Consider the following 40903-nt stretch of genomic DNA (forward strand, 5'->3'; position numbering starts at 1 on the left):
CCGATTCGGTTTCAGGGGCAGTATTGGGATGAAGAGACGGGGCTGCATTACAACCGGTATCGGTATTACGACCCGTTCGGTGGACGGTTTGTCTCCAAAGACCCGATTGGAGTAAAAGGAGGATTTAATGCTCATGCATACGGAATAAATCCTGTCGAATGGATTGACCCCTTGGGATTAACTCAAGATTGCCCAATACTAAAAAATCCTCAGGCTTTAATCTCGCGTCAAGGACCAAGCGAAATGACCGGTAACAAGGTTAAGCGATATACCTCTGCTATGAAGGCGCAAGCCGGATACGGAACTTTCCCTCCAATTGAAGCTGCCGATGTCGGAGAGGGAAAACTCGTGATCATCGATGGGCATCATCGAGCAGAGGCCGCGAAGAAAGCGGGACTAAAAGAAGTACCAGTTAACCTCAATACAGTGTCACCAGAAATTGCAGAGAGGCTGAAAGACGAGGCGGCAATGGCTCGCGCAGAAAGGATGAACAGATGTTAGCTTTTTCGCCAGAAGAGGTTCTTAAAATCGCCATTCAGTTTGACGTTTTACAAGATCGACTCCTTCAAGGGTTTTTTTTAAAAATTACTGATGCATCTGATTTGGAATTTTTAACTGATTTCCCTAAATCTGGAGCTGTGGAAATCGATGGGGGAAGTTGGACTTACAAAAAGCATGGATTGGGCTATGTTTTTTTGGGAAAAGATGGAAGCATAGTAGATGTTCATAACAGATTCGAAAGAGGCTCGCGTGTAATTGATGCGCATCGATTGGCTGAGTATGTGGTCTCTTTGAATAGTGGGGGAGTGACAAATGAGGCTGCGGACTTGTATTTAAAAATAGAGAATTCATTAAAAAATTTGGAGGGTCGTGGGGTGTTGAGAAGAGTCAAGATTGCGCCGCCAGCATGGGAATTGGTGACAAGTAAAGCAGAAATTGATTGAATAAGATTAATTGGTTTTTGCGAAATTTGATTTGATGTATTTGGGATGGTGCTGGAGATAGTTTTGAAAGTGATTGAGTAGGCCTTATAGAAGCAGGGCATCGTCATCGATCCTCCCTGACCAACGAGCCAACGAGCCAACGAGCCGGGAAGCTGCTGGACAACCTGCTGAAGAACTACGCCGGTACCAGCTACCGCTACGACGAGCGCGGCAACATGACCGAGCGCGTACGCAACGGCTGGCGCACCGTCTTCGCATGGGACGGCTTCAACCGCATGACGGCGGCGACCGACCACAGCGGCATCACCACCACCTTCAGTTATGACGCGCTGGGGCGGCGTCTGTCCAAGAGTTCGGGCGACACCACGACGCTGTTCGGCTGGGACGGCGACGTGCTCGCATTCGAGAGCGCGCAGAGCAGCTCAGCGATCGAGGAGGGTGGCGCGCACGGCTGGAGCGTGCATTACATCCATGAGCCGAACTCGTTCGTGCCCCTGATGCAGGTGCGCCGTGCGAGCGCGATGGCGCTGAGCGAGACGACGGATCCGAAGGCGCTGATGCAAGCCAACGGCGGTGTTTACGACATCGAGCAGGATCCGCTGTGGAACGGCGAGCAAAGGCAGGTGCCGCCGGCGTTTGACAGAAGGGAGATGGCGTTCTATCAGTGCGACCACCTGGGCACGCCGCAGGAGCTGACGGACCACGAAGGGAGCATTGCGTGGTCGGCGCAGTACAAGGCATGGGGAGAGGCGCGGGAGGCGATCAGCGAGGCTGGGAGAAGGGCGGGGTTCAGGAATCCGATTCGGTTTCAGGGGCAGTATTGGGATGAAGAGACGGGGTTGCACTACAACCGGTATAGGTACTACGACCCGCAGGCTGGGCGGTTTATCTCTAGCGACCCAATTGGATTGATAGGTGGTATCAACCTCCATCAATATGCGGCCAATTCAACGGAGTGGGTTGATCCTCTAGGACTTGCTAGAGGTCAATCAACTACAGACGGCGCAGGCCGAAAACCCAAGACGGGTAAGCCCAACATCGATAAGCGTTGTCCTTCTTGTAAAAAATGGGAAATTAATAGATTTAATAAAATATGCGAAGGCTATGTGCCGGGTGTCGGAATTGCGAAATATTTTAGAGACCCTAAAGATGGAAGCTGGTACTCGATTGATCAAATGGGTCATGGCGGGAGCGCATTTAAGCAATTTGATCAAAAGAGTAATGTTTTAAATCATGCGTATGATCTGGATGAATATGGGGCCGCATGGGAAAACATAAAGGAGAGGCAGGGAAAATGATTGATTTAAAATCGTTGAAGTGTAAGGATGCCGTTTCATGATCGAAACTGCCCAGGAGTTTGTTTTTCTTTGCTGCTCGAAGAATGACTCGGATATCGCTCGGTCACTCTCCGAGGAGGCATCTTTGGATGTTTGGAAGGACTTGATTTTTAACTTCAAATCCCATCAAATTGATGTGGCTCAAAATAGAACGATTCCTTCTGAGGTAATGAGGATTTTGGCCGCTCAGGGGGATGAGGTTGTTCGGTCAATTTTGGCGGAAAAAAGAAGGTTGCCGCCTGATCTTTTTGATCTTTTATCAAAAGATCCTAGCTCTTTGGTTCGAAAAAAAGTGGCGGCGAACAAAAAAACATCTATCGATATTGTGAGAGGTTTAGTAGATGACGTAGATGAGGAAGTTGCCCGCGTCGCTGAATTTCAATTGAATTCACGGTGAGCTATTAGGCAGCCTGCTGGAAGCAGATGCCGTGGCGGCGCGAGATAGCCTGCATACACTCCGCAGGCAACATCGTCGATCCGCCCCCGGCCAACGAACCACTGAGGCACCCGGCCGGCAAGCTGCTGGACAACCTGCTGAAGAACTACGCCGGCACCAGCTACCGCTACGACGAACGCGGCGCCGCAACCCCGGGTTTTCGATAACTAAATCCACTTGATTTAGTCCCTCTGCTGGCCGATAGTCTCCCTGCGCCCGGACACCGAGCCCTCAAGGCCCGAGCGATCCGGTTCCACAAGACCGCAGGCGCTTCGCCGCCTGCCCACGGAGACAAACCATGTTCAGCTCCCGCTCTATCCTGGCCATGGCGGCCATGTCCCTCACCGCAATGGCCGCATCCACCGCCTTCGCCGCCGACCAGCCCGTCATCGGCCTCGTCACCAAGACCGAAACCAACCCCTTCTTCGTCAAGATGAAGGAAGGCGCGCAGGAAGAGGCCAAGAAGCTCGGCGCCAAGCTGCTCTCGGGCGCTGGCAAGGCCGACGGCGACAACGCGGGCCAGATTACGGCGATGGAAAACATGATCGCCGCCGGCGCCAAGACCATCCTGATCACGCCGAGCGACGCCAAGGCGATCGTGCCGGCCATCAAGAAGGCGCGCGACAAGGGTGTGATGGTGATCGCGCTCGACAGCCCGGCCGATCCGCCGGACGCGACCGACGCGCTCTTCGCCACCAACAACTACACCGCCGGCGTGCTGATCGGCGAATACGCCAAGGCCGCGATGGCCGGCAAGCCCGCGAAGATCATCGCGCTCGACCTGCTGCCGGGCCACCCGGTGGGCGCGCAGCGCCACAACGGCTTCATGAAGGGCTTCGGGCTTGCCGCCAACGACGCCAAGTCGAACGAGCTGTCGAAGACGCCCGAGATCGTCTGCATGGCCGACAGCTACGGCGACCAGGCCAAGGCGCAGACGGTGATGGAAAACTGCCTGCAGAAGGCACCTGACGTGAACCTGGTCTACACCATCAACGAGCCCGCCGCGGCCGGTGCGTACAACGCGCTGAAGCGCGCTGGCAAGGAGAAGGGCGTGATGATCGTCTCGGTCGACGGCGGCTGCCAGGGCATCAAGGACACGGCCGCCGGCATCATCGCCGCGACCTCGCAGCAGTACCCGCTGAAGATGGCCGCCATGGGCGTGGCCGCGGGCGTGGAGTTCGCCAAGACGGGCAAGAAGGCCTCGGGCTACGTCGACACCGGCGTGACGCTGATCGCCGGCAAGAGCGTGGCCGGCGTCGACAGCAAGGACACCAAGACCGGCACCGAGCTGTGCTGGGGCAAGAAGTAATCGGAAGCATCAGGACGAAGCCATGGCGAAGTCTCCAACGCACCACATTCCGTGGGGCGCCCTCGGGCCGTGGCTGGCTCTTCTCGGCGCGTGCATCTTCTTTGCGACCCAGTCGGATCGCTTTCTCACCGGCGGCAATCTCTCGCTGATCCTGCAGCAGGTGATGGTGGTCGGCGTGATCGCCATCGGCCAGACGCTGATCATCCTCACGGCGGGCATCGACCTGTCGTGCGGCATGGTGATGGCGCTGGGCGGGATCATCATGAGCAAGTTCGCGACCGAACTGGGCATGCCCGCACCGGTGGCCATCCTTTGCGGCATCGGCGTGACGACGCTGTTCGGCCTGCTCAACGGGCTGCTGGTCACGCGCATCAAGCTGCCGCCTTTCATCGTGACGCTGGGCACGCTGAACATCGCCTTTGCGATCACGCAGCTGTATTCGTCGTCGCAGACCATCACTGATTTGCCCGGCGGCCTCACGGGCCTGGGCACCACCTTCGCCATCGGCAATGCCGAAGTGGCATGGGGTTCGGTGCTGATGCTCGTGCTGTACCTGCTCGCGTGGTTCGTGCTGCGCGAGACGGGAGCCGGCCGGCACATCTATGCGGTGGGCAACAACGCCGAGGCCACGCGGCTGGTCGGCATTCCGACGCAGCGCGTGCTGCTGGGCGTGTACGTGGCGGCGGGCGTGCTGTACGGCGTTGCCTCGCTGCTGTCGGTGGCGCGCACCGGCGTGGGCGACCCGAACGCGGGGCAGACCGAGAACCTCGACGCCATCACGGCCGTGGTGCTTGGTGGCACCAGCCTGTTCGGTGGCCGCGGCATCGTGCTGGGCTCGCTGATCGGCGTGCTGATCGTGGGCGTGTTCCGCAACGGGCTCACGCTGATGGGCGTGTCGTCGATCTACCAGGTGCTGGTGACGGGCGTGCTCGTGATTCTTGCGGTAGCGGCCGACCAACTCTCGCGCAGGGGAGCCCGCTGATGAACATCATCGCCAACCCCAAGATCGTGATGCAGGCCAAGGGCCTGGTGAAGCGCTACGGCCAGGTCACGGCGCTCGACGGTGTCGACTTCGAGCTGCGCGAAGGAGAAATCCTCGCGGTGATCGGCGACAACGGCGCAGGCAAGTCCTCGCTCATCAAGGCGCTGTCGGGCGCGGTGGTGCCCGACGAAGGGCAGATCCTGCTCGACGGCAAGGCAGTGCATTTCCGCAATCCGCTGGATGCGCGCCGCGCCGGCATCGAGACGGTCTATCAAGATCTCGCCGTGGCCCCGGCCATGACCATCTACGAGAACCTGTTTCTCGGCCGCGAGCTGCGCCGCCCCGGCTTCCTGGGCAACGTGCTGCGCATGCTCGACAAGAAGCAGATGCTGAAGGAAAGCACCGCCCGCATGGCCGACCTGAAGGTCGGCATCCAGTCGATGACGCAGGCGGTCGAGACACTCTCGGGCGGCCAGCGCCAATGTGTGGCCGTGGCGCGCAGCGCGGCCTTCGCGCGGCACGTGGTCATCATGGATGAACCGACCGCCGCGCTCGGCGTGAAGGAGGGCAACATGGTGCTGGAGCTGATCCGCCGCGTGCGCGATCGCGGCCTGCCCGTGGTGCTCATCAGCCACAACATGCCGCACGTGTTCGAGGTGGCCGACCGCATTCACGTGGCCCGCCTCGGCCGCCGCGCGGCCGTGCTCAACCCGAAGAAGATCAGCATGAGCGACACGGTCGCCGTGATGACCGGCGCCATGACGGCCGACCAGTTGCCCGCGGAGGCGCATGCCTGATGCGGACGTGCCTGCACGCACGCCCGACCTGTTGCGGCCCCGCGGCTCCAACCAGGTCGGCATGCGCCAGTTCAACGAGCGCACGGTGCTGCAGGCGCTGCGCGTCCACGGCAGCCTGCCCAAGGCCGACCTCGCGCGGCTGACGGGGCTCAGCGCGCAGACCATCGGGCTCATCACCGCGCGGCTCGAGGAAGACGGGCTCATCGTCAAGCAGAGCCGCGTGCGCGGACGCATCGGGCAGCCGTCGGTGCCGCTGGCGCTGAACCCCGACGGCGCCTTCGCCATCGGCATCAAGGTGGGGCGGCGCGGCGCCGAATGGCTGCTGATCGACTTCGCCGCGCAGGTGCGCGAGCGCCACGCGATCAGCTACGACTTTCCCGATGCGGACGAGCTGCTGCCCGCCATCGCGCAGCACATCCACCGGCTGCGCGACGGGCTGGGACCGCTGGCCGCGCGCAACGTGGGCGCGGGGCTGGCCGCGCCGTTCCAGCTCGGCGGCTGGCACCGCACGCTGGGGTTGTCGAAGGCGCAGTCCGACCTGTGGAACCAGATGGACCTGGCGGCCGAGGTGCGCGCGCGCACCGACGTGCCGGTGAGCTTCGCGCGCGACACGGTGGCCGCCTGCGTGGCCGAGCTGGTCGGCGGGCGAGGGCACGACCTGAAGAGCTTCCTGTACATCTTCGTCGACACCTTCGTGGGCGGCGGGCTGGTCATCAACTCGCACCTGCACACTGGTGCGCACGGCAACGCAGGCGCGCTCGCTTCATTGCCGATGCAGCCTCCGGGCAGCCGCGGTGCACTGCCGCCGCAGCTGGTTGCGCAGGCGTCGCTCTGGGAGCTGGAGCAGCGCCTGGCCGGCGAGGGCCTCGACGCCATGGCCGCATATGACGACCGCGCCCTTCAGCCGCCCTATGCCGCCACTACGCAAGCCTGGCTGGAAAGCGCCTCGCAGGCGCTGGCGCATGCCATCGTGAGCGGCACCGCCATGCTCGACCTGACCGACGTGGTGGTGGACGGCTCGATGTCGCGCGCGCTGCTGCAGGCGCTGCTCGATCAGACCCGTGCCGCGCTGGACGGCTGCAACTGGGAAGGCCTCTGGCAGCCTCGGCTGCATGGCGGCAAGGCGGGTGCGCAAGCGTGTGCGCTGGGCGGCGCGATGCTGCCGCTGCACGCCAATTTCGCGCCCGACCACGACGTATTCCTGAAGGCGGCCTGACAGGACCGCCCGGCGTTCAGGAAGGCCAGCGCCGCAGGCCCAGTTCGTCCGCCAGCCGCCGATAACTCTTGATCTGCGCCTGCACGTAGTCGTCGAGCGCGGCGCCGGTGAGCGCAAAGGGGTACAGGCCGTGCTGCTCGCGCAAGGCAGCGAAGCCGGGCGCCGCGCTCGCCTCGCGAAACGCCGCGGTCCACGCGCGCACGGCCGATTCCGGCACGGCCGCGCTCAGGTAAAGGCCGCGTACGGTGGGCCACACCACATCGACGCCTTGTTCGCGCGCGGTCGGCACCCCGGTGAGTGCGCCGCCGAGCCGGTTCTCCGACAGCACGGCAAGCAGGCGCACGGCCGCGCCGCCGGCAATGGCCTGCAGCGCCTCGGCCGCGTCGCCCGGAAAGGCGTCGACATGCTTGCCCTGCAGCGCGCCGAGCGCATCGCCCCCGCCTTCGAACGACACGAAGCGCATGGCCTTGTGGTCGCGCCCCGCGGCGCGCACCAGCAGCGCGGCCTTCACCCAGTCCTGGCTGCCGACCGTGCCACCGGCGCCGAAGGCGATGCGAGACGGGTCCTGCCGCAGCGCCGCGACGAGGTCCTGCAGGCGCTTGTAGGGCGAATCGCGATGCACGGCGATCACGCCGTAGTCGGTTCCGAGCGTCGTGATCCAGCGCACAGCCGAGGGCGAATGCGGCCCGAAGCGGCCCTGCGCAAGGTTGAGCAGCGAGCCGCTCGAGAACGCCACCAGCGTGCCCGGGCCGCCGAGGCGGCCGGTGGCGATGCGGTCGAAGGCCACGGCGCCGATGCCGCCCGGCAGGTAGCGCTGGGCGAGCGGCGGGCGCGTGGGGCGCACGGCCTGCAGCGCATCGCGCGCGAGCGCGCAGGTCAGTGCGAAGCCGCCGCCGGCCTTGGCGGGGATCACACAGTCGGCAGCGTCTTCGGAGGGATCGTTGGCAGCAGCCTTCGCGCCCGCGCCCCAAGGCATCAGCAGCGCGGACAGCGTGCGAAGTGCGTGGCGGCGGGTAGGTCGCATGGGCATGGCGGCGGGCTTGTCAGGTGGCCGCCGCAGCTTGGGTGCGGGGCCACCAGATGATCGCATGCAGCCCCGTGCCTGCCTCGCGCGCTTCGAGCCGCAGCTCGCCCCGATGCCGCTGCGCGATGGAGCGCGCAATGGCCAGCCCGAGCCCGAAGCCGCCCTTGCCGGCGCGCGCGCCGCGCCGGAAGCGCTGGCCGAGCGCGGCGCGCTCCTCGTCGCCGATACCGGGGCCGTTGTCTTCCACGTTGAGGCTCCAGCCCGCCGCGTCGCCCGCGGCAAAGAGCGTGATCGTGCCTTCGGCGGGCGTGTAAGCGATCGCGTTGGCCACCAGGTTGCCCAGCGCCTCGCGCATCAGCGATCGATCCGCCACGGCAAGGAATTCAGGCACGGGCGAATGAATGCCCAGGTCGATGCGCTTGGCGCGCGCCAGCGGCAGCAGGTCGACCGCCACCTCGCGCAGCAATGCCGCCACGTCGAACTCGGCAGGCTCCACCGACACCGTGTCGCTGCGGCCCAGCGCCAACAGCTGCTGCGCGCTGCGCGTCGCGCGGCCGATCTCGGTGCCGAGCGCGTCGAGCGCCACCTGGACCTGCGCCGGGTCCTGCTCGCGCCGCGCGTAGTCGGCCTGCATCTGCAGCGTGGTCAGGTGTGTGCGCAGCTGGTGCGAGGCATCGTCCAGGAACTGGCGCTGCTGCGTGACGAGTTCCTGCGTGCGCGACATCTGCTGGTTGACCGCGGCGACCAGCGGGCGCACCTCGGCGGGCAGGTCGGTTTCCGCAATGCGCGTGAGGTCGTCCGGCGTGCGCGCCTGGACTTCGCGCGCCAGCCGCGACAGCGGCCGCAGCGCCGCCGCCAGCGCAATGGCGGTGCCGCACAGCAGTATCGCGAGCACCAGCGCATCGCGCAGCGCCGCGCTGCGTACGAAGCGCGCGCTGAACTCCTGCCGCGAGCGAGTGCTCTCGCCCACCTGGATCAGCACGCTGCGCCCGGTGCTGCCGGCCGGTGCGCGATCGAGGTCGCGCCGGTAGGCCGCGAGCCGTACCGACTCGCCGAAGTAGGCCGCGTCGTAGAAGGCCGGCACGCCCATCGCCAGTTCGGCGGGCGGCGCGGGCAGGTCCGCGCTGCCGAGCTCGACCAGCCCGTCGGACGTGGACACGCGAAAGAACACCTGCCCGCTCGCCGTGAGCTCGAAGAACTCGAACATCGTGTACGGCAACTCGACCGACAGGCCGCCCGAGGCGGTCGAGATGTTGGCGTCGATGGATTTGAGCGCGCCCAGCAGCGAGCGGTCGTAGGCCGCGTTGGCGGCGGCGAGCGCGTCGTGCCGGGTCATCCACAGCTCGAGGCCGGTTACCACCAGCAGGGCGGGGAACAGCAGCAGCGCGAGCCGCTGCCACAAGCTGGTGCGGCGCAGGCGGTTGCGCAGGCGCGTCAACACGTCCACTCAGCCCGAAGTGCTCGAAGACTGGGAGTGAGCTTCATTCAGTCTGTTTCCAGCACGTAGCCAAGTCCGCGCAGCGTGACGATGCGAACCCCGGTGCCGTCGAGCCGCTTGCGCAACCGGTAGATGAAAACCTCGACCGCCTCGGGGTGCACGTCTTCGTCGTCGGAGAACACGCGCTCGAGGATCTGCTGCTTCGACAGTGGCTCGCCGCTGCGCTGCACCAGCACGCGCAGCACGGCCAGTTCGCGCGGCGAGAGCGCCAGCGCCTCGCCGTTCAGCGTGAAGTGCCGGCGCGCGCCGTCGTACACCAGCGGGCCGCAGGCCAGACGCGGATGCTCGATGCCGCGCGCACGCCGCACCAGCGCGTGCAGCCGCGCTTCGAGCTCGGCCAGCGCGAAGGGCTTGGCGAGGAAGTCGTCGGCGCCCGCGTTGAGCGAGGCGACACGCTCATTCAGCGAGTCGCGCGCCGTGAGGATCAGTGCCGGCAGCCGCTGGTCGCGTTCGCGCAGCCGCTGCAGCACCGTGTGCCCGTCGAGCCCGGGCAGGCCCAGGTCGAGCACCAGCGCGTCGTGGTCGCGCTGCTGCAGCGCCCGGTCGGCCAGGCGCCCGTCGTCCACCCATTCGACCTGGATGCCCGCGTGCTCCAGTGCCTTGCACAGCCAGGTGCCCAGGGTGTGTTCGTCTTCGGCGAGGAGGATGCGCATGGGCCGATGCTAGGGCCGGCAGGGCTCAATCCGGCTTGATGTTTGCCCTTGCAATCACCTTCTGCCAACGAGCTTGCTCGGAGGCGATGAACTGTGCGAACTGCTCGGGCGTGCCGCCCACGGCTTCGGCGGCATCGGCCGTCAGCCGCTGCATCGAATCGGGCGACTTCACGGCCTTCATCGTCTCGGCGGAAAGCTTGGCCAGGTTGGCAGGCGCGATGTTGGCCGGCGCCAGCATGCCGTACCACTGCGTCATCTCGAAACCTGGAAAGCCCTGCTCGGCCACGGTCGGCACGTCGGGCAACTGCGCGAGGCGCTTGGCCGAGCCGGTCGCGATGCAGCGCACCTTGCCCGCCTTGATGAACGGAATGATCGCCGCCGCGCCGATGGCCGAGGCGTCGAGCCGGCCCGAGAGCAGGTCGGTCACCATCGGGCCGGTGCCGCGATAGGGCACGTGCAGCATGAACACGTCGGCCGTCATCTTCAGGTACTCGAAAGCCAGGTGGCCCGCGCTGCCGTTGCCCGCCGAGCCATAGCTGAGCTTGCCGGGCTTCGACTTGGCATACGCAATGAACTCCTTGAGGTTTTTCGCCGGCACGTCGGGGTGTACCACGTAGAGGCTGGGCACCTTGGCCAGCAGGCTCACGGGCTTGAAGTCCTTGTTCGCGTCGTAGGGCAGCTTGGCGAAGATGTACGGGTTGACCGCCAGCGTGCCGATGTGGCCGAGGATGATCGTGTGCTGGTCGGTGCTGCGCGCCACCTCGCTCATGGCGATGTTGCCGGCGGCGCCCGGCTTGTTGTCGACGAACACGCTCTGGCCCAGCGTGCGCGAGAGCTCGGCGGCGGTCGAGCGCGCGACGATCTCCGAACTGCCGCCCGGCGCGAAGGGCACGACGAAGCGGATCGACTTGCTGGGCCAGGTGTCCTGCGCCGAGGCCAGGGAGGGGAGCAGGCCTCCGAGGGCCGCGGCGCCGCCGGCTTGCAGCAGGCCGCGGCGGCTCAGGCGGGTGTCGTCGGGAACGAAGAGGTCGGACATGGTGCTTGTCTCCAGCGCTTTGGGATTGAAAGCGCGCATGGTGCCCGACGGTTGCTGTCGGAAAGCTGTCAGTCAGATCAGGTTGCGCATCGCCTGCGCCGTCTCGCGCAGCACCGGCAGCACGCGCGCCACCGCGTCCTCCGAGCTTTCATGCCCCATCGGCATCGTGATGTTCAGCGCCCCGACCAGCGTGCCGTGCCGGTCGCGCAGCGGCACCGCGATGCCGCGCGAGTTCAGGTCGAGCTGCTGCTCGGAAAGGGCCCAGCCCTGGGCCCGGATGCGGGCGAGTTCGAGCTTCATGCGCTCCATGCTCGCAATCGTGTGCGAGGTGAACACCGTGAGCTGCCGAGTCGTCAGCCATTCGTTCAGCTCGGCATCGCTGCGCAGAGACAGCATCAGCATGCCCGAGGCCGTGACCTGCGCCGGCACGCGCGCGCCGAGCACATAACCGGTGCTCATGCTGCGGTTGGGGCCGTTGCGCGCGATATAGACCACCTCGTCGCCGTCCATCACGCTGAGGTAGGCGATCTCGTTGGTGCCGGCGGCCACCCGCTGCAGGAAGGGCTGCACCACGCGCGGCAGCCGCGCCGACTCCAGGTACGACTGGCCCAGCCGCAGCACGCGCGGCGTGAGCCAGAACAGCTTGCCGTCGCTCGCTACGTAGCCCATGTGCTGCAGGGTCAGCAGGTAGCGCCGCGCGGCGGTGCGGGTCATGTTCGTGCGCTGGCCGGCCTGGCTGGCGGTGAGGCGCGGGTTGGCGTCGTCGAACGCCTCGATGATGCTCACGCCGCGCTCCAGGCCGGCGATCCAGTCGCGCTTGTCCAGGCCGGGCGGGGGCGCGGAGTCGTCCTTGCTGTCCTTGCTCATGGCGGGAAGTGTGCCTTCGTGGGAGGGTTCGAGAGCTGCATTGAATGCAGGTGAAAACCCTTGGATTGAGCGATAAACGATCTTTCAAGTTCGATGATCGCTCGTTTGGCGGGTGAAAGAAGTGCGGGACTTCAGTGAAGCGACTATAAAGCTCGGCATCCGGTCTCGAAAAGAGCGATTGACGAACGGAAGCAAGCACATGAGCCATTCCATCCGCGGCAGCACCCAGGCTTACCTGATTCCCGGCGACCCGGTTCGCAACGTGCGGCTGCCGCGCATGTTCAACGCCGCCTTCGAGCGTTTCGGCATCGATGCCGTGCTGCTGCCCATGCAGGTGCCGGTGCGCGACTTCGCGGTGTTCTTCAAGTCGGCCTTTCTCGCGCGCAACCTGCGCGGCATGGTGGTCGCGCCGCCGCACAAGCCGCTGGTGGTCGACCTGCTCGACGGCTGCGGCCTCTTCGGCCGTGTGGCCGGCTCGGTCAACGTGGTGCGCCGCACCGAGGGCGACCAGCTCGAAGGCGACCTGTTCGACGGCGAAGGCCTGATCGGCGCGCTCGACCACTGCAACATCCCGTTCCGCGGCAAGCGCGTGCTGATCCTCGGCGCGGGCGTGAGCGCCGCGGCCATCGGCGTGGCGCTGGCCGAGGGCGGCACAGTGAACGGCGCGGAGTACATCGCGTTCTACGACAGCGCCGCAGGCAAGGCGGCCGGTGTGGCGGCCAAGCTCGATGCATTCTTCGACGCGACCGTCGCCTCGGTGGACAGCAACGCACCCGAAGGCTTCGACCTCGTGATCAACGCCACGCAGCTCGGGCTGGTCGATGGCGATGCATTGCCGGTCGACGTGGCGCGCATGGAAAGCCATGCGGCGCTGTTCGACATTCTTCTGCGCAACCAGCCCACGCCGCTGGTGCGCGCGGCCCGCGACCGCGGGCTCAACGCGCAGGCGGGCTTCGAGATGCTGATCCAGCAGATGCCCCACTATTTCCGCTACTTCGGCCATCTGGACGCGGCCGCCGCGATGCAGGCCGACTCGAACTTCCTGCGCGAAATCATCTATCCGCCGGCGATGCACGCCGAAATCGCGCAGCCGCTGCGCTACCACTCCCCCAGCGTGGCCTGACCGCGCCTTCCTACAGAAACACGAACGACATGATTTCCGGCAAGACCACACTCATCGCCCACATCGGCTATCCCACCGAAGCCTTCAAGGCGCCGATGATCTACAACCCCTGGTTCGACAAGCACGGCATCGACGCCGTGGTCGTGCCCATGGGCGTCAAGCCCGAGGACTACGCGGCCTCGCTGCCGCAGATCTTCAGGTTCAGCAACATCCGCGGCGCGCTGGTGACCATGCCGCACAAGGTCACGACGATGGCGCTGGTCGACGAGGTGACGCCCACGGCGCGCGTCGCGGGCGCCTGCAACGCGATCCTCAAACGGCCCGACGGCACACTGCTGGGCGACCAGTTCGACGGCGCGGGCTTCGTGCGCGGCGTGGAGCGCAAGGGGCGCCTCTTCAAGGGCACGCGCGTGCTGGTGTCGGGCACGGGCGGCGTGGGCTCGGCCATTGCGGCGTCGATTGCCGCGGCAGGCGCCGCCGAACTGATGCTGTTCGACATGAGCGAGGCTTCGGCCGGCGCACTGGCCGCGCGGCTGCGCGAGCACTACCCGCAGATGAAGGTGGCCACCGGCTCGAAGGACCCGGCCGGTTACGACGTGGTCGTCAACGCCACGCCGCTCGGCATGAAGGAGGGCGATCCGCTGCCCTTCGACGTGGACCGCATCGACCCGAACACCTTCGTCGGCGAGGTCGTCATGAAGACCGAGTACACGCCGCTGCTGCAGGCGGCCAAGGCCAAGGGCTGCCAGGTGCAGGTCGGCACCGACATGCTGTTCGAGATGATTCCCGCGTACCTCGAGTTCTTCGGCTTCGGCACAGCCTCGCCGGAAGAGCTGCGCGCCGTGGCCCAACTGAAGTACTGAAAGGCCGGGTCGCCCCATGAGTATTTTCGAAGGCTTCCTCTCCACATCCGAAACGCTCGGCGCCTTCAGCGACCGCGCCTTCGTCGACGCCATGCTGCGCTTCGAGGCCGCGCTCGCGCGTGCGCAGGCGGCCGAAGGGCTGATCCCCGAAAGCGCCGCGCATTCGATCGTGAGCAGCTGCAAGGTCGAGCTGTTCGACGTGGCCAAGATCGTGCGCGAGAGCGGGCGCGCGGGCAGCGTCGCGATTCCGCTGGTGAAGGCGCTGCGCGAAGCCGTGGGCCTCTTCAATGCCGAGGCCGCGCCCTTCGTGCACTTCGGCAGCACCAGCCAGGACGTGATCGACAGCGCGATGGCGCTGGTCACGCGCGAGGCGGTCGCGCTCGTCGAAGCCGATCTCGCCAAGGCCGCCGATGCACTGCTGCGCCTGGCCGTCGCGCACGCCGAAACGCCGATGCTCGCGCGCACGCTGATGCAGCCGGCCTCGGTCACCAGCTTCGGTTTCAAGTGCGCGGGCTGGGCCGCGCCGCTGGTGCGCAGCCGCATCCGCCTGCGCGACGCCGCGAGGCACGCGCTGCGGCTGCAGCTCGGCGGCGCCGTCGGCACGCTGGCGCAGATGAAGGGGCAGGGCGCGGCCGTACGCCAGCGCATGGCCAAGGAACTGGGGCTGGGCGACCCCGGTGCGACATGGCACACGCAGCGCGACGAATGGGTCGCGCTCGGCTGCGAACTGGGCCTTGTCTCCGGCAGCCTCGGCAAGATCGCGGTCGACATCGCGCTGCTCGGGCAGTACGAAGTCGGCGAAGTTGCAGAGCCCAGCGAGCCCGGCCGCGGCGGCTCGTCGGCGATGCCGCACAAGCGCAACCCGGTGGCCTCGATGGTCGCCATTGCCGCCGCGCACCGCGCACCGCAGCGCGTGGCCGCGCTGCTCGGCGCCATGCCGCAACAGCACGAGCGCGCGCTGGGCGCCTGGCAGGCCGAGCTGGCCGAATGGCCGCAGCTGTTGATGTCGGCGCACGGCAGCGTGCGCGCAATGGCGGGCGCCTTGCCCGGCCTGCAGGTCGACGCCGCGCGCATGCGCGCCAACATCGACCGGCTGCGCGCCGAACTCCCGCGCGACGCGGCCGACGAATGGTTCGACCCCGCGCTCGCCCACAACGCCGGGCAGACCGCCCTCGCCGAAGTGAAGGCGCTGCAGGCCCGGCTCAACGACAAGGAACTCCCGCAATGACCGCCCCCGAAACTCCCGCCGAAGGCTACGAAGCCGGCCTCGTCAACCGCCGCCGCGTGCTCGGCGATGCCTGGGTCGACAAGTCGCTCGCCAACCGCAACGGCTTCAACGCCGAGTTCCAGGAACTGATCACGCGCCACGCCTGGAACGACATCTGGGGCCGCCCCGCGCTGGGCGACAAGACGCGCCGCTACATGGTGCTGTCGATGATGCTGGGCATCCATGCGTACGAAGAATTCGCCATGCACGTGCGCGCCGCGCTCGACGGGCCGCCCGAGTCGCGCCTCACGCCCGAGGACATCAAGGAAGTGATCATGATGGCCGCCATCTACTGCGGCGTGCCGGTGGCCAACCATGCCTTCGGCATCGCGGCCGGCATCCTGCGCGAGAAGGGCTTGCTGCCTGCGCTGCCCCAGTGAGCACGCCGGTCGCCAGGCGGACAGGCCGGTTCGACGCCAGCTTCACCTTGCTGCTGCCACTGCTGCTGGCGGCGCAGCCGATGGCCACCGACAGCTACCTGCCGGCGCTGCCGGCCATTGCGAAGGAACTCGGCTCCGCCAGCACCAGCCTCACGCTGTTCGTGCTGGCCTTCGGCTTCGCGCAGCTGCTGTGCGGCCCGCTGGCCGACCGCTTCGGGCGCCGACCGGTGCTGCTGGCGGGGCTCGGCTGCTACGTGCTCGCGGCATTGGGCGGCGCGCTCGCGGGCAGCGTGACGCTGCTTGCGGGCTGGCGCGCGCTGCAGGGCTTCTCGATGGCGGCGATTCTCGTGTGTTCGCGCGCGGCGGTGCGCGACCTGTACCCCGCGCACGAAGGTCCGCATGTGATGGCGCGCGGCCTGACCGGGCTGGGCGTGGTCGGCCTGACGGCGCCGCTGCTCGGCGCGTGGCTGGTGCAGGGCGCGGGCTGGCGCTGGGTGATGGTCGCGATGGCGGTGTATGCCTCGGTACTGTTCGCGCTGTGCTGGCGCTCGTTCGGCGAAACGCGCAAGCCGCCGGGCGAGGGCGAGTCGTCCGCGCCGCGCGGCAGCACGCGTGCCGTGTTCGCGAGCCGGTCCTTCCGCGCCTGGGCCTCGCTGGCGGCGGCGACGTGGGGCGGGCTGTTCTGCTTCCTGCTGCTGTCGCCGATGGTCTACATCGGCTACCTGGGCTGGTCGCCCGCGTGGTACGGATGGATCCCGGCCGGCGGCTCGCTGGTCTACATCTTCAGCACCACCATGTGCCGCACGCTGCTCCGGCGCTACGGACCGGTGCGCACCGTGCGGCTGGGCGCTTCGCTGAGCCTGGCAGGGGCGCTCGTCCAGGCGCTCGGCTGCTGGCTGATGCCGCTGAGTGCCGTGCCGCTGCTGCTCGGCCATGCCGTGTATTGCCTCGGCCATGGCATCCACCAGCCCTGCGGACAGGCGGGCGCGGTGGGTGATTTGCCGCATCTGGCGGGCCGGGCCGTGTCGTGGTCCGGCTTCGGCATGATGATGGTCGCGTTCTGCGTGGGCCAGGCGGCCTCGCATTTCGTCGATGCCGATTTTTCCCATGGCGCCTGGCCGATGGTCGTGCCCATGCTGCTGGCCGGCAGCGTGCTGGTGGCCATCGCGTTCCTCTGGCTGCCGCGTCTTCAACACCCGAAAAAGGAAACCACACCATGACCCGTCTGAATGTCGTCCGCGAAGGCGATGGTCCCATCGTCGTGCTCAGCCATGCGCTCGGCTGCGACCTGAGCATGTGGAACGGCGTGGCCGCCCAGCTCGCGCGTGCCCACACGGTGCTGCGCTACGACCATCGCAACCACGGCGCGTCGGAAGTGGTGCCAGGCGCGCTGCGCGTCGAGACACTGGCGCAGGACGTGGCCGAGCTCATCGAGCGCGAGGCGGGCGGCGAGCCGGTGCACTTCGTCGGCCTATCGATGGGCGGCATGACGGCGCAGGCGCTGGCGGTGCGGCACCCCGAATTGCTGAAGACGGTGGTGATCGCCAATTCGGCCGCGCACTACCCCGATCAGTCCCCCTGGCGCGCGCGCGTCGAGACGGTGGCCGCCAAAGGTGTGGCCGCCATTGCCCCGGGCGCCGTGGCGCGCTGGCTCACGCCGGCCTACGCGGGCACGCCCGAGGGCGCGGCCGCCGCGAAGACGCTGCACGACGTGCTGGTGCGCACCGACGCGCAGGGCTACATCGAGAGCTGCAACGCCGTCGCGGCCATCGATTTCCGCGAGAGCAACCACCGCATGGCGGTGCCCACGCTGGTGATCGGCGGACTGCAGGACGAGGCCACGCCGATGGCGATGTCGCAGGCCATGGCCGGGGCCATTCCGGGCGCGCGCCTCGTCACCATCGACGCCGCGCACCTGAGCGCCGTCGAACGCCCGGTGGAGTTCACGCAGCTGCTGATCGATTTCTGGCGCAGCCTTTGAAGGCCGCCAGCGAGGCCGGGAGCCTAGGTGTATCCCGTATTTCGTGCGAATGATGAACGCATGTGATCGATCATCGATCAGTCGGCCTCGGAATTGATTGTGGCGAGGGCTGGGTATTCCTAAAGTCCACCCCATGCACCGCTCCATCGCCACCGTCTCGCTCAGCGGCACGCTCCGCCAGAAGCTCGAAGCCGTCGCTGCCGCCGGCTTCGATGGCATCGAGCTGTTCGAGGCCGACTTCATCAACTTCAAGGGCACGGCGGCAGAGCTGGGCCGCATTGCAGGCGACCTTGGCCTGAGCATCGACCTGTACCAGCCGTTCCGCGATTTCGAGGGCATGCCCGAGCCGCAGTTCCGCCGCAGCCTGGAGCGAGCCGAGCGCAAGTTCGACCTGATGGAAGCCATGGGCGCGCCGACGGTGCTGTGTTGCTCGAACACCTCGCCGCTGTCGGTGAACGACCCGGCGCTTGCCGCCGCGCAGCTGCACGAACTGGCCGAGCGCGCCGCGCGCCGCAACCTGCGCGTGGGCTTCGAGGCACTGGCCTGGGGCCGCCACACCTCGCTGTACGGCCAGGCCTGGGACATCGTGCGGCGCGCCGATCATCCGCACCTGGGCCTGATCCTCGACAGCTTCCACACGCTCTCGCTGAAGGACGACCCGGCCGGCATCGCCGCCATTCCGGGCGACAAGATCTTCTTCCTGCAGATGGCCGACGCGCCGCTGCTGTCGATGGACGTGCTGCAGTGGGCGCGCCACCACCGCTCGTTCCCGGGGCAGGGCGACTTCGACGTGGTCGGCTTCTTCGAGCAGGTGCTGCGCGCGGGCTACACCGGGCCGCTGTCGCTCGAGATCTTCAACGACATCTTCCGCGAGACGCCGAACCGCCGCACCGCGGTGGACGCCATGCGCTCGCTGCTGTACCTCGAAAGCGAAGCGCGCGGGCGGTTGGTTGCCGAAGCCCCGATGCAGCCACTGCAGGTGGAGCTGTTCAACCCGCCGCCGGTGTCCGCGCTGTCGGGCCTGTCGTTCATCGAGTTCGCGGCCGACGAGGCTTCGGCCGCAACGCTGGACACGCTGGTGAAGCAGCTCGGCTTCCGCCGCATCGGCAAGCATCGCTCCAAGGCCGTGACGCTGTACCGCCAGGGCGAGATCAACCTGATCGTCAACGCACAGCCCGATTCGTTCGCGCGCGGCCGCTTCGAGGCGCATGGCACCTCGGTGTGCGCGCTGGGCGTGCGCTGCGGCGACCCGCTCGCGGCCGTGGACCGCGCCACCGCCATGCGTTCGCAGCGGCACGACAGCCCGGTCGGTCCCCACGAACTGCACGTGCCCGCCATCGTCGCGCCGGGCGGCAACCTCATTCACTTCGTGCCCGAGGCGCTGGGTGCCAACGGCCTGTACGAGGCCGACTTCGTCCTGCAGGACGAGGGCGCCGATGCCAACGACGCCGGCCTGCAGCGCATCGACCACGTGGCCCTGGGCCTGGCGGTCGACCAGCTCGACACCTGGGTGCTGTTCACGCGCGCCGTGCTCGGCCTGGAACCCGGCGAAAGCCTGGAGCTGGCCGATCCCTTCGGCCTGATCCGCAGCCGCGGCGTCGCCAACGCGGACCGCAGTGTGCGGCTGGTGCTCAACGTGTCGCTGAGCCAGCGCACCCGCACCGCGCGCACGCTGAGCGTGACCGGCGGCGGCGCGGTGCACCACATCGCGCTGGGCTGCGCGGACATCTTCGACTCGGCCGCGAAACTGCGCGCCAACGGCACGCGCTTCGTGCCCATCTCCGACAACTACTACGACGACCTGGCTACGCGCATCGACATCGCGCCCGAACTGCTGGCGCGCATGCGCGAAGCGGGCGTGCTGTTCGACCGTTCGCCGGCCGGCGACTACTTGCACATCTACACCGAGAACACCGAAGGCGGACTGTTCTTCGAACTGGCACAGCGCACCGCAGGCTACGACGCCTACGGCGCGCTCAACGCACCCGCGCGCATGGCATCGCAGGCGCAGGAATAGATTTTTTTCGTCAACCCGGAGACAAACCATGGCAACCACCACGGCCCACGAGCCGAAAGGCAAGCACCAGTCGAAGAAGGCCACCGCGAGCGGCTGGATCGGCTCGGCGCTGGAGTACTACGACTTCTTCATCTACGCCACCGCGGCGGCGCTGATCTTTCCGCAGATCTTCTTTCCGAAGGGCGATCCGCAGATCGCGATCATCGCGTCGCTCGCGACGTACGGCGTGGGCTACGTCGCACGACCGATCGGCGCAGTGCTGCTGGGCCACTGGGGCGACACGCACGGCCGCAAGAACGTGCTCATCCTGTGCATGTTCCTGATGGGCCTTTCCACCGTTGCCGTCGGCCTGCTGCCGACATATGACCAGGTCGGCCTGTGGGCGCCCGCGCTGCTGGTGATGCTGCGCCTGATCCAGGGCTTCGCGGTGGCCGGCGAGATTTCCGGCGCGAGTTCGATGATCCTGGAGCACGCGCCATTCGGGCGTCGCGGCTTCTTCGCGAGCTTCACGCTGCAGGGCGTGCAGGCCGGCCAGATCATGGCGGCCGCGGTGTTCCTGCCGCTCGCGCACTACATGGACAAGGACGCCTTCAACTCCTGGGGCTGGCGCATTCCGTTCCTGCTGAGCTTCATCGTCATCGTGGCCGGCTACATCATCCGCAAGGAAGTGGACGAGACACCCGCCTTCGCCGAAGTCGACAAGAGCGCGGCTGTGCCGAAGGCGCCGGTGATCCAGGCCGTGACCGAAAGCTGGCCCGACATGCTGCGCGTGCTGCTGTGCTCCCTGATGAACGTGATCCCGGTGGTCGCGACCATCTTCGGCGCTGCCTACGCGGTGCAGCCCGGCTACGGCATCAACTTCGAGAAAGACATCTACCTCTGGATTCCGGTGATGGGCAACATCGTGGCCGTGATCGTGATCCCGTACGTCGGCACCTTGTCGGACAAGATCGGCCGCCGCCTGCCGATCGCCATCGGTGCCATCGGTTCGGGCCTGCTGTCGTTCGGCTACCTGTACGCCATCAGCATCCACAACGTGCCGCTGGCCATCGTGATGTCGCTCCTGATGTGGGGCGTGGTCTACCAGGGCTACAACGCCGTGTTCCCGAGCTTCTACCCGGAGATGTTCCCCACGCGCACCCGCGTCTCGGGCATGGCGATCTCGCAGAACATCGGTACCGCGATCACCGCGCTGCTGCCGGCGCTGTTCGTGGCGGTCGCACCCCCCGGCGCCACCAACATCCCGCTGACCGTCGGAGCCATCACGCTGGCGATCTGCGCCATCGCCGCGGTCTCGGCCTGGACTGCCCGCGAAACCTACCGCGTGCACATGAACGATCTGGGCAAGCCCGACGCGATCCCGGTCGACAAGGCCGAGTACGACCTCCTGCGCGAGAAGACGCTGGCGGAAGCGCGCGTGGCCAAGGCCGCGGCCTGAAGACCTTTCGCATGCCAAGGGTTGTGGCGCCGTGAAGAATGGCGCCATGACTACCTCTTCTTCCCACCTCAAGATCGACTTCGTCTCCGATGTGTCCTGTCCCTGGTGCGCCGTCGGCCTGAGCTCGCTCGAGGCGGCGCTCAGGAACGTGGCGCCCGGGGTCACCGCGGAACTGCACTTCCAGCCCTTCGAGCTGAACCCGCAGATGCCGCCCGAAGGCCAGGACACCTTCGAGCACCTGAACCAGAAGTACGGCTCCACGCGCGAGCAACAAGCCCAGTCGCGCGAGATGATCCGCCAGCGCGGCGCTGCCGTCGGATTCGAGTTCAGCCCCGGAGGCCGGCCGCGCGTCTACAACACTTTCAACGCGCACCGGCTGCTGCACTGGGCCGAGCTCGAGAGCCCGGCACGGCAGGCGGCACTCAAGAAGCTGCTGCTGAAGGCCTACTTCACCGACAGCCAGAACCCGTCGGACCCCGAAGTGCTGGTGCGCGCGGCGACCGAAGCGGGGCTCGACCCGGTGCGTGCGCGCCAGATCCTGGACAGCGACGAATTCGCGCAGGAAACGCGCGAACGCGAGCGCATGTACACCGACGCCGGCATCCACTCGGTGCCCGCGATCATCATCAACGACCAGCACCTCATTTCGGGCGGCCAACCCGTCGAGGTGTTCGAGCGCGCGCTGCGGCAGATTGCCGGCGCTGCGCCGCCGAGCGTGTCGGTAGCCTGACTTAGCTGACGCTTAGGCGCCTCCTGGCGCAGCGCTGCGAAGGTAAAGAGCGTCAACGCGCAGCGGGGCGCAGTGGTTGAGAGGAGCATCCTCTTCACGCTCACGCCCAGGAGTTCCGATGAATAAGAAAAGCCTACTCGGCGCCTGTGTGGTGGTGCTGCTCGCAGCCTGCGCGAGCGCGCCGGGAGACCATCGGCCACTGGTATCGGTATCGCTGCCCTCCGCTCCGGTGAACGAAGCCACGCGCCTGCGCTGGCTCGACCGCGTGAGCTGGGGCGCCAACGCGAGCAGCGACGCACGGCTGGCGAAGCGCGGCCTGTCGCTGTGGATGCGCGACCAGCTCAATCCGCGGCCCGCGCCGCTGCCGCCGGCCGCGCAGGCGCAGATCGATGCGATGGCCATCTCGCGCACGCCGCTCGATCAGCTCGTCTCCGAACTCGACGCGCAGCGCAAGGCCGCCGATGCGCTGCCCGACGAAGAGCAGAAAAAGGCCGCGCGGCAGGCTTACCAGCAGCAACTCAACCAGCTCGCTCGCGAGGCGCAGCAGCGCTTCGTGCTGCGCGCGCTGTACTCGCCCAACCAGCTGCAGGAGCAGATGACGTGGTTCTGGATGAATCACTTCAACGTCAACCTGCGCAAGGACAACATCCGTGCGATGGTGGGCGACTACGAAGAGAACGCCATCCGCCCGCACGCGCTCGGCAAGTTCCGCGACCTGCTCGGCGCCACGCTGCACCACCCCGCGATGCTGCGCTACCTCGACAACGCGCAGAACGGCGCCAACCGCATCAACGAGAACTACGCGCGCGAGCTGATGGAGCTGCACACGCTGGGCGTGGGGGGCGGCTATTCGCAGGTCGACGTGCAAGAGCTGGCGCGCGTGCTCACCGGCGTGGGCGTGAGCTACCAGCCGCTCGATGCGCCACCGCCCAATGTGCGGCCGGCCGTGCGTGCCGACTACGTGCGCAAGGGCCTGTTCGAGTTCAACCCGAACCGGCACGACTACGGGCCGAAGACGCTGTTGGGCCAACCCATCCAGAGCCGTGGATTGGCCGAGGCCGACGAGGCGCTCGACCGCCTCGCGCGCGCGCCGGCCACCGCGCGCTTCATCTCGCGCAAGCTCGCCGTGTACTTCGTGTCGGACGATCCACCGCCCGCGCTGGTCGACCGCATGGCCGCGGCCTTCACGCGCAGCGACGGCGACATCGCCATCACACTGAAGTCGCTGTTCGAATCGCCCGAGTTCTCTGCATCGCTGGGCCGCAAGTTCCGCGACCCGGTGCACTACGTGATGGCCGGCGTGCGGCTCGCATACGACGACCGTGTCGCGTCGGACGTGAACCCCGTGCTCAACTGGATCAACCGCATGGGCGAGCAGCTGTACGGCCACGAGACGCCCGATGGCTATCCGCTCAATGAAGCCGCATGGGCCAGTGCGGGGCAGATGAACACGCGCTTCGAGATCGCGCGTGCCATCGGTGCGAACGGCGCGGTGCTGTTCCGCACGGACGACAAGGCGCCGCTGGAGAAGCCCGCCTTTCCGCCGCTGGCCGAATCGCCAGCGGTTCGCGCGATGCAGGGCGGCCTGAGTGCGGATACGCGCGAGGCGCTGGCGCAGGCGAAGAATCCGCAGGAATGGAACACCTTCCTGCTGGCGTCGCCCGAGCTGATGCGCCGCTGAACGGATTTTGGTTTTTCTTCCTCTCCTTCCCCCGGAAGGGGAAGGAGCAAGGCAAAAGAAAGGACACCCGTCATGCAACGTCGAGAACTTCTCAAGCTCATCGCCGCCGCCCCGTTCGCAGGCGCCGCCGGCCAGCTGATGGCCGCGCCCGCCGCCGAAGGCACCAAGCTGCTGGTCGTGTTCCTGCGCGGCGCGTACGACTGCAGCAACCTGCTCGTGCCGACCAGCAGCGACTTCTACTACGCCTCGCGGCCCAACATCGCCATCGCGCGCCCCGGCACACCCAACGGCGCGCTTCCGATCGACGGCAACTGGGGCCTGCACCCGGCGCTCGCGCAAACCGTGATGCCACTGTTCCAGCAGAAGCAGGCGTCCTTCATCGCCTTCGCCGGCACCGACGACCTCACGCGCAGCCACTTCGAGACGCAGGACTCCATCGAACTCGGCCAGGCGCTCGACAAGCGTCGCGACTACCGCTCGGGCTTTCTCAACCGGCTGGCCGGCGTGCTCGGCGCGGGGCCCGCCACCGACGTGTCGCCCATCGCCTTCACCGACCAGCTACCGATCTCGCTTCGCGGCAACGCCAAGGCCGCCAACATGGCGCTTGCGGGCAATGCGCGCTCGGCCCTCGACGCGCGGCAGAGCCAGGTCATCGCGGCCATGTACCGCAACACCGCACTCGCGCAGCCCGTGGCCGAAGGCTTCCAGGTGCGCGATGAAGTCATGCGCGCCGTGCAGGCCGAGATGGACGCGGCCAGCCGCAACGCCATGAGCGCCAAGGGCTTCGAGCTCGTGGCGCGCCGCATGGCGCTGCTGATGCGCGACCGCTTCGACCTGGGCTTCGTCGACGTCGGCGGCTGGGATACGCACGTGGGGCAGGGCGGTGCCACCGGCTACCTTGCCAACCGTTTTGAAGAACTGGGCCGCGGCGTGGCCGGCTTCGCGCAGGAGATGGGCGAGGATGCATGGCGCCAGACCGTCGTCGTCGTCATCAGCGAGTTCGGCCGCACCTTCCGCGAGAACGGCAATCGCGGCACCGACCATGGGCACGGCACCGTGTACTGGGTGCTCGGCGGCGGGCTGTCGGCGCAGGCGGGCGGGCGCGTCGTGGGCGAGCAGCAGGCGCTGACGCAGGCGACGCTGTTCGAGAACCGGGACTATCCGGTGCTCAATGAATACCGGGCGGTGTTCGGCGGATTGTTCAGGCGGATGTATGGCTTGTCGCCGGCGCAGCTGGCGAAGGTGTTCGATGGGGTGGCGCCGAAGGATCTGCAACTGGTCTGACGGGCGGATCGGCCGGGGCCTTCGAGTGGACAATCGAGGAAGCTCCATTCGAAACCACACCCACGACCACCATGCCCCGCCTCGACGACCCCCTCCACGACGCCGAAGTCGGCTCCCGCGACAGCACGCTCGACACCACGCGCATCGACGACGTGCGCATCGGCGCCGTCCGTCCGCTCATCACCCCCGCGCTGCTGCAGGAACGCGTGCCCGTGCGCGACAACACGCTGGCGCTGGTCGAACGCAGCCGTGCGGAAATTGCCGACGTGCTGCACGGCCGCGACGACCGGCTGGTGGTCGTGGTCGGCCCGTGCTCCATCCATGACCACGACCAGGCCATCGAATACGCACAGCGCCTGAAGACCGTCTCCGATTCGCTGCAGGACGACCTGCTCATCGTGATGCGTGCCTACTTCGAGAAGCCGCGCACCACCGTGGGCTGGAAGGGCTACATCAACGACCCGCACCTGGACGGCAGCTTCGCGATCAACGAAGGGCTGGAGCGCGCGCGGCGCCTGCTGCTCGAACTGACCACCCTGGGCCTGCCGACCGGCACCGAGTTCCTCGACCTGCTGAGCCCGCAGTTCATTGCCGACCTGATCGCCTGGGGTGCCATCGGCGCCCGCACCACCGAGAGCCAGAGCCACCGGCAGCTGGCGTCGGGCCTGAGCTGCCCGGTCGGCTTCAAGAACGGCACCGACGGCAGCGTCAAGGTCGCGGCCGACGCCATCCTCGCGGCCCGCGCGCCGCATGCCTTCATGGGCATGACCAAGATGGGCATGGCGGCAATCTTCGAGACCCGCGGCAACGACGACTGCCACGTGATCCTGCGCGGCGGCAAGGCCCCCAACTATTCGGCCGCGGATGTCGCGGCCAGCTGCGAGGCGCTGCTGGCGAATGGCCTGCGGCCGCAGGTGATGATCGATGTCTCGCACGGCAACAGCAGCAAGCAGCACCAGCGGCAGATCGTGGTCGCCGAAGACGTGGCGGCGCAGATCGCGGCGGGCGAGCGGCGCATCACGGGCATCATGATCGAGAGCCATCTGGAGGAAGGACGGCAGGACCTGAAGCCCGGGGTTGCGCTGAAGCGCGGCGTCTCGATCACCGATGCCTGCATCGGCTTTGCGCAGACGGTGCCGGTGCTTGAGGGGCTGGCTTCGGCGGTGAAGGCGCGGCGGCGGGTGTCGAAGGGGTGAGGCTGGAGGGGGCCTGCTCAAGCTTGGAGTGGCCGAGCAGCAACTGCACCGCACGGAGGTTTCTCGTCCGCCGGTAGATCAGGGTCGCCTTCGTCCGTCGCATCGAGTGCGTTCCGTAGTCGGCAGGATCCAAGCCAAGCTCTCTGACCCAGTCACCAAGAATCCGGGCGTACTGCCGGGTGCCGAGGTGCGGCGAGTCGCGCATTCGGCTCGGGAACAGGAAGTCGTCCGATCGCAGCCCGGCGTGCTGAATCCACGCCTGCACAGTCTCGCGGGTTCCGGGCGTGAGCTCGAACTGCACCGGACGCTGCGTCTTGCGCTGCATCACTGTTGCCCTTGCTCTCCGTGGCAGACGTCCCTGACCTTCAGGCTGACAAGATGCTGTCCAAGCCCAAGTTGAAGAGGGCGAGTTCGCGCACTCGGCCCTCCAGTTGCAGCCGCACCCGCAGCGCCCAAATGTCCTTCAGTTTGAAAGGCGCCTTATGGCCGACGATCTTGCCCTTGTTCCGGGGCGCGCGGCAGGTTGCAGTGTTTGCTGATCCCATGATGGTCTCCCATCGAGTTGAGGGAACCTCAGCATGCGCGGGCCGGACTGCAGCTGTCCTTGGGCCGCGCCTGCTTCGCTGGATTGGGCATCAGCTTTCGCGGCTATGTTTGACCTGCGGCAGCAAGGGGCACAATCGGCCAATACCGGAAGTTCGTCACGCCTCTCCAGTTTTCCTCCGGCGATGCCCCGCTTGCGCTTCCGCCTTGACTACAGTCGGCCACAAGCCATCATTCGGTGAGCAGGCTCAATTCGCCTCATAGTCGACCTTCGTGGCGCGCGCACGACAATTTCTGTGGGTCTGGGAGCCGCTCGCCCGGAAGTGCGTGCACTCCGACCGAGCGGCCATCAACAATCGGCACAACCAGAAATTAACGCGATAGGCGATGAGATGAGCCCGCACTTGAGGCCGCATCGGCGCGCGAAGAATCGTCTGGGCAAAGAGTCTGACCCTACTATGCATGCAATCAAACGGATCCTCTTTCTCACCCTCTCAGCGCTAGTAGGCGGCTGCGCATTCCATCATGCGCCTTATCCAATGTACGAGGGCGAGAGCCCGCTTGCGGACACCGCCGTTTTTTCGTCCCTTGACGAACGAGCTACGCAGCACGAGGTCGCGACCATTCGTTCGGTGGACGGCAAAGACACGCCGAGATCAGTTTTTCCCGTATGGGTGAGGGTGTTGCCGGGCACGCACCATTTCACCGTTCACTACAGCACAAACTATGGAATCGGCGCGGGAGCGATTACGTATAAATATGCGGAGCTACCCGTCACAGTTGTCGACATGAAACCTCGGCACGTTTACGTCGCTCGCTTTGGGCGAACGGCTCAAGGCGTCAGCGTGTCAGTTGAGGATTTGGGCGAGCGCCCTCGGTACGGTATTCATACGGGGGGAGGAGTGAATCCGAAGTACCACCCAGTCGAGTTTTAGGAGTTCCCACCTACGGAACAACCAACCCGCAGCCTTGAGTCGGCGATGGCGGTGAGCCAGCCTCTTGCGGCGGCACACGGCCGAGGCTGTGTGAAAACGTGCGACGGTCGTGTTTTCGTGGGTAGCCCAACCATTCCCTGAACCTCGATCGTCGATCCTGACGCGATCTGAGAGGTCGCCTTTCGGACCACCGGCACGACAGCGGCGTTTTCACACAGCCTCGGCCAAAACCAGACGTTCGATCCAATGCTCCAATTCATCTGATATGAGCCAACTCTTCGCATTCGCAGACGTCCGCATCTCGCTGCTCGAAGGCTGGGCGGACGTCACCGACGACTTGCCCGAAGGAACGCCGCCCACGCTCGCAAAACCAGACGGGGTGGGCGCGCTTCAGTTCTCGGTGGCGAAGTACCAGGCCGGTGCCAGCCCGAACGTGAATCAAGATGACCTCGAGGCGCTCCTCGTTGAGTTCGCCGAAAGCAGAGCGCTGGGTCCAGCCTCGGACCTCGAAAGGGATCAAGCCGCCAGCCAACGTGTCGGTGCAACTTTTTTCAAAGACGATGACCTCGTACGCGTCTGGTACCTGTCCAATGGACAGGACGTGGCCCTTGTGACTTACGTGGGAGCGGGGACTGCGAGTTCCATTTCCTTGTCCGAGCTCGCAGAGGCGAGCGCAATCGTCGGGTCCATCGACTTTGACTAAACGGCGCCGGCCGGGGACGATCGCCGAAGGCAGAATCCGGCCAAGACCGGTCCGTGGCTTCCGTCGCTCAACTGATTCGAACCCCTATATGTGGCCCTTCAAAAAACGCGTGGCGGCCTCGTCAGCGCGCGCCATTCCGCTTTCAGAAAAATTTGCAGAGGCCATTGCCGGTGGAGACAGCTCGGTTTACTGCCGAGTGGAATTCGAGTCGAATGGCGAGAGGTCCTTGCAGCGGCTGACGGAATTCTTTGACCTCGTGAAGACTGCGAAGGATAGTGATGAGCCCGCCGATGAGTCGCAACTATTGGCTTTTCTGACCGATGGTGAACGCTCCTACTTTTCGAACTTGACCCCGGAAGAAATGGCCGAGTGGAACGAATATTGGTTCTCCACTCCGCTTCCGAAGCGACATTCCGCTGAGATGCTGTCCCCACAGTGGGATTTCGCTTCCATGCTCGATGCAATCTGGAATGGAGACTACGACCTCATTGCAATCCGACCGCGAGCGGCACGACATGTGTTGGAGTTCAATCCCCATGGTTACCCATACGGCGGCACCGGCAGTCTTGTTGCGCTGGTTGAGTGTTTCGGCAATCAAGTCGTCGGCGTTGATGATGGGACTGGATATGAGAAATACGTGCCACGTACGAACATCTGGAAGCCGTCCGCCAGCCCTGATGTCTAACCTCACATGTGGCCATAACGAATGACTGCTTTCGAGCAAGCCAGATGACCGTTCTGGGCCGGCGGATTCAACCGGTCGATGCAACACACTAACCACCGCATAGGCGGAAGGAGTGTTGCAGATGAAGCGGCGACCAAGAATCTACTATTCAGGCAGCCAGAAGGCACTGATGTGGGAGCGCTGGAAGCAAGGCTGGACGTTGCATGAGATCGGCAAACTCTTCGATCGGCCTCACACGTCGATCCATCGAATACTTGCGGAACCGGGCGGATTCCGGCCGCCTCAGCGATCGCGCGCATCGACTGCATTGACGTTGGCCGAGCGCGAGGAGATCTCGCGGGCGATGGTGGCAGGCGAGTCGATTCGATCCACTGCAGCGCGACTGGGGTGAGCACCATCGACGATCAGTCGAGAGATCAAGCGCAATGGTGGTAGCGATGGCTACCGTGCCAGCCTGGCCGATGAAGCGACTTGGGATCGAGCGCGACGTCCCAAGCGTTGCAAGCTGAGTGAGAACCGCACATTGGCTCGCATCGTGATGGACAAGCTGCGCGTGCTCTGGTCGCCGGAACAGATCGCAGGTTGGCTCCGGCATACTTATCCGTGCGACGAGAGCCACCACGTGTCACACGAGACCATCTACCGCAGTCTGTTCATTCAAGCGCGTGGCGCCTTGAAGAAAGAGTTGTTGGAGCACCTGCGGCGCACCCGTGGAATGCGCCGGTCACGCCACTACACGCAGAAGACGGCAACTCACGGGAAGATCGTCGATGCTGTTTCGATCAGTGAGCGGCCCGCCTGCGTTGAAGACCGAGCAGGGCCTGGTCACTGGGAGGGCGACCTGGTCTTTGGCAGTGGCAACAGCCAGATCGCGACATTGGTTGAACGTCAAACGCGATACGTGATGTTGGTGAAGCTGGATGGCAAGGACTCGCAGACGGTCGTCAATGCACTCATCAAGAACGCCCGCAAACTGCCGCAGGAGCTCTACAAGTCACTGACTTGGGATCGAGGCACGGAGATGCACGCGCACAAGAAATTCACGATGGCCACCGACATCCGGGTCTACTTCTGCGATCCGCAAAGCCCATGGCAACGCGGAAGCAACGAGAACACCAATGGCTTGCTCAGGCAGTACATGCCCAAGGGCGTGAGCCTCGCAGGCTTCTCACAGCGCCAGCTCAACGCGATCGCGTTCCACTGTGCTTTGGGAAGATTCCGGGCTTCCAATTCCTCGTTATTCCATTCTGCGTACGCTGCACCAAGGGCGATGCAGGCGAGCACAAGAGCGACAAGCTTTTGAACTGCTATTCGCATTGTTGGGTCCTGGCTCCGAAGGTCCGGTCGTGGCCGACTGTCGCCGTCTGGCATCCGCACCCTCACGCTATGTCTTCAACGGTGTGAGATTGCCAGCATTGGAAGGCAAAACATGCTGGCAGAACCGCCAGTCTTCCACTGCTTGGTCATCGACATAGACGTCAGGCTTGGGGAGAAAACCGATGAAAAGATCGTCGATGCCAAGCTCCACCGCGGAGCTGTGCGCATACTCGCCGCCGCCCGAACTCCAGAGATACAGCGCCGCGCCGTCCGCATACAGCCTTCTGATGTGCGCAATAACCGCAGGCATGGGAATACGCTTGGTGCCCACGGACCGAACCAGTGTGTCGTCGACATCAACGAAGATTACCCGCTGTCGAAATGGATTTGTGTTCATGACTTGTGCGATCGGGGTCTGTAATGAATGACTGATCCTGGCCGATTCAGTTGAAAAACTCGAGTGGTGCCCTCTTGGGCACATTTGCGGGGGTAGTCAATCCATTCCGCGGGCCGTAATCGTCGATCCTGGATCGATCTGAGAGGTCGATTTTCGCCGCGGGGCAGCGGTGAACGCTGCGACCGAGTTTTTCAACAGAATCGACCCAAAACAGCTGTTCACGTCTACGCGTCGGCGGCGCCAGACCCCTCGCGCCGAAGCGAAAATTCAATGTCAGGTGCTAAACCCACCGGGAAATTCAAGCCATGTTGAAAACCCGGTCGAACGTAGCTCGGAAAAGCTGCACGGCGTCGATTTGCATGGGCGCCAGGTTCAGCCCTGATCGCACGTCGACGGCCGGATTCGGCCTCAACACCAGTCGTTCGTTTGGTGGGCCGTTGTTGCCGCCTGTTTATTCCAGGTAGTCAATGAACTGCGGGATCACCTCGCGCAGAAAGCGGATCTCCTCTGCGGGAATGCTACGCGACTCCAAGTCGAAATGGATGAAGGTGCCATAGGGCGTGCCGCATCCTCGCGTCAGCAGCCGACCGTAGTACGACTCGACCATGCCGGCGTAAGGTCGGTTCGTCAGGCGCTGATCCTCGGACGCCTGGCTGGTCACGAACTCGCCGTGCTCGATCGCGTACTGGCAGAAGCTCTTGCCCAGAGGCACCACCTTCAGCCAGGTACGGTATTCGGAGTCGCGGTCGAAGGCATGCGCCGCGCGCATCACGTCACCGTTCAATTTGTAGATCGCTGTGAACCGATAGGACGTCCTATCGTTGAGCAAGGCCAGCGCCGGAACGATCCCGCGGTCGGCAAGAAGGCTGCGAACGGCCGCAGCTGGCGCTGGCAAGTCGACGTCGAGCATGATTACCTTGGTTGGGACGTGGGCGCGAATCTTACGTAATTCTTGCAGTGCTCGGGAACAGGGTTTGACCTTCATCTTGTCAACGCAAACCCTTAGAGTGCCCCGCAAGTCTCGCGGCTCCGCACCTGCGACTGGCCGGACGCTTCGGAAGGGCGCGCCGGTCGTGGGAGAAGCGGAATGCGGCTAGGCGCCGGAATCGGCCAGAAGCATCGGTGATCGGGTGGACCCGGTAGCTCGCGAACGTTCGATTCGCAGCGCCACGGACGGCGATGGATAAATTACAGACGGAGCAACAACGACTCGAGGCGCGATCGGATACACAGGCGCTGGTGGCACCACATAGGTCGGTGCGGCCTCATAGATCACGGGCGGCTGCCAAGGCGCACAGTACGCGTAACGCGGGATGTGGAAACAGGCCGTCTATAGCGCCGAAGTCAGTCGTCGGAACGCGCTGAAATGCCGTATGACCAGGGATGTGAATCAGCCCGAAGGTGATCGCGCCTTTCCAGAGGGTTCTGCTGCTTGTGGCCATTGGGAAGTCCTTGTATCGCTGCACGGAAAAGTCGAGGCCGGCGTGCACTGGCGCAGGCCAGCATCCCTTCGACCGCCACTCGGCGTTGTCGGACACGGCCGGAGCCGCCGGGAGGACACGCCGTACATCTTGGGTGGCAGGTTCCCAAGTTGGGAAGGCCAGGGCGCTAAACGATCAGCGGGCCGGCATCGAGCAGTTCGACTGGCGGCACCTTCAGCATCGCCCTCGCCTCCTCGACTGTGCAGGTCAACCAGCGGTCGAAGTCGTTCGCCTCAAGAGGGATCACCGAGCGCTTGTCCTGCTGATCGGCCGGCAGGTTCGGGTTGGGCTTGTGCATTCGCGCCATCAACGGATGCGCGTCGGCGTTCATGGTGAGCATCGCGAAGTTGTCCCACAGCTCGCCGGTATCGAGGTCGGTCCATGTGTTCCAGAGCCCTGCCAGGCCCCACGGTGCGCCGTCAGCACGACGAAAGCGCCACCAGACGTTCTTTCCTGTCTCCCAGTTCGGCTCGTCGAAGCTCGCGGCCGGAATGATGCAGCGCTTGCCGCTGGCCCAGGTGTCCTTGAACGTCGGCCATTTCTCCATGCCCTCGGTGCGCGCGTTCACGGTGCTCATGCGCGTGCCCCGAGCAGTTGTCGGGACGTGGGTCTTCGACCACGACGGACATTCCCCACTGCCCCACGACCAACTCGCGTGCGTAATCCACCTCGTCGGCCCGCCGGATGAACGTGGCGAGCGACAACGGGAACACGGTCAGCAGGTGCTCCCAGTCTTTCCGTTGATTGCGTTTGCGATCAATTCGCCAGAAGGCCTCGATCTCGCGGACTTCCGGGGAGATGTAGCGGGTGCACATGCATTCGTCCTCAAGGCCATGCCCCATTCTGGCGGCCAACCGCCAAGAGCGCGACAGGCCCAGCATCCTTAGTTTCCCGCCTCGTAAAGAGGCTTCAGCCAGTCCACCGCCGCCTCTTCAGGCGGCATCGCTCGCAGCCGTTCGTCGCGCCACAGATCGCGCGCGACATCCTCCAAATCGAGGGGGTCGACGGTGTGCCACTGCTGCTGCAACCGGTGCGCGCAGGCGGCAATCCAGAGGTTCGCCGGCATGTTGTCCATGCTTGAAGCTTACCCCAAATACTGTATATTTAAACAGTATTTTGGGAGTAGCCATGCCGAAGAGAACTGTGAAGCCCCGCCCCCGATTGGGTTATGACTTTCGCCTTTGAATGGGTGAACCTGGCCGACGGCGCCGCCGATGTCGAGAGCCTCGTGATGAAGGGGGACCGCCTGTATCCGCTGTATCGGCGAAAGGACCCGATCAAGGTCGCGCTGAAGGATTTCAAGCGGACGCCGACGCCGGTCCACCGAGTCATCGAAGTGAACTCCCCTGAGCGGCTGCAGGCCCGTGCGGCCGAGCCTGAGCATCTGCGGTTCTGAGGACGCATGGCATATCCCGATATTCCGCTGGAGGACGAGTCGGTCCTGATGGGCCGCAGGACAAGTGAACTCGGGCCAGACGAGCGCATGCGCCCTACCCTGCGCGACTTCGCTAACCAATTAGCCGGCCGCTGCGCGCGCATTGGCGACCGCTACGGCGACTTCGACCGCAACGTGGGCGACCACATCCGCGCGGTGATGCACGTCATTCCCGCGCTATTGCCCCAACCGGACACAGCCCCTGAGCCTGTATGAGAGTAAAGATGCGCCGCAGATACTGCAGCGGAATCAGGTTGAGCAAGGGTGAGCTCGTCGACCAAGTGTGGGTCTGTGGAATGCTGACCCCCCCGGCTACGCAACAGGTCAGCTGGGCATTTTGTGGCGCCCAGAGATCGCTGCTTGCGCGTACGACACCATCAGCTTTGCCGGAACGGAGCAAGAAGGCGGGCGCTGGTTCTATCAGGTCTGGTACTGCGAAACGCACAACTTGCCGGACTCCCTGTCTTTGGAACTGCTACAGAACGCACTGGCGATGAACCATGACCCAAACTGAACTTTTCTTCCCTCGAGCCTCCCATCAGGTGCACGTCGACATCGCGCCGCAAGCCGCGCCGGTGAACGAAGCGCCCTTCAACTTCAAAGATGTAGTGCCTGAGCCTCGGACCACCTATACCGTGCGTCTGGCGGACTATCCGCACCCGGCGGTCGACGCAATGAAGGTCTCGGAACAGCGCTTCCGGCGCGAGTTGGACCGCCAGCTCGGCGCCGATGTGATGCCAGCGCTGCGCGCATTCCAGAACGCGAGTGAGTCGGGTGAGAGCGACCTCACGAAGACCGAGATCGCGCTGGCCGTGCGCTGGGCCAAGGCCTACGATGCCGCGCGCACGGCGGGCTTTCGCGACCTTGGCGACGCCGACGAGGCATATTTCGAGGTGCGGGCGATCTGACTCCCGTTGGTCCCGTCGCAGGGGCTCACTCCAATCTCGGGTCAGAGATCGGTGGAATCCAACAGCGTTAGAAAGAACGGCTGCTTCAGCGATACGCAGAAATATGTCGTCAGCCAGTATCACGCCGGGCGTGCTTCGGAGATCTGGCTGGGCTCGCCCATATGTTTGAACTCGCCGATGGTCCCCGCGTTGGCGTGGCCTCTGCATCTGAGATTCTTCATATTCGGCGCGCCCAAGCCGTCTGCCGGACCGCCGCTGGCGAACCATCGAAAGACGTGGGAACGGTAGTCGCTGGTTGTCCTCATGTGCAGAAAACCTGACTCCGCGACGCCCAGATCGTCTACTGGAATGCCGGCAGCTCGGAGTGCTGCCAGTTCTGCATCGTGGGTGATCTCGAATGGCAGCGTCAGGGTCACCGTCGCCATGTGATAAGTGGCTTTGCCCATAGATGTGCCCCTTTCGCTTTTTGGCGCACCAGTAGATCTCAAGGTTTCACCGCGCGCAATACTGCTTTCGACGGGGGCGCTTTGTCATAGGCGGTAGCAGGGAAGGAGCGGGTCATTTGTCTCTCCGGAGAAGGTGCGCACCGCTCATGCGCGCCGGCAGCGCAATTTCTACACTGACTTCACGGCGAAACGCCTTGGGTAACAAGGGGCGCCAGGTGACCACCTCACTGGAGAACGCACATGGAACTGCGCAATCTGCCGCTGGGAAATTTCTTCATGAGCCTGCCGCATGAAGACGCGGGCATGTCGTCCACGGAACTCGCTGCCTTCAATGCGGTTGTGGTCTTTGTATTTGCCCCTGCTGCTTGCTGTGCTGTTCATGAACTGAACGTGAAGCTTCCCAGGCGCAAGAGCGGACTCCGCGATGATCAACGGCAAGAAGTTGGAAGGGACGCCGTACTCGCTCACCCGAGCGCGGCCGTTGCCTCGGAATCTGACCCTCTCGGAACTGAATGCCTGAGGCCGAGCGCGTTTCGCTATGCGCGGGACAATGCCATCCGGCATGCAAATCAGAAAATCGCCGACCGGTGTTGAGTGCCGGACAGACTACAAGGGCCGTAAAGAATTCGCAGGAGACAGACATGCTCACCACCGATCAAAAAGAAACCATCCTTCGCGGGGCGGGTGTCGCCACGCCAGCCTTTCCCGGCGTACTCTGGCGGCAGCAACGGCAACGCAATGCCGCACCAGGCAGTAGGACGAACCCTCAAGCCGGCATGGATCCGGGCACGGCCGCCAAACAATGGGCCGACGCCATCAACACGCTCTTCGTCGCGTATTCGGCCGCCCGTGCCGCCCAGAGCCTGCGCAAGGCCGAAGAAGCCCGGCAACTCGGCGTTCTGCGCCAGCTGCAGTGCCAAGGAAGAGCAGATCCTGAAACCAGGAACGCCGCGGCATCTGGCGCAAGGAAGGCCCGAAGACCGCGGCGCACAAGCCACGCAATGGGGTGATCAACAGGCGTTCGCAGCGGCGAAAGCTGACATCGCTGTCAGGGGACGGTGGAGACAAGCGAGCCGCGCGCACAGGTCCCGGCGCCGGCGCAACCAAGGCGCGCAAAGTGAAATTGCCAAGGAGCTTTCGATGATCCGCAAGCTCGCATCCGGGGAATACCGCCTCTACGCACTCAAGGTGGACCCCAAGACAGGCAGGCGCCGCAACCTCGGCACCTACGGTTTGAAAGAACAGGCGCAGCAGCACGAGCACGACGTGCAGTACTTCACGCGCCGCCAGCACTGATGGCTCGAACGAGGCGGGCACGGCCCTGTTCGACGCCGCGCTGCGCGAGCCCTGAAGGACACAAACATGCATACGCCGCCCGATTGGAATCTCGAGCGCTTCGTGATGGCGCAGAACCCCGTATATGCGGACGTCTGTGCGGAACTCGCCGCGGGACGAAAGCGCACGCACTGGATGTGGTTCGTCTTTCCGCAACTGAAGGCGCTGGGCCGCAGTTCGACCGCACTGTTCTTCGGACTCGACGGCATGGCCGAGGCTGCGGCATATTGGCAGCACCCCGTGCTCGGCGAGCGGCTGCGCGCCTGCGCCCGGATGGTCCTCGACGTGCCCGGCACCGATGCCCCCCGGTTCTTCGGTTCGCCGGATGACCTGAAACTGTGCTCCTGCATGACACTGTTCGAGATCGTGGCGCCGGAGGAGCCGGTATTCGGTGAGGTGCTGGAGCGGTATTTCAACAGTGTCCGGGACCGCGCGACGGTCGCGCTCGTGCAAGGCTGAGATGCACGCCTCGCGCGCGGTGATCGCTGTGGCGCGCAAGCTGGCCGTCATCCTGCACCGCATGTGGGTGGATGGCTCCGAGTTCCGATGGGGTTCACAGGAACCTGTTGCCGTGAAGGCGTGATTGCGCGGGTCAGATGCATTGACTGACGAAAGGAATCGAGGATTGAGCGTTCAGGTGTAGACGATGGTCCGGATGAAGCCGTATATGACTGCTGCGCTGCAAAGCGCGTCCAAGAGCGTGGCTCTCCGCTCCGTCTGACCAATGCGTGCAGCGCCGACCTTCGGGGCGGGACCGACTGCGTAGAGAAGCGTGAACTGCACCGAGACGTTCTGTTCGACGAAACCAAATACCGAGATACTCTGCGCTTGACAAACTGGCCCGATCAGAGAAGCAGACGTACGTTACGGGCCTTCAGTTTTTCGGGCGAAAGCGGTGCCGACGGCCCGCTATCCGTGGATACATCGCCCACACACGAAAGAAAGGCAGATGAAACTCGCATGTTCAGATAGGCCGCCGATGTTGAGGGAAACGTTATGAAATTTGTATGCCCCTGCAGAGCTGTTGTGCGAGACAACACCGATTACCAGGAACACAAGGCCCACTTCATCCCCGACCAGCTGTACGAGGGCGCTGCAGAGAGGATCCAAGCGGGCGGTGAGGTGTGGGCAGAAATGCGGCGCGTAACGCGTCCGATGTATCAATGCACCGAATGCTGCCGATTGTTCCTGAGTGATGACGCTGGAAACTTGGTTTCCTTCAAACCGGACGAAAGCACCCCGTTCGGAATTCTCAAAGGCAAACTATGAGGCGCTGTCGACCTGCACCTCTCGGCCAGGACCGGACTTTCGCGGGCTCTCCGCAGCTTCTCCCCAAAGCGGCTTGCAGCATGCAATCACCACACATTGAACAACTGGCACGGTCCTTTGTTGCTCTGGGCGAAAGGAGCAAGGCCTCGTTTTGCATCTGGATTGCAGGTCAAGTGCGAGATGCGCTCACGCCTGAAGAAGCCCAGCGAGTTGGGATCAGCCATGTTGTCGCGACGCTTCAGGCTTGGGAGGCAGGCAGTCAAGCTACGGGCGATCAGCTGAACGAACTGCTCATGAATGCCAACGATGAAGGGCTGTACGCTTATCTTCGTCGCGGGCCGAATGAAACTGACACTGCGATCGAGGCCGTCGGCGGCTCGGTTTGCTACATTGCTTGGATAGCCTATACAAGAGCCGGGGAGCACCTCCCGGATGGCATCGATCAGGTCAATGACGATTTCATCACATGGATAGTTCAGCAGGCTGTTGAATGTCGGGCTGTTACGCACGAGGCCTGCTTGGCAGTCGTACACGAATTGGCATCTTCTAAATGAAGGTCGAGGCTTGAGGCATTCGCGTGACGGGCAGAATCCGGCCAGAACCGGCCGTTCACCCAGCCGGCACAATGCGGCCAGAAGCAGCCGGTCGGCGTCGGTGCAGAATTCGCTCCAAACCGGCGTCCACTTCAAACCCGAATACGCATGCCTGAATTCTTGCTCTGCTGTGTCGAGGATACGTTTCTCGTGACGGGACGCGGGCTAGTCATCGCTCCCGGCTTTCCTGCCTCCGCTTACCGGTTCGATGCCAACCAACAGGTTCGCGTGGTCCGACCAGACGGCGAGCGCTTCGAGTGCGGAGCCTTCTTTCAAATCCCCTTCCAGAGCCCGCCCGCGAAAGTGCTCAGCTTCTTTTGTACGTTGCCAGCAGTCACCAATGAAAGCGTCCCGATGGGCAGTGAAATCTGGTTGCTTGGCAAGGCCGAAAGCGAAGTCAAGGTATTAGGGGGCGCCTGACGGCCACGACCGGACCTTCGGAGCCAGGACCCAACAATGCGAATAGCAGTTCAAAAGCTTGTCGCTCTTGTGCTCGCCTGCATCGCCCTTGGTGCAGCGCACGCAGAATGGAGTAACGAGGAATTGGAAGCCCGGAATCTTCCCAAAGCACAGTGGAACGCGATCGCCAGGGGTGATTTTGCGCAATGCCAAGCCGACGCTGCGGCAGTCAAGAAGCAGGCAGTCCCTGAGCAGCACGGGTGCCCAGAGACCATGGCGCCATATCTGTATCAACAGTGCATCAGTGCCAGCAACAGTCTCAGAGCCGATGGCGAACAACTGAAACAGGACATCTTGATGGGCTGTATGGCCCGCAAAGGTTGGGCTTGGTCCGACAACTAACCGACAGCGGCACCCGGCCAGAACCGGCTCTTCGGCTCTGACCGGAATCTAGTCAAAGCCAATGACGTACAAGACATGGTGAAGCGCAGCCGAAACTCGGCAGAGGTATTCACTTCTGCAACTCATGTGCAACCTCCCGGCGTATCAACTACCACACAGACTTCATGCTCTTCAAAACAGTGCTCGTCTCCATCGTGCTCGCTCTCGCGGGTTGCGCAGTTCAAACAGTGAATCTAAAGCCTGTGTCAGGCGTGGCAGCGCGCGCGCCGGCAGAAGACTTCGTGCACGAGGGTGTCGCGGGCCTCGCGAAGGTTCAATATGCGCTCGCGATAAAAGCAGGCCGATACGTACCCGTCGGCCAGAATGAAGCGGGTACATTCTTCTTGAGTGAGCAGTCGGACAACTTTCGAATTTTCTATTTAGAGCGCAAGAGATTTGATGGAAAGCGACTCATCGCGGTGTATTCCGGCGGGATGCTTATTCCGCACAGCGCATCTGCATCACCGAGATTCTTCATCTTGCTGGGAACCGAGAAGCTGGTGGTTGTGAGTGATGCTTCTATCTCCAAGTTCGCACATGGAACCGGCCACCCGGCGGCCGACATTACTTCCGAGGAGATGACTGCGCATCTTGAACGACCTGCTATTCCATTTGATGGCGCAGTAGCCTTCTTGATTCGGGACTTCGAAGGAAAGGGCTTCACATTCTGGGGACCACAAGACGAAGCAGAACGAGCCGCAAGATCTTGGCTGCTTGACACTCGCAAGCTGTAGGGGAGTGCCCGTCTGCGCCTCAACAAGAGGGATGGCGTTGGAACGACACGGTTCTGACCTTCAGGTCGAACGACTGCTTCCGGGGAGGCTTGATGTCCACAATGGGCCCGTAGCCGACATGCGCTCGGTTTGAAACCGGTCGTTTAGGAGTTGGCTCCGCTTGTCGCCCCCAAAGCGAACCTAGCGGCTGGTTCTACCAGAAGAACGCTCTCGCCTCGGGGACGAAAAGGCCAATCACGAACCAAAGTGTGTGACCAAGCCAAATCAGCAGTGTGTAGAGGGCAATCTGCTCAGACGTCCACCATGCTGCTGGCAGCCAATCGACGATGAAAGCCGCGCGCCATCCCTCGAATTTCGCAGCACCGTCACCCAAAACGACCCAGTACACGAACAGCGAATTCGCAGCGTAAAGAAGAAGCCACAGACCGACGTTCATAGCAATCGAGGTATGTCGCAAAGGATTGAAGCCGTACCAGTTTATCCATCGCGCGTCGAAATCGAAGCAGCTCGCGGGAACGACTGCTCGTGGCCGCATTCTGTCTTCTGGGCGCGCTGCCGTTCATCCCGTCGGGTAGAGAAAATCATACGAGCATGCATTCGCATCGAGCATGTTTCCCGACAACATCCATCGCGACTGTGAAGGGTCGGCCGCCCAGAAAAACCACAGTTCGCCGAGTCGGCCTTCAGGCGACCGGAGCTCAGAGAACGTGACCTGGGCGCGGCGATTCAGGTAGAACGCCACGACCAAATCCTTCGAGTCGGCATACTTCGCTAGCTTGTCGATTTCGCTTTGCAAAGACGCCTGCGGGTTCACCGTACCGGGCACCCATTCCTTTAGCTGAACGGGCACGTATGACACCTCATCGTTCACGACGTATCGGGCGATGATGTCGAAGTCCTTCGACTCGGCTTGCGCGAACTGCACTTGAAGTCCGAGAAGCTTGCTCATCCCATAGCAGAAAAGCGCTGCCTGTCGCCCCTCGCCGAACCGCTTCAGTTCGCGGGTGCGAAGCGAGGATGCAGCATATCGAAGCGTTTGGAGCGGAAGTTCCTGCTCGATTCGCCTCAGGTCAACGAGCAGACGCTCAGGGTCGATATAGGGGAGCGACTGCAACTCCCGTGGAACCCGCCGAGCTTGACCTTCAGACATGTGGCACTGTACCGCCATTGACTTTGGACATCGCCACGAATGTCAGGTCCTGGCCGAGGCTGTGTGAAAAGAC

Annotated in this window: 44 protein-coding genes and 3 pseudogenes; 34 read left to right on the plus strand and 13 right to left on the minus strand. The window is 64.2% G+C overall.

What is annotated here, in order from left to right; all coding sequences use genetic code 11:
* The 8 genes from PMI12_RS29545 to PMI12_RS00915 form a co-directional block, all read left to right on the plus strand.
* Positions 1–501 (plus strand): RHS repeat-associated core domain-containing protein (locus PMI12_RS29545; RefSeq protein WP_162130813.1); only part of this gene is annotated, 501 nt, incomplete at its 5' end.
* A complete protein-coding gene (locus PMI12_RS28570; RefSeq protein WP_157632079.1) occupies positions 495–944 on the plus strand; it encodes a DUF6896 domain-containing protein in 450 nt (149 codons plus the stop codon). The genes PMI12_RS29545 and PMI12_RS28570, both read left to right, overlap by 7 nt.
* 215 nt (positions 945–1159) lie before the next feature.
* Entirely contained in the window at positions 1160–2242 is a 1083-nt protein-coding gene (locus PMI12_RS00890; protein ID WP_007828048.1) for an RHS repeat domain-containing protein, read from the plus strand.
* 37 nt (positions 2243–2279) lie between these two features.
* Positions 2280–2678, plus strand: coding sequence for a hypothetical protein (locus PMI12_RS28575; RefSeq protein WP_157632081.1), 399 nt, complete (start codon positions 2280–2282; stop codon positions 2676–2678).
* A gap of 337 nt (positions 2679–3015) precedes the next feature.
* Positions 3016–4026, plus strand: coding sequence for a sugar ABC transporter substrate-binding protein (locus PMI12_RS00900; protein WP_007828052.1), 1011 nt, complete (start codon positions 3016–3018; stop codon positions 4024–4026).
* Positions 4027–4048: 22 nt separating this feature from the next.
* Positions 4049–5008 carry an ABC transporter permease gene (locus PMI12_RS00905; protein WP_007828053.1) on the plus strand — a complete coding sequence of 320 codons (960 nt, stop codon included), beginning with the start codon at positions 4049–4051 and terminating at the stop codon, positions 5006–5008.
* On the plus strand, positions 5008–5805 hold the full coding sequence (locus tag PMI12_RS00910) for an ATP-binding cassette domain-containing protein (protein WP_007828054.1): 798 nt from the start codon (positions 5008–5010) through the stop codon (positions 5803–5805). Before PMI12_RS00905 ends, PMI12_RS00910 begins: the two co-directional genes overlap by 1 nt.
* The gene (locus PMI12_RS00915; RefSeq protein WP_007828055.1) at positions 5798–7021 is read left to right on the plus strand and encodes an ROK family transcriptional regulator; all 1224 of its coding nucleotides are present in this window, start codon (positions 5798–5800) and stop codon (positions 7019–7021) included. The genes PMI12_RS00910 and PMI12_RS00915 overlap by 8 nt, the downstream gene beginning before the upstream one ends.
* A 16-nt stretch (positions 7022–7037) precedes the next feature.
* Here PMI12_RS00915 and PMI12_RS00920 read toward each other — a convergent pair whose 3' ends face one another.
* The 5 genes from PMI12_RS00920 to PMI12_RS00940 all read right to left on the minus strand — a co-directional run bounded on the left by PMI12_RS00920 (position 7038) and on the right by PMI12_RS00940 (position 12099).
* Positions 7038–8045, minus strand: coding sequence for a Bug family tripartite tricarboxylate transporter substrate binding protein (locus PMI12_RS00920; RefSeq protein WP_007828056.1), 1008 nt, complete (start codon positions 8043–8045; stop codon positions 7038–7040).
* Between the two features lie 19 nt (positions 8046–8064).
* Positions 8065–9486 carry a sensor histidine kinase gene (locus PMI12_RS00925; protein WP_007828057.1) on the minus strand — a complete coding sequence of 474 codons (1422 nt, stop codon included), beginning with the start codon at positions 9484–9486 and terminating at the stop codon, positions 8065–8067.
* 44 nt (positions 9487–9530) lie between these two features.
* Complete coding sequence (locus PMI12_RS00930) at positions 9531–10196, minus strand: response regulator (protein WP_007828058.1); 666 nt, start codon at positions 10194–10196, stop codon at positions 9531–9533.
* A gap of 25 nt (positions 10197–10221) precedes the next feature.
* Complete coding sequence (locus PMI12_RS00935; RefSeq protein WP_007828059.1) at positions 10222–11232, minus strand: Bug family tripartite tricarboxylate transporter substrate binding protein; 1011 nt, start codon at positions 11230–11232, stop codon at positions 10222–10224.
* Positions 11233–11304: 72 nt separating this feature from the next.
* A complete protein-coding gene (locus PMI12_RS00940) occupies positions 11305–12099 on the minus strand; it encodes an IclR family transcriptional regulator domain-containing protein (RefSeq protein ID WP_007828060.1) in 795 nt (264 codons plus the stop codon).
* 199 nt (positions 12100–12298) lie between these two features.
* Here PMI12_RS00940 and PMI12_RS00945 point away from each other — a divergent pair, with 199 nt between their 5' ends.
* From PMI12_RS00945 to PMI12_RS01000, 12 genes are all read left to right on the plus strand, one after another.
* Positions 12299–13222, plus strand: a complete 924-nt coding sequence (locus tag PMI12_RS00945; RefSeq protein ID WP_007828061.1) for a shikimate dehydrogenase family protein — start codon at positions 12299–12301, stop codon at positions 13220–13222.
* Positions 13223–13251: 29 nt separating this feature from the next.
* Entirely contained in the window at positions 13252–14085 is an 834-nt protein-coding gene (locus PMI12_RS00950; RefSeq protein ID WP_007828063.1) for a shikimate dehydrogenase family protein, read from the plus strand.
* 16 nt (positions 14086–14101) lie between these two features.
* Positions 14102–15313: a 3-carboxy-cis,cis-muconate cycloisomerase gene (gene pcaB, locus PMI12_RS00955; RefSeq protein WP_007828065.1), complete on the plus strand. Its 1212-nt coding sequence runs from the start codon at positions 14102–14104 to the stop codon at positions 15311–15313.
* A complete protein-coding gene (locus tag PMI12_RS00960; RefSeq protein WP_007828066.1) occupies positions 15310–15732 on the plus strand; it encodes a carboxymuconolactone decarboxylase family protein in 423 nt (140 codons plus the stop codon). Before pcaB ends, PMI12_RS00960 begins: the two co-directional genes overlap by 4 nt.
* An 80-nt stretch (positions 15733–15812) precedes the next feature.
* Entirely contained in the window at positions 15813–16952 is a 1140-nt protein-coding gene (locus PMI12_RS00965; RefSeq protein ID WP_237726028.1) for a multidrug effflux MFS transporter, read from the plus strand.
* Entirely contained in the window at positions 16949–17713 is a 765-nt protein-coding gene (locus tag PMI12_RS00970; RefSeq protein ID WP_007828070.1) for an alpha/beta fold hydrolase, read from the plus strand. Before PMI12_RS00965 ends, PMI12_RS00970 begins: the two co-directional genes overlap by 4 nt.
* 133 nt (positions 17714–17846) lie before the next feature.
* Positions 17847–19730: a bifunctional sugar phosphate isomerase/epimerase/4-hydroxyphenylpyruvate dioxygenase family protein gene (locus PMI12_RS00975; RefSeq protein ID WP_007828072.1), complete on the plus strand. Its 1884-nt coding sequence runs from the start codon at positions 17847–17849 to the stop codon at positions 19728–19730.
* Positions 19731–19758: 28 nt separating this feature from the next.
* The gene (locus PMI12_RS00980; protein WP_007828074.1) at positions 19759–21168 is read left to right on the plus strand and encodes an MFS transporter; all 1410 of its coding nucleotides are present in this window, start codon (positions 19759–19761) and stop codon (positions 21166–21168) included.
* 46 nt (positions 21169–21214) lie between these two features.
* Positions 21215–21898, plus strand: a complete 684-nt coding sequence (locus tag PMI12_RS00985; RefSeq protein ID WP_007828076.1) for a DsbA family oxidoreductase — start codon at positions 21215–21217, stop codon at positions 21896–21898.
* A gap of 118 nt (positions 21899–22016) precedes the next feature.
* On the plus strand, positions 22017–23579 hold the full coding sequence (locus PMI12_RS00990; protein ID WP_007828078.1) for a DUF1800 domain-containing protein: 1563 nt from the start codon (positions 22017–22019) through the stop codon (positions 23577–23579).
* A gap of 72 nt (positions 23580–23651) precedes the next feature.
* Positions 23652–24863 (plus strand): DUF1501 domain-containing protein, encoded by a 1212-nt coding sequence (locus PMI12_RS00995; protein ID WP_007828080.1) that lies wholly within the window; start codon positions 23652–23654, stop codon positions 24861–24863.
* Positions 24864–24934: 71 nt separating this feature from the next.
* Entirely contained in the window at positions 24935–26059 is a 1125-nt protein-coding gene (locus PMI12_RS01000) for a 3-deoxy-7-phosphoheptulonate synthase (RefSeq protein ID WP_007828081.1), read from the plus strand.
* A 16-nt stretch (positions 26060–26075) separates the two neighbouring features.
* Here PMI12_RS01000 and PMI12_RS01005 read toward each other — a convergent pair.
* Positions 26076–26604: pseudogene (locus tag PMI12_RS01005) on the minus strand (tyrosine-type recombinase/integrase); the annotation flags it as partial.
* Positions 26605–27802: 1198 nt separating this feature from the next.
* On the opposite strand from PMI12_RS01005, the gene PMI12_RS01010 reads away from it, so the two are divergent.
* From PMI12_RS01010 to PMI12_RS27915, 3 genes and pseudogenes are all read left to right on the plus strand, one after another.
* Entirely contained in the window at positions 27803–28240 is a 438-nt protein-coding gene (locus PMI12_RS01010; RefSeq protein WP_007828083.1) for a hypothetical protein, read from the plus strand.
* A gap of 88 nt (positions 28241–28328) precedes the next feature.
* Complete coding sequence (locus PMI12_RS01015) at positions 28329–28925, plus strand: hypothetical protein (RefSeq protein WP_157632083.1); 597 nt, start codon at positions 28329–28331, stop codon at positions 28923–28925.
* 121 nt (positions 28926–29046) lie between these two features.
* A pseudogene (locus PMI12_RS27915) lies at positions 29047–30120 on the plus strand (IS30 family transposase); the annotation flags it as partial.
* 189 nt (positions 30121–30309) lie between these two features.
* Here the strand turns inward: PMI12_RS27915 and PMI12_RS01025 are convergent.
* The 4 genes from PMI12_RS01025 to PMI12_RS01040 all read right to left on the minus strand — a co-directional run bounded on the left by PMI12_RS01025 (position 30310) and on the right by PMI12_RS01040 (position 33195).
* A complete protein-coding gene (locus PMI12_RS01025; protein ID WP_157632085.1) occupies positions 30310–30723 on the minus strand; it encodes a DUF705 domain-containing protein in 414 nt (137 codons plus the stop codon).
* Between the two features lie 367 nt (positions 30724–31090).
* Positions 31091–31549 (minus strand): hypothetical protein, encoded by a 459-nt coding sequence (locus tag PMI12_RS01030; RefSeq protein WP_007828096.1) that lies wholly within the window; start codon positions 31547–31549, stop codon positions 31091–31093.
* A 698-nt stretch (positions 31550–32247) separates the two neighbouring features.
* Positions 32248–32697, minus strand: a complete 450-nt coding sequence (locus PMI12_RS01035) for an SOS response-associated peptidase family protein (protein WP_007828097.1) — start codon at positions 32695–32697, stop codon at positions 32248–32250.
* A 306-nt stretch (positions 32698–33003) separates the two neighbouring features.
* On the minus strand, positions 33004–33195 hold the full coding sequence (locus tag PMI12_RS01040; RefSeq protein WP_007828099.1) for a hypothetical protein: 192 nt from the start codon (positions 33193–33195) through the stop codon (positions 33004–33006).
* A 93-nt stretch (positions 33196–33288) separates the two neighbouring features.
* Between PMI12_RS01040 and PMI12_RS01045 the strand changes: the two genes are divergently transcribed.
* From PMI12_RS01045 to PMI12_RS01055, 3 genes are all read left to right on the plus strand, one after another.
* Complete coding sequence (locus PMI12_RS01045) at positions 33289–33516, plus strand: hypothetical protein (protein WP_007828101.1); 228 nt, start codon at positions 33289–33291, stop codon at positions 33514–33516.
* 6 nt (positions 33517–33522) lie between these two features.
* Positions 33523–33771 (plus strand): hypothetical protein, encoded by a 249-nt coding sequence (locus PMI12_RS01050; RefSeq protein WP_007828103.1) that lies wholly within the window; start codon positions 33523–33525, stop codon positions 33769–33771.
* A 284-nt stretch (positions 33772–34055) separates the two neighbouring features.
* Positions 34056–34463 carry a hypothetical protein gene (locus PMI12_RS01055; protein ID WP_007828105.1) on the plus strand — a complete coding sequence of 136 codons (408 nt, stop codon included), beginning with the start codon at positions 34056–34058 and terminating at the stop codon, positions 34461–34463.
* A gap of 119 nt (positions 34464–34582) precedes the next feature.
* Here PMI12_RS01055 and PMI12_RS29140 read toward each other — a convergent pair whose 3' ends face one another.
* Positions 34583–34909, minus strand: coding sequence for a hypothetical protein (locus PMI12_RS29140; RefSeq protein ID WP_007828107.1), 327 nt, complete (start codon positions 34907–34909; stop codon positions 34583–34585).
* A gap of 240 nt (positions 34910–35149) precedes the next feature.
* On the opposite strand from PMI12_RS29140, the gene PMI12_RS28580 reads away from it, so the two are divergent.
* The 8 genes and pseudogenes from PMI12_RS28580 (at position 35150) to PMI12_RS28590 (ending at position 39680) form a co-directional block, all read left to right on the plus strand.
* Entirely contained in the window at positions 35150–35503 is a 354-nt protein-coding gene (locus PMI12_RS28580) for a hypothetical protein (RefSeq protein ID WP_157632087.1), read from the plus strand.
* Between the two features lie 47 nt (positions 35504–35550).
* Entirely contained in the window at positions 35551–35919 is a 369-nt protein-coding gene (locus PMI12_RS27920; RefSeq protein ID WP_193386524.1) for a hypothetical protein, read from the plus strand.
* A 130-nt stretch (positions 35920–36049) separates the two neighbouring features.
* Positions 36050–36205, plus strand: a complete 156-nt coding sequence (locus PMI12_RS29145) for a hypothetical protein (RefSeq protein ID WP_007828111.1) — start codon at positions 36050–36052, stop codon at positions 36203–36205.
* 66 nt (positions 36206–36271) lie between these two features.
* Positions 36272–36703, plus strand: coding sequence for a DUF1810 domain-containing protein (locus tag PMI12_RS01065; RefSeq protein WP_007828117.1), 432 nt, complete (start codon positions 36272–36274; stop codon positions 36701–36703).
* A gap of 10 nt (positions 36704–36713) precedes the next feature.
* Positions 36714–36827 (plus strand): annotated as a pseudogene (locus tag PMI12_RS28585) (IS110 family transposase); the annotation flags it as partial.
* 766 nt (positions 36828–37593) lie between these two features.
* Positions 37594–38067, plus strand: coding sequence for an Imm6 family immunity protein (locus PMI12_RS27925; protein WP_157632089.1), 474 nt, complete (start codon positions 37594–37596; stop codon positions 38065–38067).
* A gap of 147 nt (positions 38068–38214) precedes the next feature.
* Entirely contained in the window at positions 38215–38526 is a 312-nt protein-coding gene (locus PMI12_RS01070) for a hypothetical protein (RefSeq protein WP_007828122.1), read from the plus strand.
* 545 nt (positions 38527–39071) lie between these two features.
* Positions 39072–39680: a hypothetical protein gene (locus tag PMI12_RS28590; RefSeq protein ID WP_007828126.1), complete on the plus strand. Its 609-nt coding sequence runs from the start codon at positions 39072–39074 to the stop codon at positions 39678–39680.
* A gap of 193 nt (positions 39681–39873) precedes the next feature.
* On the opposite strand, the gene PMI12_RS01075 is transcribed toward PMI12_RS28590, so the two are convergent.
* Positions 39874–40116, minus strand: a complete 243-nt coding sequence (locus PMI12_RS01075; protein ID WP_007828127.1) for a hypothetical protein — start codon at positions 40114–40116, stop codon at positions 39874–39876.
* A gap of 123 nt (positions 40117–40239) precedes the next feature.
* Positions 40240–40830, minus strand: a complete 591-nt coding sequence (locus tag PMI12_RS01080) for a hypothetical protein (RefSeq protein ID WP_157632091.1) — start codon at positions 40828–40830, stop codon at positions 40240–40242.
* Between the last annotated feature and the right edge of the window lie 73 nt (positions 40831–40903).

This window comes from Variovorax sp. CF313 (genome assembly GCF_000282635.1).
Classification (GTDB): Bacteria; Pseudomonadota; Gammaproteobacteria; order Burkholderiales; family Burkholderiaceae_C; genus Variovorax.

Bases quoted from the DNA above. Each gene is read 5' to 3' on its own strand.
- PMI12_RS01025 (WP_157632085.1), bottom strand. From the start codon at position 30,723: ATGTGCCCAAGAGGGCACCACTCGAGTTTTTCAACTGAATCGGCCAGG.
- PMI12_RS00970 (WP_007828070.1), top strand. From the start codon at position 16,949: ATGACCCGTCTGAATGTCGTCCGCGAAGGCGATGGTCCCATCGTCGTG.
- PMI12_RS00995 (WP_007828080.1), top strand. From the start codon at position 23,652: ATGCAACGTCGAGAACTTCTCAAGCTCATCGCCGCCGCCCCGTTCGCA.
- PMI12_RS00980 (WP_007828074.1), top strand. From the start codon at position 19,759: ATGGCAACCACCACGGCCCACGAGCCGAAAGGCAAGCACCAGTCGAAG.
- PMI12_RS29140 (WP_007828107.1), bottom strand. From the start codon at position 34,909: ATGGGCAAAGCCACTTATCACATGGCGACGGTGACCCTGACGCTGCCA.
- PMI12_RS00960 (WP_007828066.1), top strand. From the start codon at position 15,310: ATGACCGCCCCCGAAACTCCCGCCGAAGGCTACGAAGCCGGCCTCGTC.
- PMI12_RS01045 (WP_007828101.1), top strand. From the start codon at position 33,289: ATGACTTTCGCCTTTGAATGGGTGAACCTGGCCGACGGCGCCGCCGAT.
- PMI12_RS27925 (WP_157632089.1), top strand. From the start codon at position 37,594: ATGCAATCACCACACATTGAACAACTGGCACGGTCCTTTGTTGCTCTG.
- PMI12_RS00965 (WP_237726028.1), top strand. From the start codon at position 15,813: ATGGCCACCGACAGCTACCTGCCGGCGCTGCCGGCCATTGCGAAGGAA.
- PMI12_RS01010 (WP_007828083.1), top strand. From the start codon at position 27,803: ATGAGCCAACTCTTCGCATTCGCAGACGTCCGCATCTCGCTGCTCGAA.
- PMI12_RS01055 (WP_007828105.1), top strand. From the start codon at position 34,056: ATGACCCAAACTGAACTTTTCTTCCCTCGAGCCTCCCATCAGGTGCAC.
- PMI12_RS00950 (WP_007828063.1), top strand. From the start codon at position 13,252: ATGATTTCCGGCAAGACCACACTCATCGCCCACATCGGCTATCCCACC.
- PMI12_RS28575 (WP_157632081.1), top strand. From the start codon at position 2,280: ATGATCGAAACTGCCCAGGAGTTTGTTTTTCTTTGCTGCTCGAAGAAT.
- PMI12_RS28580 (WP_157632087.1), top strand. From the start codon at position 35,150: ATGGAACTGCGCAATCTGCCGCTGGGAAATTTCTTCATGAGCCTGCCG.
- PMI12_RS29145 (WP_007828111.1), top strand. From the start codon at position 36,050: ATGATCCGCAAGCTCGCATCCGGGGAATACCGCCTCTACGCACTCAAG.
- PMI12_RS01065 (WP_007828117.1), top strand. From the start codon at position 36,272: ATGCATACGCCGCCCGATTGGAATCTCGAGCGCTTCGTGATGGCGCAG.
- PMI12_RS01075 (WP_007828127.1), bottom strand. From the start codon at position 40,116: ATGAACGTCGGTCTGTGGCTTCTTCTTTACGCTGCGAATTCGCTGTTC.
- PMI12_RS00905 (WP_007828053.1), top strand. From the start codon at position 4,049: ATGGCGAAGTCTCCAACGCACCACATTCCGTGGGGCGCCCTCGGGCCG.
- PMI12_RS01040 (WP_007828099.1), bottom strand. From the start codon at position 33,195: ATGGACAACATGCCGGCGAACCTCTGGATTGCCGCCTGCGCGCACCGG.
- PMI12_RS00900 (WP_007828052.1), top strand. From the start codon at position 3,016: ATGTTCAGCTCCCGCTCTATCCTGGCCATGGCGGCCATGTCCCTCACC.
- PMI12_RS27920 (WP_193386524.1), top strand. From the start codon at position 35,551: ATGCTCACCACCGATCAAAAAGAAACCATCCTTCGCGGGGCGGGTGTC.
- PMI12_RS01030 (WP_007828096.1), bottom strand. From the start codon at position 31,549: ATGCTCGACGTCGACTTGCCAGCGCCAGCTGCGGCCGTTCGCAGCCTT.
- PMI12_RS00935 (WP_007828059.1), bottom strand. From the start codon at position 11,232: ATGTCCGACCTCTTCGTTCCCGACGACACCCGCCTGAGCCGCCGCGGC.
- PMI12_RS01050 (WP_007828103.1), top strand. From the start codon at position 33,523: ATGGCATATCCCGATATTCCGCTGGAGGACGAGTCGGTCCTGATGGGC.
- PMI12_RS28570 (WP_157632079.1), top strand. From the start codon at position 495: ATGTTAGCTTTTTCGCCAGAAGAGGTTCTTAAAATCGCCATTCAGTTT.
- PMI12_RS00990 (WP_007828078.1), top strand. From the start codon at position 22,017: ATGAATAAGAAAAGCCTACTCGGCGCCTGTGTGGTGGTGCTGCTCGCA.
- PMI12_RS01035 (WP_007828097.1), bottom strand. From the start codon at position 32,697: ATGAGCACCGTGAACGCGCGCACCGAGGGCATGGAGAAATGGCCGACG.
- PMI12_RS00985 (WP_007828076.1), top strand. From the start codon at position 21,215: ATGACTACCTCTTCTTCCCACCTCAAGATCGACTTCGTCTCCGATGTG.
- PMI12_RS00975 (WP_007828072.1), top strand. From the start codon at position 17,847: ATGCACCGCTCCATCGCCACCGTCTCGCTCAGCGGCACGCTCCGCCAG.
- PMI12_RS00910 (WP_007828054.1), top strand. From the start codon at position 5,008: ATGAACATCATCGCCAACCCCAAGATCGTGATGCAGGCCAAGGGCCTG.
- pcaB (WP_007828065.1), top strand. From the start codon at position 14,102: ATGAGTATTTTCGAAGGCTTCCTCTCCACATCCGAAACGCTCGGCGCC.
- PMI12_RS01070 (WP_007828122.1), top strand. From the start codon at position 38,215: ATGCCTGAATTCTTGCTCTGCTGTGTCGAGGATACGTTTCTCGTGACG.
- PMI12_RS00940 (WP_007828060.1), bottom strand. From the start codon at position 12,099: ATGAGCAAGGACAGCAAGGACGACTCCGCGCCCCCGCCCGGCCTGGAC.
- PMI12_RS01000 (WP_007828081.1), top strand. From the start codon at position 24,935: ATGCCCCGCCTCGACGACCCCCTCCACGACGCCGAAGTCGGCTCCCGC.
- PMI12_RS00920 (WP_007828056.1), bottom strand. From the start codon at position 8,045: ATGCGACCTACCCGCCGCCACGCACTTCGCACGCTGTCCGCGCTGCTG.
- PMI12_RS00945 (WP_007828061.1), top strand. From the start codon at position 12,299: ATGAGCCATTCCATCCGCGGCAGCACCCAGGCTTACCTGATTCCCGGC.
- PMI12_RS28590 (WP_007828126.1), top strand. From the start codon at position 39,072: ATGCTCTTCAAAACAGTGCTCGTCTCCATCGTGCTCGCTCTCGCGGGT.
- PMI12_RS01015 (WP_157632083.1), top strand. From the start codon at position 28,329: ATGTGGCCCTTCAAAAAACGCGTGGCGGCCTCGTCAGCGCGCGCCATT.
- PMI12_RS01080 (WP_157632091.1), bottom strand. From the start codon at position 40,830: ATGTCTGAAGGTCAAGCTCGGCGGGTTCCACGGGAGTTGCAGTCGCTC.
- PMI12_RS00915 (WP_007828055.1), top strand. From the start codon at position 5,798: ATGCCTGATGCGGACGTGCCTGCACGCACGCCCGACCTGTTGCGGCCC.
- PMI12_RS00890 (WP_007828048.1), top strand. From the start codon at position 1,160: ATGACCGAGCGCGTACGCAACGGCTGGCGCACCGTCTTCGCATGGGAC.
- PMI12_RS00930 (WP_007828058.1), bottom strand. From the start codon at position 10,196: ATGCGCATCCTCCTCGCCGAAGACGAACACACCCTGGGCACCTGGCTG.